Here is a 55,433-nt window from a genome sequence, read left to right as displayed (position 1 = left end):
GGAAGGCGAGAAGACCCTGACCCCGTCGCTGGACCTGGTCGGCAAGATCTAAAGTAGTACCGGCCTGCCGTGGCCCCACGCCACGGCGCGCCCTTCATCCCCGTGCCGGTCCCCCCGCCGGCGTGGGGGTGAACCCAAGACAGCCAACGCTCGCCCGCCTTGGCCAGCCAGCCCCTTCCACGGTCGCTGTCTTGGGTTCACCCCTACCCCCTGCTGGTCCGCTACCTTCTACAGCGGTGCCACGCCCCCTGTTTGCCTGAAGCCAGGAGATGACCCGATGTTGGACGCCAACCTGCAGTCGCAGCTGAAGACCTATCTGGAGCGCGTGACCCGCCCGATCCAGATCACCGCGCACGCCGACGACGGCGCCAAATCGCAGGAAATGCTGGAACTGCTGCAGACCCTGGAAAACCTTTCGGACAAGATCACGCTGCAGGTCCTGCGCGATGGCCAGGGCCGCGTGCCGTCCTTCGACCTGGGCACGCCGGGCCAGGACATCCACCTGACCTTCGCCGGCCTGCCGATGGGTCACGAGTTCACCTCGCTGGTGCTGGCCCTGCTGCAGGTCGGCGGCCACCCGTCCAAGGCCACCGCCGAGCTGATCGAGCAGGTGCAGAACCTGGAAGGTGAATACAAGTTCGAAACCTACTTCTCGCTGTCCTGCCAGAACTGCCCGGACGTGGTGCAGGCGCTGAACCTGGCCGCGGTACTCAACCCACGCATCCAGCACGTGGCCATCGATGGTGCGCTGTTCCAGGACGAAGTCGAGAAGCGCGAGATCATGTCGGTGCCGACCGTGTACCTCAACGGTGAAGTGTTCGACCAGGGCCGCATGACCCTGGAGCAGATCGTGGCCAAGCTGGACACCAATGCCAGCAAGCGCGATGCCGAGAAGATCGCCGCCAAGGATGCTTTCGACGTACTGGTGGTCGGTGGTGGCCCGGCTGGCGCCGCAGCGGCGATCTATGCCGCGCGCAAGGGCATCCGTACCGGCATCGCTGCCGAGCGCTTCGGTGGCCAGGTGCTGGACACCATGGCGATCGAGAACTTCATCTCGGTGAAGGAAACCGAAGGCCCGAAGCTGGCCACGGCGCTGGAGCAGCATGTGCGCGAGTACGACGTGGACATCATGAACCTGCAGCGCGCCAGTGCGCTGGTGCCGGCCGGCGAAGACGGCCTGGTGCAGGTGCAGCTGGAGAACGGCGCGGTGCTGAAGTCGCGTTCGGTGATCCTGTCCACCGGCGCGCGCTGGCGGCAGATGAACGTGCCGGGCGAGGACCAGTACCGCAACAAGGGCGTGGCCTACTGCCCGCACTGCGATGGTCCGCTGTTCAAGGGCAAGCGCGTGGCGGTGATCGGCGGCGGCAACTCCGGTGTGGAAGCGGCCATCGACCTAGCCGGCATCGTGTCGCATGTAACCCTGCTGGAGTTCGATTCCAGCCTGCGTGCCGACGAAGTGCTGCAGAAGAAGCTGCGCAGCCTGGGCAACGTCACCGTGCTGACCAGCGCACAGACCACCGAAGTGCTCGGCGACGGCAGCAAGGTCACCGGCCTGGTCTACAAGGACCGCATCGGCGGCGATGCCCACCGCGTCGAGCTGGAAGGCATCTTCGTGCAGATCGGCCTGCTGCCCAACACCGAGTGGCTGAAGGATGTGGTGGCGCTGTCGCCGCGTGGCGAGATCGTCATCGACGATCGCGGCCAGACCAACCTGCCGGGTGTGTTTGCTGCTGGCGATTGCACGACGGTGCCCTACAAGCAGATCATCATCGCCATGGGCGCCGGTTCCACCGCCGCACTGAGCGCGTTCGACCACCTGATCCGCTCGTCGGTGAGCAACAGCAGCGGTGCCGTTGCTGAAGCGGCCTGATCCACCGTTCCCAGATCACCGGGAACATTGCCTGCCTGTCGGGTAACCACGCCGTCAGCCGGTCCGTTACCCCTGGGGTGTAAGGATGAACCTACGTGATCTGAAGTACCTGGTAGCCCTGGCCGACCACAAGCATTTCGGCCGGGCTGCCGCGTCCTGCTTTGTCAGCCAGCCGACGTTGTCCACGCAGATCCGCAAGCTGGAGGAAGAGCTCGGCCTGCCGCTGGTGGAACGCGCACCGCGCAAGGTGATGCTGACCCCGGCCGGCCAGGAAGCGGCCGCACGGGCGCGGGTGATCGTGTCCGAAGTGGAACAGCTGAAGGAAGCGGCGCGACGCAGCCGCGATCCGGAAGCCGGTACGGTGCGCCTGGGGATCTTCCCGACCCTCGGCCCGTACCTGCTGCCGCATGTGATCCCGCGCATCCGCGAGCGCTTCCCGGAGCTGGAACTGCTGCTGGTCGAGGAAAAGAGCGATGTGCTGCTGGACCGCCTGCGCGAAGGCAAGCTCGACGCTGCATTGCTGGCGCTGCCGGTGATCGACGACCAGCTGCATGCCGAGTTCCTGTTCGAGGAACCGTTCCTGCTGGCCGTCTCCGGTCGCCACCCGCTGGCACGTCGCGAGCACCTGGACGTGCAGGAACTGGCCACGCAGAAGCTGCTGCTGCTGGAGGACGGCCATTGCCTGCGCGACCAGGCGCTGGAAGTCTGCCGCCTGTTCGGCGCCAACGAGAAGTCCGAGTTCCGCGCCACCAGCCTGGAAACGCTGCGGCAGATGGTCGCCGCCGACGTCGGCATCACCCTGCTGCCGAGTCTGTCGGTGCAGCCGCCAGTGCCGCGCTCGAACAACATCCGCCTGCTCGACTTCACCGGCGAAGGCCGTCCCAGCCGCCGCATCGCCATGATCTGGCGCCGCAGCTCGGCCATGAACGACTTCCTGATGGACCTGGCCGACCAGTTCAAGCGCCTGCCGCAGGCGCTGTTCACCCTGGAGGCGCTCGATGCCGGCAGCGATGCACCCGCCCTGCCCGGCCCCGCGCTGAACGGCTGAGCCCCCCGCAGTACCGGCCTGGAATCGGCAGGAGTCGATTCCGGCCGCATTTGTCCCCACAATACAGACAGGCGGCGCCAGCAGGTGCCGCCTTTTGCATGGCTTTCAACCAAGGAGCTTCACCATGAGTACCGCCAGCGGCCTGCCGCCGTCGATCACCGTTTCCACCTTCGACATGGACCGCCTGGACGCCATGCTCGAATCTCCCGCGCTGAGCCAGACGCCTGCCGCGCTCGCGCTTGCTGAAGAACTCAACCGGGCCACCGTGCTGGCACCGGACCAGATTCCCGAAGGCATCGTCATGATGCATTCGCGCGTGGAGTGCGAAGATGAAGTGTCGGGCGAGAAGCACGTCCTGACCCTGGTCTTCCCCCGCGAAGCCAACGTCGATGAAGGCAAGGTTTCCGTGCTGGCCCCGGTCGGCAGTGCCCTGCTCGGCCTTTCGATCGGCCAGAGCATCGACTGGAACGCGCCCGGCGGCCGCAAGCTGCGCCTGCGCGTGACCGCGGTCCACAACGACCGCCCCTGATTACCGCTGCGCACCGCGCGCGATTCGATCCCCCTGCCCCAGGAGCCGTAATGAGTACCCCGTCCAAACTGTCCCAGCTGCGCGAACTGTCCGTGGTCGTTGCCGATACCGGTGACTACGAGGCGATCAAGCGCCTGCAGCCGGTGGACTGCACCACCAATCCGACCCTGGTGAAGAAGGCGCTGGACCTGCCGGTCTACGCCGAGCTGATCGAACGCGAACTGGCCTGGGGCCGCCAGCAGACGGGCGACCGCGAAGCCGTGGTGCACGCCGTGGCCGACCGCCTGACCATCGGCGTCGGCGCGCTGCTGAGCACGCTGGTGCCGGGCCGGGTGTCCACCGAGGTGGATGCCGACCTGGCTCACGACACCGCTGCCACCGTGGCCAAGGCCCGCCAGTTCATCCAGATGTACGCCGATGCCGGCGTGCCGCGCGAGAAGATCCTGATCAAGATCGCCGCGACCTGGGAAGGCGTGGAAGCCGCACGCATCCTGCAGGCCGAGGGCATCGACTGCAACCTGACCCTGATCTTCAACCCGACCCAGGCGCTGGCCTGCAGCGAAGCCGGGGCGTTCCTGATCTCGCCGTTCGTCGGCCGCATCCTGGACTGGTACGTGGCCAACGGACAGGCCCCGGCCACCATCGATGAAGACCCGGGCGTGAAGTTCGTGCGCGGCGTGTATGCCGAATTCAAGCGTCGCGGTTCGCCGACGGTGGTGATGGGCGCCTCGTTCCGTTCGACCGCGCAGATCGAAGCACTGGCCGGCTGCGACCGCCTGACGATTTCGCCGGACCTGCTGGAGAAGCTGGACGCCGACCACGGCGAGCTGCCGCGCAAGCTGGTGGCCGGTGCCGCCGATGGCGCGGCGGTGACCCCGATCGATGCGGCCAAGTTCGCGGCGGATCTGGCGGCCGATCCGATGGCCACCGAGAAGCTGGCGACCGGCATCGATGCGTTTGCCAAGGATCTGGAAGCGCTGCGCGAGCGGATCCGCGCGGCACTGTGAGGATTCCGGCCAACGACTGAGCCCCTCGTGGCAGGTCGGTTGGCCGCAAAGAGCAAAAAGCCGCGCTGGGTCGGGCGGGTTGGGTTCGCGGGAGACGCCGTGAATCCATCCCTGGAGGCTTGGCCGCCGCATCCATGCGGCGGACACTCCCGCGAACCCAACCCGCCCGCCCTCTGACAGTTTCCGGTGGCCACCCGCCACGGAAGAAAGAAAGAAGAGCAACAGCGGGTCGCGCGCTTCGCTTGCTTGGAGCGGAGCATGGCTCCGCTCTACAGAAAGCACTGCAGGATCAAACAAGAAGGACGCGGCGAACGCCGCGTCCTTTTTGTTTTCCTTCAGTTCGTCAGTAATCCACTGCTCCTGCCCACCGTCACCGGGAAATGATCGGAGGCGGGACGGGTACAGATGGCGGGACCGTCCACGGCATGGATGCCGTGGCCGAGCCCCCAGGGACGGGTTTACGGCGTGTCCCGCCATCTGTACCCGTCCCGCCAAACCATCAGCAACCCAGAGCCGCTTTGGCTTTGGCTTTGGCAGTTGCTTTCAGCTTCAGCCCGCCGCAGGCGGACCACCGCGCGTCAGCGCGGCGCCTCCACATCCAACCCGATCGGGCAGCTCACGCCGGTGCCGCCGATGCCGCAGTAGCCGTTCGGATTCTTCGCCAGGTACTGCTGGTGGTATTCCTCGGCGTAGTAGTACGCCGGTGCCGGGTACACGATCTCGGTGGTGATCGGGCCGTAGCCGGCCGCAGCCAGCTGCGTCTGGTAGGCCTCGCGGCTGGCCAGCGCGGCCTTGTACTGGGCCTCGTCGGTGGCATGGATCGCCGAGCGGTACTGGGTGCCGGTGTCGTTGCCCTGACGCATGCCCTGGGTTGGATCGTGGCTTTCCCAGAACAGCTGCAGCAGCCGCTCCAGGCTCACCACCGCCGGGTCGAACACCACCTGCACCACTTCGGTGTGGCCGGTCAGGCCCGAGCAGACCTCTTCATAGGTCGGGTTCGGCGTGATGCCACCTGCATAGCCGACCGAGGTGCTGTACACGCCCGGCTCGGTCCAGAACTTGCGCTCGGCGCCCCAGAAACAGCCCAGCGCAAAGCGGATCTGCTGCAGGCCGGCGAAACGGTCCTTCAGCGGATGGCTGTTCACGAAGTGCTGGTTGCTGTGCAGCGGCAGCGGTTGGTCACGCCCCGGTAGCGCCTCTTCCGGGCGCGGCAGGCGCTGCTTGAAGGCGCCGATGCCGAGGATGCCCTGGCCAATTCCCAACATGATGCGCTCCTACGCCGGAAGGCCGGCAATGTCGTCTGCATCGGAAATGGGGTCGGACGGGGCCTGGCCCAAGTCCAGCGCCGCCACGATGTCCTCGGCCTGCGGCCGCGCCGCATCGGGGATGCCGACCCGCAGCACGCCAAACAGCGGCAGCTCGCCCATCCCGCCCAGCAGCTGCTCTCCGAACACGAACGCGGGGATACCGGCGTCTTCCAGGGCGTGCTTGACCAGATGGGCGTCGAACAGATTGTCGGCCTTGTACACGATGTGCATGCGGCGGCTCCTCGGGACAAGGGTCCAGCATACGCCTGGGGGCTGAATGGTGGAGAGGGCGGGATCCGAGAGTTGCCGGCCGCTGGCCGGCAACCCCGGCAGTTCTGCCCCGTACGCGCTAGACTGTTGGTCTTTCTGCCTTTCTTTTCGCCGACTCATGTCCGAGCACACCCCCGCCAGCCCCGAGACCCCCGCCGACAGCCACGAGAAACGCGATTTCATCCGCCAGATCGTGCGCGAGGACCTGGCCAGCGGAAAGCACCAGGCGATCAAGACCCGCTTCCCGCCGGAGCCGAACGGCTACCTGCACATCGGTCACGCCAAGTCGATCTGCCTGAACTTCGGCATCGCCGGTGAATTCAGCGGCGTCTGCAACCTGCGCTTCGATGACACCAACCCGGCCAAGGAAGATCCGGAATACGTGGCCGCGATCCAGGACGACGTGCGCTGGCTGGGCTTCAGCTGGAACGAGCTGCGCCACGCCTCGGACTACTTCCAGGCCTACTACCTGGCCGCCGAGAAGCTGATCGAACAGGGCAAGGCCTATGTCTGCGACCTGTCGGCCGAGGAAGTGCGCGCCTACCGCGGCACCCTGACCGAGCCGGGCCGTCCGTCGCCATGGCGCGACCGCAGCGTCGAGGAAAACCTCGACCTGTTCCGCCGCATGCGCGCCGGTGAGTTCCCCGATGGCGCGCGCACCCTGCGCGCGAAGATCGACATGGCCAGCGGCAACATCAACCTGCGCGATCCGGCGCTGTACCGCATCAAGCACGTCGAGCACCAGAACACCGGCAACGCGTGGCCGATCTACCCGATGTACGACTTCGCCCATGCGCTGGGTGATTCGATCGAGGGCATCACGCACTCGCTGTGCACGCTGGAATTCGAAGACCACCGCCCGCTGTACGACTGGTGCGTGGACAACGTCGATTTCGCCCATGACGACGCGCTGACCCAGCCCCTGGTCGATGCCGGGCTGCCACGCGAAGCGGCCAAGCCGCGCCAGATCGAGTTCTCGCGCCTGAACATCAACTACACGGTGATGAGCAAGCGCAAGCTGATGGCGCTGGTCACTGAACAGCTGGTGGACGGCTGGGAAGACCCGCGCATGCCGACCCTGCAGGGCCTGCGACGCCGTGGCTACACCCCGGCCGCGATGCGCCTGTTCGCCGAGCGCGTGGGCATCAGCAAGCAGAATTCGCTGATCGACTTCAGCGTGCTCGAAGGCGCACTGCGCGAGGACCTCGACAGCGCCGCGCCGCGCCGCATGGCCGTGGTCGACCCGGTCAAGCTGGTGCTGACCAACCTTCCGGAAGGCCACGAAGAACTGCTGACCTTCAGCAACCACCCGAAGGACGAAAGCTTCGGCAGCCGCGAAGTTCCGTTCGCCCGCGAAGTGTGGATCGATCGCGAGGACTTCGCCGAAGTGCCGCCGAAGGGCTGGAAGCGCCTGGTGCCGGGCGGCGAAGTGCGCCTGCGTGGCGCCGGCATCATCCGCTGCGACGAAGTGATCAAGGATGCCGACGGCACCATCACCGAGCTGCGCGGCTGGCTCGATCCGGAATCGCGCCCGGGCATGGAAGGCGCCAACCGCAAGGTCAAGGGCACCATCCACTGGGTGAGCGCCGTGCACGGCGTGCCGGCCGAGATCCGCCTGTACGACCGCCTGTTCTCGGTGCCGAACCCTGACGACGAATCGGAAGGCAAGACCTACCGCGACTACCTGAACCCGGAATCGCGCCGTACCGTCACCGGCTATGTCGAGCCGGCCGCAGCCAGCGCCGCACCGGAGCAGTCGTTCCAGTTCGAGCGCACCGGCTATTTCGTCGCCGACCGCCGCGATCACACCGAAGCCAAGCCGGTGTTCAACCGCAGCGTGACCCTGCGCGACACCTGGTCGGCCTGAGCACCTGCGCGGGCGCCCACACGGCGCCCGCACGCCCCCGACGATGATCACCGCCCTGTCCGTCCTGCTCTGGTTCATCTCGCAGCATCCGCTGCTGACGTTCTTTGCGGCGATGGTGCTGGCCGGGCTGGTCTCGTGGTGGCGACGCTTTCCAGGCTACGCCATCGTGGTATTCCCGCTGGCGATGCTCAACATGTTCCTCGGCCACTTCCTCAACGCCACCTTCCTCAACCTGGTGGGCGAGCGCGGCGAAGCGGTGATCGTCAAGGCCGAGCGAACCAGCTCGACGCTCAACGAACAGTACATCTGGCGCTACGAAGCGGTGCTGCGCACTGCCGAAGGGCGCGATGTGGAGGCGGTGTTCCACACCAACACCGCCTCGCTGTGGCCGCTGGAAAACGCCATCCGCATCCCGGCGCGCGACCAGCCGTTCGTGGTCAAGTACACGCCGGGTTTCCCGCGCAACTTCGTCATCCTCACCAACGAATCACCCCACGGCATCGCCCAGGCCCGGTCCAGCGCGCGCGAGCGCGTGGAGGTGGCAGCACGCAAGCTGCATTTCAGCCCGGGCAATGCCGATTTCCGCGCGGAGTATCGCCGCGAACTGGAAAGCTGGCTGCGCGACCACGGCAACGACCCGCAGCAGCAGTCCGACGCGCAGCGCTATCGCGCCGAACTTGACGCGCTCGACCGCTAGCACCAGGCCCGGCCTGGATGCTCCACCCGATCCATCCACAGGCCTGACATGACCACGACGTCCACCGCCCTCCTCCCACTGCTGCAGCAGGCCCTGCAGGACGCCAGCGTCGCCAGCCGCATCGACGGCAACGCGCTGCTGCTGGACAGCGGACTGCGCCTGACCCCGCATGCGATGGCCGCACACGCGCGCGACAACGGGGGCTGGCAGACCTCCACCGTCATCGAAAGCCAGCATCCGCTGCTGTTCGCTGATGGCCTGTTCGAGTACCAGCACGCCAACGGTACCGATGAACAGACATCGCTGCTGGCCGGCTTCCAGGCCTGGGCACGGGTGGACCTGGTGACCCTGCAGACCGCGATCGGCGCCGAAGACGCACAGGCCCTGCCAATGATGGGCCTGACCTATCCGGCCGGCGATGAGGGCCGGGAACACGAACGCACCGTGGTGCTGGGTCCGCTGGCGCATTACCGCGAGCACGAGGTGGACGCCAGCACCTGCAGCGAGGACGACCATGGGTCCTGTCCGTGCTGCCTGTTCACCAGGAGCATGGACGCCTTCGACGAGCTGCTGAAGGCGCGCCCGTTCCTGGCCATCCGCCTGTTCGCCTCGCGCGATGCCGATGGCCTGTGCGAGGCCGATTGCCGGGTCAACGGCCACGATTTCGCCGCCGCCCTGCCCCTGCTGCGTGCCTATGCGGCCAGCTGGCCGCAGGCCGGGCTGGAGTTCCGCAAGCAATACGTGGTGATCCGCACCGGCTCGCCCGGCTGACCCACCGCCACACCCGATACAGGCCGGTGCGGCTACACTGCGCGCCGGTTTCCCAAGCAACCGCACTTTCTTCCATCCCTACGAGGCACCCCCGCGATGCTGTACGCGCAAGTCCACCTGACCCTTCCCGCCTGGATCCACGACCAGATCGACCTGGATCGTCGATATCCGGGCGATGAGGCCAAGGTCGCGCTGGCGATCGAGCTGTCGCGGCTGAACGTCGAGCACGCCAGTGGCGGCCCGTTCGGCGCCGTGGTGTTCGGCCCGGACGACAAGGTGATCGCTGCCGGCGTGAACCGGGTGATGCCACACGCGACCTCGCTGGCGCACGCCGAGAACATGGCCTACATGCTGGCCCAGCAACGCCTGCAGACCCCGCGCCTGAACGCGGTGCTGTCGCCGGTCACCCTGGCCACCAGCTCGCAGCCGTGCTGCCAGTGCTACGGCGCCACCGTGTGGGCGGGCATCGACCGCCTGCTGATCGGTGCCAGTGCAGCCGACGTCGAAGAACTGACCCCGTTCGACGAAGGCCCGCTGCCGGCCGACTGGGTCGGCGAGCTCAACAAGCGTGGCATCGAAGTGGTGCAGGGCCTGAACCGCGACGCCGCGCGCAGCGTGCTGCGTGCCTATGGGGAAAGCGATGGCGCCCGTTACTGAAACCGGCATCGGCCTGCTGTGCCTGTGCCGGCAGGGTTTCGAGCCCGAGCTGGCCGGCGAACTGCAGTTCCGTGCCGGCGAAGCCGGTTTCGCCGGTTATGCACGCACCCAGCGCAATGACGGCTACGTGCTTTTCATGTGCGACGAGGCCGCGGCGCTGGCACCGCGCCTGCGCTGGCGCGAACTGATCTTCGCGCGGCAGAAGCTGGTTGTGCTGGCCGAGCTGCCACAGCTGGATCCGGCCGACCGCATTACGCCGATGCTGGAGGTGCTGGCTGATGCGCCGCGCTTCGGCGACCTGTGGGTGGAGCATCCCGATTCCGACGCTGGCAAGCCGTTGTCCGGCCTGGCGCGATCCTTTGGCAATGCACTGCGCCCGGCGCTGCGCAAGGCCGGCAAGCTCAGCGACAAGCCGAACACCCGCCTGCCGCGCCTGCATGTGGTGTTCGTCGACGGTACCCATGCCTTCGTCTGCGTGGCCGACCCGGGCGACAGCGCGCCGTGGGCATTGGGCATTCCGCGCCTGAAGCTGCTGCCCGAAGCGCCTTCGCGTTCGGCGCTGAAGCTGGACGAGGCGCTGTTGACCCTACTGACGCCTGAAGAACGCGAGGCGCTGGCCAAGCCCGGCATGCGCGCGGCCGACCTTGGCGCCGCCCCCGGTGGCTGGACCTGGGTGCTCACCCGGCAGCACATGCACGTGCTGAGCATCGACAATGGCCCGCTGCGCCAGCACGTGCTGGACACCGGCCTGGTCGAGCACCTGCGCGCCGATGGCTTCCACTGGCACCCGGAACAACCGCTGGACTGGATGGTCTGCGACATGGTCGAGCAGCCGCGTCGCGTCGCCGAACGCATGGCCACCTGGTTCCGCGAAGGCTGGTGCAGGCATGCGATCTTCAATCTGAAGCTGCCGATGAAGAAGCGCTGGGACGAGACCCGGCTGTGCCTGGACCTGTTCCAGGACCAGGCCGGGAAGCCGCTGGTGGTGCGCGCCAAGCAGCTCTATCACGATCGTGAAGAGATCACCGTGCTGGCCTCGCCGCTGCGCTGATCCCATTGCATCCGCCGGGCATGGCCCGGCGCTACCGGGGAACGGAACCATGCGCTACCACTCGCTCACCCTGCTGATCACTTTGCTGTCAGTCGCACCGGCCATGGCCCAGCAACTGCCGCACACCCCTGCGCAGAGCCAGCCGCTGGGCCCCACCGGCGGCGCGATCCGCCCGCAGCCACTGGATGCCGGTCGGGTCAGCGGCAGCGTCGAGATTGCACAGCCGGCCGGCGAGGCACAGGTGACGGTGCGTTCGCTGGAGCCCAGCAGCGTGGTTGGCCAGTACCGCATCCACTTCGCCGCGCTGGATGTGAACGGCGACGGTTTCATCAGCCGCGAGGAAGCGCAGGCCAACCCGGCGCTGGCCGACGAATTCAATTCGCTGGACCGCAGGCATCGCGGCAAGCTGGACCGCACCGACCTGGCCGGCTGGCTGGTGGATTGAAAAAGGGGACGGAGGGGATTAAGTCGTATGTGCACATACGGCTTAATCCCCTCCGTCCCCTTTTTGCTTCAGACGCCGGCGGCGCGCTTCCAGAACGCCTGCACCAGCGGCGGCCATCGGCCGACGCAGCCCAGCGCACGGCCCCGGGCCAGGGTCAGGTGCATTTCGTCGTTGGAGAACAGGCGGTTGATCGCATCGAAGCTGTAGGCGGCGATGTGGTTGTCGCTCCGCCGTTCGCGTGCCCAGCGCTGCAGGCGCTGCGGCGACAGCCGCGGTTGGCCGCGGCGCTCTGCCGAGGGTGCCAGCCACTGCTGCAGGGCGGCGACATCACGCAGCCCCAGGTTCACGCCCTGCCCGGCCAGCGGATGCACCACATGCGCCGCGTCACCCAACGCCAGTACACGACCGGCCACGTAGTGACGGGCCAGCTGGCGGCGCAGCGGGAATGCCGCTCGCGGGGAGGCCAACCGCAGCTCACCCAGGCGTGCCGCGAAGGCGCGGGTCAGTTCGCGGTTGAAGCTGTCCTCGTCCAGTGCCAGAACACGCGCCGCCTCGTCCTCGGGCAGGGTCCAGACGATCGAGCTGCGGCGCTCCGCCACCGGCAGCAACGCCAGCGGCCCGCTTGGCAGGAAGCGCTGCCAGGCCGTGGCCTGGTTGGGAAGATCGCTGTCCACGTAGGCCACCACGCCGCGCTGGTGGTAGTCATGCTTTTCAACCTCGATCCCGGCCAGCTGGCGCAGGGTCGATTCGGCACCGTCGGCGGCCACCGCCAACGCCGCTTCCAAGCGGCGCCCGTCATCCAGGCGCAGGCGCACGCCGTCCTCGTCCTGCTCCAGCGCGTCCACGCGTGCCGGGCAGTGCAGCTGCACACCCGCCGCCGGCAGCGCCGACCACAGGTGGTCCTGCAGCAGCGCGTTCTCGACGATGTAGCCCAGTTCGCGACGGCCGAAGCGATCGGCGTCGAACAGCAGATCCTCGCCACCAGCCGCATCCCACACCTGCATGCGCCGGTAGGGCCATGCACGGGCCTGCGCGATCGCCGGCCACACACCAAGACGATTCAGCAGCTGTACGTTGTCGGCAGCGAAGGCGAACACGCGCAGGTCCGGCTGTGCGGCCTGCCACGGCGCCGGTTCGCGACCTTCCACCAGCGCCACCGACAGGCCAGCATCAGCCAGCGCCAGCGCACACGCGGCACCGACCACGCCACCGCCGATGATGGCCACATCAAGACGCGCGCGCCGGCTCATGCCGCTTCTCCACGGCACAGCCGCGGCACCTCGCCGCGGAAGCCCATCGCACCACCGACCAGCATCGATTGCACCGAGGCACGCTGCGCGGCCACCAGGCCGAGGCTGCGCAGCGGCCGCATCAGCGGCGCCGGATTGCTGGTCAGGCGCGCCAGCCCGCCGGAGAACGCCACCGTCTGCCGGCGGTCCTCTTCGCGGCGCGCGACATAGGCCTGCAGCAGTGCATCACTGCCGGCATCCTCATGCGCATCCTCCAGCAGTTCGGCCAGGGTCAGCGCATCGCGCAGGCCCAGGTTGAAGCCCTGCGCCCCCAGCGGATGGATGGTCTGCGCGGCATTGCCGAGCAGCACCCCGCGCTCTCCGGCCAGCGCGCGCGCCAGCACCTGGATGAGCGGATAAGCACTGCGCGGGCCGGATTCGAGCAGCCGGCCTGCGCGCCAGCCGATCGCGTTCTGCAGGCGTTGCAGCCAAGCCGCATCGTCCAGCGCCATCACCGCATCGGCGTGGTCGCGCGCAACACCGTGCACGGTGCCGAAGTGGCGATCACCACGCGGCAGCAGGGCGGTCGGGCCGGTATCGGTGAAGCGCTCCCAGGCGGTGCCGTCTGGCGTGCGCTGGCTGCGCACGCGGGCCACGAACAGGGTCTGCTGGAAATCATGGCGGTCGACCTCGATGCCGAGCGCGCCGCGCACGCCACTGGTCGTGCCATCGGCCCCCACCACCAGCCGGGCCTGCAGCACGCGTTCGCCGGTCTCGTCGGCCACCCGCACCTGGCGGTAGCCATCAACCACCTCGCCCAGGCCCAGGAAGCGCATGGGCCGGTAGCGCCGCAGCCGCGGCAGCTCCTGCAGGCGCGCTTCCAGCGCCTGGCCGAAGTCCCGCGCCACCACCACCTGGCCGAACCACGGCCGGTCGTAGTCGGAAGCCTCCAGCTGCACGCGGCCGAAATCGCCGGCGCGGCTGACGTGGATGCGGCGGATCGGGCCCGGCGCCATCGCCAGCTTCTGCATGACCCCCAGCGCGGTCAGCGCATTGACCGTGGCAGCGGCAAAACTGAGGTTGCGCTGGTCGAACACCGCCGGCAGCTCGCCAGCCGGGCTGGCCTCGAGCAGGCCCACATCGCGGCCCAGGCGGTCCAGGGCGATGGCCAGGCTGGCACCGACCAGGCCACCACCGACGATCAGCACGTCATGTCGTTCACTCATGATGTTCATGATACGCGCTCGCCCTGCCCGAACGCCCAACACCACCCGACCTGCGCCAACCGGCGCGGCGGGCTAGAATGAAACCTGAATCCGCTCCGGGCCCGCTGCCATGTCCGCCACCGCCAACCGCGCCTTCGTCCTGTCCGTCCTTGTGCTGTTGCTGGCGGCGACCCGGGTCAACCACTTCGCGGCGATCCCCGATGCCTCCTGGGCGGTGTTCTTCATCGGTGGCTTCTACCTGGCCACGTGGACACGCTGGGCGTTTCCGCTGTTGATGGTGTTCGCCGTGCTGGTGGACTGGATCGTGATCCGCAGCAGCGGCCTGGATTTCTGGCAGCACTACTGCGTGTCGCCGGGTTACTGGCTGCTACTGCCGGCGTATTTCTCGCTGTGGGCCGGCGGCATGCTGCTGGGCCGCAACTACCAGGGCGCACGCTGGCCGGTGCTGGCCAAGGGTGCACTGCTGCTGGTGGCCTCGGTGGCGGTCTGCCACCTGCTGGCGCAGGGCGGTTTCTACTGGACCACCCGCAACGTGGCCGAGCCGACGCTGGCCGGTTGGGCGCAGAACTACGCACAATGGTTCGGCCCCTACCTGCGCACCACCGCGATCTACGTGGCGCTGGCGGCGGCATTGCAGCTGGCGGTGGAGCAGGTACTGAAGCTTCAGCAGGCCCGCCGCGACATCCGGCACTGAGCCGCGCCATGGGTCATCGCCTCTCGCGCATCTATACCCGCACCGGCGACGACGGCAGTACCGGCCTCGGCGACGGCCAGCGCGTGGCCAAGGACGACGCCCGGGTGGCGTCCTACGGCACCGTCGATGAAGCCAACGCTGCGCTCGGCCTGCTGCTTGCCACCGCGCTGCCCGAGGATGTCCGCGCGCTGGTGGTGCATCTGCAGCACCAGCTGTTCGACCTGGGTGCCGAGCTGTGCATCCCCGGCCACGCCGCCATCCACGCCGCCGATGTCTCGGCACTGGAACAGCAGCTGGACCACTACAACGCCCACCTGCCGATGTTGAAGGAGTTCATCCTGCCGGCTGGTGGCGAGGCCGCCGCACGCTGCCACCTGGCCCGCACCATCGTCCGCCGCGCCGAGCGCGAGACCGTCACCCTGGCCCGCCTTGAGCCCGTGCGCAGCGAGGCGCTGCAGTACCTCAACCGGCTGTCGGACCTGTTGTTCGTGCTGGCCCGCGTACTGGCCCGCGCCGACGGCCATGGCGAAGCGCTGTGGCAGCCACAGCAGCGCCAGCGCTGAGTCGGCACGATGCTGGTCTTCACCCATCCGTCCTGCCTGCTGCATGACCCCGGCCCTGGCCATCCGGAGTGCCCGCAACGCCTGCAGCATGTGCTCGATGCCCTGCACACCGCGTTCCCCGGCCAGCTGGACTGGCGCGAGGCGCCGCCGGCCAAGTTCGGCGAACTGACCCGGGTCCACGACAGCGCCCTGCTCGACTTCGTGCTGCAGCCGCAGACCGCGCCGCTGCGCCAGCTGGACATGGACACCTGGACCTCGCCGGGCTCGGCCAGTGCCGCCGTGCACGCCGCCGGCGCCGGGGTGGCGGCGGTCGATGCGGTGATGCTGGGCGAGGACCCGCTGGCGTTCTGCGCGGTGCGGCCCCCGGGCCACCACGCTACCAGCAGCACGGCGATGGGCTTCTGCCTGCTCAACAACATCGCCATCGCCGCCGCCTATGCCCGTGACCGCCATGGGCTGGAGCGGATCGCGGTGGTCGATTTCGATGTCCACCATGGCAACGGCACCCAGGACATCTTCCAGCACGACGCCCGGGTCTCGTACTACAGCACCCACCAGGCCGGCCTGTTCCCCAATTCCGGCCTGCGCCGCGACCGCGGTGCCGGCAACCTGATGAACATCCTGCTGCCCCCGGGCAGTGGCGGTTTCCGCTTCCGCAACGTGTGGGCCGACGAAATGCTGCCGGCCATCGACGACTTCCGTCCGCAGCTGCTGCTGATCTCGGCCGGCTTCGACGCCCACCTGCGTGACCCGCAGGCCGACCTGATGCTGGAAACCGACGATTTCGCCTGGATCACCCGGGAGCTTCATGCGCTGGCGCGCCGTCATGCGGCCGGCCGGGTGGTCTCGATGCTGGAAGGCGGCTATGACCTGCAGGCCCTTGCCGAGTGCAGCGTGGCCCATGTCCGGGCCCTGCTGCTGCCCCCTCCCGGCAGCGTCTCCGGATGAACCCGAACCGGCAGGCTGCGGCGTCCTTCATTGCCCCTATGCAAGGGATGGGGCAAGCTACCGTCCGTTTTCGCCCGAATCCGAACCGCGTGCGCCGAGCCCTCCGCCTGCTTCCCCTGCCTCTGAGCATCGCCATCTGCCTGCCGGCAATGGCCGATGAAAAGCCGCTCAACTGGGGCCTGTGCCCGGCTACCGACGTGATTCCCGCGTTCACCGATGCCCCCACCCCGGTCCCGGGGCAGGACAAGGCCGCCGCCAGCGCTGCGCGCGAGCAGCAGCCGACCGACATCGAGGGTGACCAGCTGCTGGGCACGACCACCGTGCCGCAGTACGAAGGCAACGTGGCCCTGCGCCGCGGCGACCAGTTCGTCGGCACCGACAAGCTCAGCTTCGATACCGAGAGCGGCAACTACATCGCCGACGGCAATGTCCGCTACCAGGACTCCTCGATCCGCATGGTCGCCAAGCGCGCCGAGGGCAACCAGGAAAGCGACACCCACAAGATCACCGACATCAAGTACCAGCTGGTGTCGCGCCGCGGCAACGGCGATGCCGAGTCGGTCGACCTGCAGGGCGCGGTCGGCCAGATGCACCGCTCCACCTACACCACCTGCGACCCGTCACAGCCGGTGTGGAAGCTGTCGGCGCCGCAGATCGAAGTGGACAACGACGAGGGCTTCGGCACCGCCCGCAACGCCGTGCTGCGGATCGGCAAGGTGCCGGTGCTGTGGGCGCCGTACTTCAAGTTCCCGATCGATGACCGCCGCAAGACCGGCCTGCTGTTCCCGCAGCTGGGCATGTCCGGGCGCAACGGATTCGACTACGCACAGCCGATCTACTTCAACCTGGCGCCGAACTACGACGACACGTTGACCCCGCGCTACATGAGCCGGCGCGGTCTGATGCTCGACAACGAGTTCCGCTATCTCTACAACGGCGGCCGCGGCGAACTGCTGACCGCGTTCATGCCCAACGACAAGCTGCGCGACCGCGACCGCGGCCGGGTGATGTTCAGCGGTTACCACAACGTGGACAGCCACTGGCAGGCCCGCGCGAACCTGGCCTGGGTCAGCGACGAGCGCTATGTCGAGGACTTCGCCAACCGCCTGGTCGGGGTGACTGCCTCGAACCTCCAGAGCACCGTGGGCCTGTACGGCACCGGCAGGAACTGGACGGCCGGCATCATGGCCGACCGCTGGCAGCTGACCGACTACACGCTCAATGAAAGCGCGCTGCCGTACAACCGCCAGCCGCGCCTGTACTTCAACTGGGACAAGCCGGTCCTGCCGTGGCTGGAAACCGGCATCTATGCCGAAGCCGTGCGCTTCACTCACGACGACATCAACTTCAAGTACGGCGCCGATGCGGGACCCGACCTGCAGTACACGCGCAACGGCCAGACCCAACGCATGTACGGCGGCTCGCGCCTGGACGTGAAGCCGTACGTGTCGTTCCCGATCAGTGGCGCGGCCTGGTACGTCACCCCGACCCTGGCCTACCGCTACACCGGCTACGACCTGGACCAGGGCCTGGCTGACAGCGTCCGCCGCAACGTGCTGGCCTCGCAGGGCATCGACCCGAACACCGCCACGCCGGAGCAGCTGCGCGGCAACAAATCGCCCAGCCGCAGCCTGCCGATCGGCAGCATCGACGCCGGCCTGTTCTTCGATCGCGAGACCACGATCGGCGGCAAGTCATTCCTGCACACGCTGGAACCGCGCCTGTTCTACCTGCGCACGCCGTACCGCAACCAGGACGACCTTCCGATCTTCGACACCCGTGACTTCACGTTCAGCTGGGGCCAGCTGTTCCGCGACTCGCGCTACACCGGCGCCGACCGCCAGAACGATGCCAACCAGCTGACCCTGGCACTGGGCACCCGCTTCATCGACCAGACCACCGGCAAGGAACGCTTCTCGGCGGCCATCGGCCAGATCCAGTATTTCGACGAGTCGCGGGTGACCGTCACCCCGGGCGGCGCGCCGGTGGAAAAGGGCAAGTCGGCGTGGATCGCCGACGGCAACTACATGATCAACGACCGCTGGACCCTGGGTGCCACCTACCAGTGGGACCCGAAGTACAAGCGTGAGGATCTGGCCAGCGTCCGTGCCCGCTACCTGATGCCCAACGATGGCGTGATCAACCTGAGCTACCGCTACCGCATCAACTCGGGCGCCCCCGCCACCGCCAACAAGCACGACCGTACCCTGCTGGAACAGGCCGACCTGTCGTTCCTGTACCCGCTGAATGCGCGCTGGAGCCTGGTCGGTCGCTACTACTACTCGTTGCAGGACAAGGAACCGCTGGAAATCATCGCCGGCGTCCAGTGGGACAGCTGCTGCCTGGCCGTGCGTGCGGTCGCCCGCCGCTACGTCCGCAACCGCGAAGGCGAGATGAACAACGCCATCCAGCTGGAGTTCGTGCTCAAGGGCCTGAGCTCCCTGGGGCAGGACACGGACCGTACCCTGCGCCGTGCTATCCTCGGCTACAACCGCGACGACCTCTATCTCGTGCCGCCGAGCAACACCGGGGCGACCCGGGATGACTACGATCCGAACCTGATCCCATGAACAAGCGCTTCCCCGTTCTTCTCGCCTCGCTGCTGGCGGTGTCCAGCGTGTCCGCCCCCCTGCAGGTGCTTGCCCAGGAGGCGCAGCCGCTTGACCGCATCGCTGCCGTCGTCGATGAGGACGTGATCCTGCAGAGCGAGCTCCAGCGTGCGATCGCCAACATCAAGGCGCAGTATGCCGGCCGCGAAAACCAGCTGCCGCCGGAAGACGTGCTCAGCCGCCAGGTGCTCGAACGCCTGGTGCTGGTCAAGCTGCAGGTGGCCCGCGCCCAGGGCAGCGGCATCCGTGTCAGCGACCAGGAGCTGAACCAGGCGATGAACGCCATCGCCCAGCAGAACGGTTCGAACCTGGATGCCCTTCGCCAGCGCCTGGCCCATGACGGTATCGATTTCAACGATTTCCGCGCGTCGGTGCGTGACGAGATCACCGTGCAGCGCCTGCGCCAGAGCTTCGCGCAGAGCCGCATCAGCGTCAGCGAGGGTGAAGTCGACGCCGCGCTGAAGCAGCAGGCCACGGTAGGCAACCAGTATCACCTGGCGCACATCCTGATCGCCCTGCCCGACGGTGCCAACGCCGACCAGATCGCCACCGGCCAGAAGAAGGCCGATGGCGTGAAGGCCCTGCTGGACAAGGGCGAGCTGGACTTCAACGCGGCGGCCGTGCGCTATTCGGACAGCCCGAACGCGCTGGAAGGCGGCGATCTGGGCTGGCGCAGCCTGGATGAAATCCCGCAGGCCTTTGCCCAGTTGATGGAAAAGATGAAGCCGGGCGAGGTGGTCGGCCCGATCCGCGGCCCGAGCGGCTTCCAGCTGCTGAAGCTGGTGGAAGTGCGTGACAGCAGTTCCGCCGCCGGTGAGCAGACGGTCACCGAGTACCACGGCCGCCACATCCTGGTCCGCGTGGACGACAACCAGACCGATGCCGCTGCAAAGGCCAAGATCGATACCCTGCGCGCCCGCATTGCCGGCGGCGCCGACTTCCAGACCGTTGCCAGGGAGTCCTCCGAGGACAACAACAGCAAGGGCCAGGGCGGTGATCTCGGCTGGTTCCCGGCTGACGCGTTCGGTCCGGCCTTCGGCCAGCAGGTGAGTGGCCTGCAGGATGGTGGCGTCAGCCAGCCGTTCCGCACCGACGCCGGTTGGCACATCGTGCAGCGCGTGGCGACCCGCCAGACCGACGTGACCACCGACAACCAGCGTGCCCAGGTCCGCGAGACCATCGGCCGCCGCAAGCTGGAAGACGAGTACAACCGCTTCCTGCAGGAACTGCGTGGCGAAGCCTACGTCAGCTTCCGCAGCGGCGACCGCGCGGAAAACACCGCCACGCCGCCGCAGTCCTGACCGATGCGCCCCGAGCTCGCTCTGGTACCGGGCGAGCCCGCCGGGATCGGCCCGGAGCTGTGTGTCCGCCTCGTCCAGCAGCCGCGTGAAGATTGCCGGCTGCTGGCCTTCGCCGACCCGGACACCCTGCGCGCGGCTGCGGCCGCCCTGAACCTGCCCCTGCAACTCCTGCCCGAGCACGCCGAAGCACGCGTCCCCGGCGATCTGCGCCTGCGCGCCGTCCGCAACGCGGTGCCCAGCCACTTCGGCCAGGCCGATCCGGCCAATGCCAGCGCGGTCATCGGCGCCCTGCTCGGCGCCGGCCAGGCCTGCCTGTCCGGTGAGCTGCACGGTGTGGTGACCGGCCCGGTGCACAAGGCGGTCATCAACGAGGGCGGCATCGCCTACAGCGGCACCACTGAACTGCTGGCCGACCAGGCCGGAGTGAAGGTGGTGATGATGCTGGCCAATCACATTGTCCGCGTGGCCCTGGCCACCACCCACCTGCCGCTGCGCGAGGTGGCCGATGCGATCACCGCGCCCAGCCTGGAACACACCCTGCGCACGGTGCATGCCGCGCTGCGCCGCGAGTTCGGCCTGCCTGCGCCGCGCATCGCGGTGCTCGGGCTGAACCCGCATGCCGGCGAAGACGGTCATCTGGGACGCGAGGAACTGGATCTGGTCATCCCCCTGCTGCAGCGCCTGCGCGCGGAGGGCATGGACCTGGTCGGGCCGCTGCCGGCCGACACCGCCTTCCTGCCGGCCAAGCTGGCCGGTTTCGACACCGTGCTGGCGATGTACCACGACCAGGGCCTGCCGGTGCTGAAGTATTCCGGCTTCGAACAGGCGGTGAACCTGACCCTCGGCCTGCCCTACCCGCGCGTGGCGGTCGACCATGGCACCGCGCTGGACCTGGCCGGCCGCGGCATCGCCGATCCTTCCAGCCTGCAGGCGGCAACGACGCTGTGTGCGCAGCTGGCGCGGCAACGTACACTGAGCGCATGAATTCCCCGCATTCCCCCTCCGGCCCGGTGTTCACCGCACCGGCCAAGAAGCAGCTTGGCCAGCATTTCCTGGCCGATCGCCACTACATCGACAAGATCGTGATGGCGGTCAATCCGAAAGATGGTGACCGCCTGGTTGAAATTGGTCCAGGCCAGGGCGCCATCACCCTGCCGCTGCTGCGCGTGCACCCGAAGCTGACGGTGATCGAGTTCGACCGCGACCTGATCGCGCCGCTGACCGCCGCCGCCGAGCCGCTGGGTGAGCTGACCATCGTCCATCGCGACGTGCTGCGCGTGGACTTCACCGAACTGGCCAATGGCCAGCCGATCCGCCTGGTCGGCAACCTGCCCTACAACATCTCCTCGCCGATCCTGTTCCATGCGCTGGAGCATGCCGCAGTGATCCGCGACATGCACTTCATGCTGCAGAAGGAGGTGGTCGACCGCATGGCCGCCGGCCCCGGCAGCAAGGTGTATGGCCGCCTCAGCGTGATGCTGCAGGCCTACTGCCAGGTGACCTCGCTGTTCGTGGTGCCGCCGGGCGCGTTCCGGCCGCCGCCGAAGGTCGATTCGGCCGTGGTGCGGCTGGTGCCGCGTGACCCGGCCTCGATCAGCATCAACGACCACACGCGCTTCGCCGAGGTGGTCAAGGCCGCCTTCGGGCAGCGCCGCAAGACCCTGCGCAACGCCCTGAACAACGTGGTGTCCGCCGAACAGTTCGTTGCCGCCGGCGTGCGTCCCGATGCCCGCGCCGAACAGCTGGACGTGGCCGAATTCATCGCTTTGGCCAATGCCTCCTGATTACACTGCCGGTATGGAAGACGCTGACGTTTACGCCATCTCCGTCGAAGTCGCACCGCGCTTCCTCGACGATCAATCCGCGCCGGAAGACGGGCGCTATGCGTTCGCCTACACGATCCGCATCCACAACCAGGGGCGGGTCGCCGCACGCCTGGTCGCACGCCACTGGCGCATCACCGATGCCAATGGCCGTGTCGAGCATGTCGATGGCGACGGGGTGATCGGCGAGCAGCCGCGGCTGCGCCCAGGTGAAGACTTCCGTTACACGTCCGGTGTCATGCTGGGGACCGATCACGGGACCATGCAGGGGCACTACGACATGGTCGCCGACGATGGCACCGAATTTGCCGCGCCGGTCGCACCGTTCGTGCTGGCCGTCCCGCGTACCCTGCACTGACACGGAGGCCGAACGATGAGTGTGTGGGCGATCGGCGACCTGCAGGGCTGCTACGACGTTACCCAGCGGTTGCTGGAGAAGATCCGCTTCGACCCGGCCCAGGACACCCTGTGGTTCTGCGGCGACCTGGTCAACCGTGGCGGTCAGTCGCTGGAAACGCTGCGGCTGGTGCATTCGCTGCGCGAGCACAGCGTGGTGGTGCTGGGCAACCATGATCTTTCGCTGCTGGCCGTCGGTGCACGCACCGAAGAGGAGCAGCGCAAGGTCAACCCGGACCTGCTGCGCATCGTGCAGGCCGAGGACCGCGACGAACTGCTGGACTGGCTGCGCCTGCAGAAGCTGGTGCATGTGGATCGCGAGCTGGGCTGGATGATGGTGCACGCCGGCCTGGCGCCGAAGTGGACCACGCAGATGGCAGAGAAGCACGCCGCCGAAGTCGAGGTGCAGCTGCACGGCGCCGGCTACCGCAAGCTGTTCCGCAACATGTACGGCGACAAGCCAAGCTGGGCGCCGAACCTGTCCGGCTACGACCGTTCGCGTGCGATCATCAACGTGCTCACCCGCATGCGCTACTGCACCCCGCGCGGGCGCATCGGCATCGAGGACAAGGGCACCCCTGGCACGCAGGAACAGGGACTCTACCCCTGGTTCGAAGTACCTGGACGGGTCGAGCGCGACCTCAAGATCGTCTGCGGCCACTGGTCGGCGCTGGGCCTGACCATCACCCAGGGCGTGCACGCCATCGACACCGGCGCAGTCTGGGGCGGCAAGCTGACCGCGATCCAGCTCGATACCGACGAGCTGCGCGTGGTGCAGGTACCGGGCCGTGATGTACCGGCACCCGTACCCCACGCCCGCCCGCCGGCGCGACCGGCGCACGAGCGCCCCGCCGCTGCGGTGCAGGGCAAGGAACAGGGCGGCGGCAACGCCGCTGCTGCCAACCCGGGCAACCGTGGTCCGCGCCGTCGTCGCCGTCGAGGTGGTGGCGGTGGAGGCTCCGGTGGACCCCACAACAACGGCGCCGCGCCGCAGGCATGACGCGACGCGGCTGGGCACCATGGAGGGTGCTGCTGCTGACGCTGGCCCTGGCCAGCGGCTGCCAGCCTGCTTCGCCCCCGGCTCCCACCGGCGGCGGAAATGCCGCCCCCACGCCATCGCAGCCGCAGGCCCCTTCACCGCCACTGGTGGCCGCAGCGCGCGCACAGATCGGCGTCACCACCCGTTACGATCCCGCCTACCAGGTCCTGTCCTATCCCGGCGGCGACGTCCCGCTTGATCGCGGCGTGTGCACCGACGTGGTGGTGCGCGCCCTGCGCAGCCAGGGCCTGGACCTGCAGGCGCGCGTGCATGAAGACATGCGCGGCAACTTCAGCGCGTATCCCGCGATCTGGGGCCTGTCACGGCCGGACCGCAACATTGATCATCGACGTGTGCCGAACCTGATGCGCTGGTTCGAACGGCAGGGCTGGCAGCAACCGATCACCGCCCTCGCCACCGACTATGCGGCCGGTGACATCGTGGCCTGGAAGCTCAACGGCAACGGTCTGCTGCATGTCGGCATCGTCTCCGACCGGAGGCTGGCCAATGGCACACCGCTGGTGCTGCACAACATCGCGCGCGGCACGCGTGAAGAGAACCTGCTGTTCCAGCACGCGATCATCGGGCATTACCGGATGCCGTAGGCACCTGCAGAGCCGGGCCATGCTCAGCTACGGGAGGTATCAGGCAACAGCAGCCGAGCATGGCTCGGCTCTACAGAAAACCATCCTCAGCGGCGCACGTAATGCACGAAGCGGAACGCATAGGCGTGGCGGTCATCGGCCGGATGCGGCTCGCTGCTCACTTCCCGCCAGTCCTGCACGGCCACCTCGGGGAAATGGGTGTCGGCGGGGACTTCGGCATCGACCCAGGTCAGGTACAGGTCGCTGGCCTGGTCCAGCAGCTGGTGGAAGATCTCGCCGCCGCCGATGATGCACAGCTCGCTGGCGCCCTCACCTTCGGCAATCGCCTTCGCCTCGTCCAGCGACGCCACCGCGCGCATGCCCGCGAACGGCACCTGGCCGCTGCGGGTCAGCACCAGGTTGGTGCGCCCCGGCAGTACGCGGCCGATCGACTCGGCCGTCTTGCGCCCCATCAGGATCGGCTTGCCCAGGGTGAGCGCCTTGAAGTGCTTGAAATCATCCGGCAGGTGCCAGGGCATGGCATTGCCCTGGCCGATGCCACGGTTGCGGTCCAGCGCCACGATCATCGAGAGCTTCATTTGTCCGGATACAACTCGTTGAAGATTTTCATCGCCGCGCTACGTCCACCGAGTACTGTCGCAACCGCTGAGCAATAGAGCAGGAACAGTATTGCCGCAGTAGTCGGTTTGAGGTCAGTAATCATGACCCAAAGGTCCACATCCTTTCCCGCGACCGCCGCATTGGCGACTGCCAGGAGAGGAGTAATTAACACACCAACAGTCAATGCAACGGCCAGGGAGCCGGACATCGACATCAAGCCTTCCGCCAGCTTTTCCCGTGCCTTTCGTGAATGTTTGCTCATTGCTTCTCCACTTGGTGAATCCGAGAAACAATCTGCATCAGTCAGGTCTCACCAGCTGATACGCAGCATGCCAAACATCACTCACACCGCCACCGGCGCCTTGATCGCCGGGTGCGGGTCATAGCCGTCGATGCGGATGTCGTCGAACCGGAAGCCGAACAGGTCGCTCACCTCCGGGTTCAACCACAGCTTCGGCAGCGCGCGCGGTTCACGCGAAAGCTGCTCGCGCGCCTGCTCGAAATGGTTCGAATACAGGTGCGCGTCGCCCAGCGTATGCACGAAGTCGCCCACGCCCAGGCCCGTGGCCTGCGCCACCATGTGGGTCAGCAGCGCATAGCTGGCGATGTTGAACGGCACGCCGAGGAAGATGTCGCCGCTGCGCTGGTACAGCTGGCAGCTGAGCTTGCCGTCCACCACGTAGAACTGGAACAGATTGTGGCACGGCATCAGCGCCATCTGCGAAAGCTCGCCCACGTTCCAGGCGCTGACCACCAGCCGGCGCGAATCGGGGTTGCGCTTGATCTCGTCCACCAGCCACTGCATCTGGTCGATCTCGCGGCCATCGGCGGTGGCCCAGCTGCGCCACTGCTTGCCGTAGACCGGGCCGAGGTCGCCGTTCTCGTCGGCCCACTCGTCCCAGATGCGTACCTGGTTGTCTTTCAGGTAGCCGATGTTGGTATCGCCCTTCAGGAACCACAGCAGCTCGTGGATGATCGAGCGCAGGTGCAGTTTCTTGGTGGTGACCAGTGGGAAGCCGTCGGCCAGATTGAAACGCATCTGCCAGCCGAACACGCTGCGGGTACCGGTGCCGGTACGGTCGCTCTTCTCGGCACCGTGCTCGAGCACGTGCGAGAGCAGGTCCAGGTAAGCCTTCATGCCTTGCCCTCGGCAACCACCGGCAGCTGCGGCTGCAGTACCGGCGCGCGGCGCGACATTACCAGTAGCACCAGGCCGAAAGCGATCAGCGGTAGGCTGAGGATCTGGCCACGGGTCAGCCAGTCGAAGGCCACATAGACGCCGTTGTCGGGCATGCGTACGAATTCGACGGCGAAGCGGAACAGGCCGTACATCAGCGCGAACAGGCCGCCGACCAGGTAACGGTGGCGCGGCTTGGCCGACACCGTCCACAGCACCACGAACATCACCAGGCCTTCCAGGATCGCTTCATACAGCTGCGAGGGATGGCGGGCGAACTGGTTCAGCGCGCCGGTGGCGAACTGCGCCTGCAGGGTCGCGTGGTCCAACTGGTTCAGCGGCGCCGGCAGGCCCGACGGGAACACCACGCCCCACGTGCCGTCGGTGTACTTGCCCCACAGCTCGGCGCCGATGAAGTTGCCGATGCGACCAAAACCCAGGCCCAGCGGTACCAGCGGCGCCATGAAATCCATGGTGTCGAAGAAGTGCAGCGCGTGCTTGCGCGACCACCACCAGCAGGCACCCAGCACGCCCAGCAGGCCGCCATGGAAGCTCATGCCGCCGTCCCACACCTTGAACAGCAGCAGCGGGTTGTGCAGGAAATCCCCCAGCGCGTAGAACAGCATGTAGCCGATGCGGCCGCCCAGCACCACGCCGAGCATGGCGTAGAACAACAGGTCGGAGAAGCCGTTGGCATCGACGCCCGGCAGGCGCCCGGCGGCGATGCGCGTGCGGCCCAGCAGCCAGGCCGCAGTGAAGCCGAGCAGGTACATGATGCCGTACCAGTGCACCTTGATCGGCCCCAGCGAGAGGGCGATGGGGTCGATGTCGTGGAAATAGATCATGGAAGGTGCCTTGCGGTTGAACGCCTATTCTCGGGCCAGTGCCGCCCCGGCTCAACCAAGGATCTGCGGCGAGTTCGGCAACGCGTCATCGTTCGACCGGGTCGAGGCCGGAAAGTGCCCTTCGATCAGGCTGGAGACCTCGTCGATGGCATCCTGCAGCGCTTCCACCGGATTGGAACCACGCAGGCCCTCGCGCAGATGGGTGCAGACCCGCTGCCACTGCGCCGGGCTGACCCGGCCATGCAGGCCGCGGTCGGCGACGATCTCGATGGCATGGTCGGCCAGCAGCAGGTAGATCAGCACGCCGTTGTTGTGGGCGGTGTCCCAGGTGCGCAGGCGTGCGAAGGCATGCTCGGCGGCCTGCCTCGGGGTGACCTTGTGCCACAACGCGGCCAGCGGCAGATCAGCCTCCACCGCAAACATCACCTGACCGCCGTGGCGCTGCTCACCGGCCGCGATGGCCTCGGTGATCGCCTGCAGCGTGGCTGGCGGGAACGCGCGACGTACCGACGGCGAACATACATGACGGAACAGACGTTGGATCATCACCAGCCTCCCGAAGCGCCACCGCCACCGGAACGGCCACCGCCGCCGCCCCAGCCGCCACCACCGCCGAATCCACCACCACCGCCGAAGCCGCCGCCCCCGCCCCAGCTGCCGCCGCCCCAGCCACCACCGCCGGCAAAGCGCCCCGGGTGGCCGGACAGCATCGCCACGATCAGGCCAACCACGCCGGCCAGGCCACTGGCCAGCAGGGTGGAGGTGAACAGGAACGCCGCCACGGCTGCGCCAGCGCCGCCGAGCAGGCCACGCAGCGGGCGCGGCACGCGCGCGAACACGCCGCGCAGGATGCTGCCGGCGAACACACCGATGAACAGCGCCAGGAACCAGGTATCGCCGCCGCCACCCGGCTCGCGCCCACGATGACCACTGACCGGTGCCGGCAGCGTTTCGCCATCGATCAGCTTGACCAGCACGGCGGTGGCATCGGTGATGCCCCCGGCGTAGTCGCCGGCGCGGAAACGCGGCACCAGGTATTCCTGGATGACCCGGTTGGCGATGGCATCGGGAATCGCGCCTTCAAGACCGTAACCCGGCTCGATCCGCACGCGCCGGTCGTCCTTGGCCACCACCAGCAGCACGCCGTCATCGACGCCCTTGCGGCCGATCTGCCACTGGTCGAAGACCCGCGTGGTGTACTGCGCGATGTCCTCCGGCTGGGTGGTGGGTACCACCAGCACCTGCAGCTGGCTGCCCTTGCGCTGTTGCAGGTCCAGCGCCTGCTGCACCAGTGCCTGCTTCTGCGCAGCCTCCAGCGTGCCGGTGGTGTCGACCACCGGCGAATCCAGCGCCGGAATCGGCGCCAGCTGCTGAGCCTGTGCCGCCAGCGGCAGCCACAGCAGCAGGGCCAGCAGCGCAGTGGCCAGGCGCATCGGTCAGTGGCCCGGCTGCGGTGCCGGCTGCTGCTGCGGCGCGTTGCCGAAATCGACCGCCGGCGCGTTGGAGATCTGCGCTTCGTTGTCCACCGTGAAGTTCGGCTTGGTCTTGTAGCCGAAGATCTTGGCGGTGATCACCTGCGGGAACGAGCGGATGTAGGTATTGTAGTCCTGCACCTGCTGGATGTAGCGGCCGCGGGCAACGGTGATGCGGTTCTCGGTGCCTTCCAGCTGGGCCTGCAGGTCGCGGAAGTTCTGGTCGGACTTCAGCACGGGATAGTTCTCGGTCACCACCAGCAGCCGCGACAGCGCGCTGCCGAGTTCACCCTGGGCCTGCTGGAACTGCTTGAGCGAGGCTTCGTCATCGGCGTTGACGTTGATCTGGCCGACACGCGAGCGGGCGTTGGTGACTTCGGTCAGCACGCGCTCTTCCTGGCTGGCGAAACCTTTGACGGTCTGCACCAGGTTGGGCACCAGGTCGGCGCGGCGCTTGTACTGGTTGAGCACTTCGGACCAGCTGGCCTTGACCGCCTCGTCCTTCTGCTGGATGGCGTTGTAGCCGCAGCCGGACAACAGGGAGGCCAGCAGCATCAGGGGCAGGACACGGGTGAACAGGCGCATGGCGGGGGTTCCGGGTGGGCTTGGCGCCGAGCATGCCATGGTTCGGGTGAAAGACCGGCCATCGGGCGCCGCCCCCTCCGCGGTGTGGTCCAGCCAGCTCGGGGATGGGCCGGGAGGGTGGGTCGGCTGGGGGCCGCTGCAAGTACGTCCATGTAAGCTCGGTCGCCGCATCCATGCGGCTCACGCCCCCAGCCGACCCACCCTCCCGGCCATGGACAGTTTTCTGCGCACCGCGGGAAGATCAAAAGAAAAATCAAAGGCAAAAGCCGACCCTTCAGACATTCCTGGTGTCTGCCATCCACGCATGGCGTGGATCTACCGTGTCGACCAAGATCGACACCTACCAACAGCAGCGCAGAACGCGTTCCGACAGATCGCGGAAGACTGTCGAAGGCGGGGTGGGTCCGGGGGCGGGGGTGTCCGCGGCATGGATGCCGCGGCCAAGCCCCCAGGGAAGGGTTTACGGCGTCCCCCGCCACCGGACCCGCCCCGCCATCCCTCAGTAGCCCAGCTTTTGACGTTGCCTCTGCGGGTGCAGGGCGCAGCCCTGCCGGAACCCCTCACCCTCAGCAGGCCTCAGCCACCGCAGTGCGCGGACGCCCCAGCCATGCCAGCAGCAGGCCCGACGCGGCCAGCAGGCCACCGGCCACAGGAATGGCGGCGTAGCCCAGGCCCGAGCTGATCACCGCACCACCCAGCGCCGCACCTACCGCATTGCCCAGGTTGAATGCACCCACGTTGATCGACGACGCCAGGCCCGGCGCCTCGCTGGCCACCTGCATCACCCGGATCTGCAGCGGCGGCACGAGGGCGAAGGTCGCCACACCGAACAGCAGTACACCCAGCGCCGCGGTGGCGTGGCTCATGAAGGCCAGCGGCAGCACGAACATCAGCACCGCCAGGGCAGCCAGCAGGATACGGGTGGCGCCATCGAGCGACCAGTCAGCCATGCGCCCACCGATGCCGTTGCCGAGGGTGAAGCCGATGCCGATCAGGGCCAGCGACACCGCGATGAAGGCATTGGAAGCGCCGGTCAACTCGGTCAGCACCGGTGCGACGTAGGTGTACAGCGTGAACATCGCACCCGCACCAAGCACGGTGGTGGCCATGGCCAGCAGCACCTGCGGCTGCAGGATCGCCTTCAGTTCGCGGCGCACGTCCGGGCGCGGTCCCGGCGCGGACGCCGGCAGCGCAAAACCCAACGCAGTGATCGCGATCAGGCCCAACGCCGCAGTACCGGCGAAGGACAGGCGCCAGCCCAGCTGCTGGCCGACCCAGGTCGCCAGCGGCACGCCACCGATGTTGGCAATGGTCAGGCCCATGAACATGGTGGCCACGGCAGCAGCCTGCTTTTCCTTTGGCACCAGGCTGGCGGCGACCACCGCACCGATGCCGAAGAAGGCACCGTGGTTAAGGCTGGTGACCAGGCGCGACAGCAGCAGCAGCCCGTAGTTCGGCGCCAGCGCGGACAGCAGGTTGCCGACCACGAAGATCGACATCAGCAGCATCAGCGCGGTGCGCTTGCCGAAACGCCCCATCAGCAGGGTCATCACCGGCGCGCCCAGCGTCACGCCCACGGCATAGGCGGTGATCAGCATGCCCGCAGTGGGGATGCCAACGCCGACGCCGTCGGCGATGACCGGCAACAGGCCCATCGGGGCAAACTCGGTGGTTCCGATGGCGAAGGCGCCAACGGCAAGCGCCAGCAAGGCGGCTCTGGAATTCATGGGAGAGTCCTGGGGGGCGGGAATCGGGAGTGCGTAGCCTGCGCGCTTTGCTGCGCCGGATTAAGCCTCGCCCCGGGAAAACACTGTTGATCCTCGTTCACAAGTGGAGGCCGGAACGCAGCCACAAGTGCAAAAACCACAATGCCGTTGCAGAACCGACCTCGCCCCCACAACGCAGAACCCCCGGAATGCCGGGGGTTCTGAGGGACTCACACGCCAGTGGCGCGCTTACCAGTTGCCGGCGCCCGGCACGTTGTGCTCGCGGGCGCGGCGGCGCATCAGCAGGTTCAGCCACTCCACCAGCACCGAGAAGCCCATCGCGGCGTAGATGTAGGGCTTGGGCACGTGCACGTCCAGGCCGTCCAGGATCAGCACCGCGCCGATCATCAGGATGAAGGCGAGCGCCAGCATCTTCACGGTCGGGTTGGCATCGATGAAGCGGCCCAGCGGGTTGGCGGCCAGCAGCATCACCATCACCGACAGCAGGATCGCGGCGACCATCACCGGAATGTGGTCGGCGATGCCGACGGCGGTGATCACCGAGTCCAGCGAGAACACGATGTCGATCACCGCGATCTGCGCGATCACGTAGCCGAACACGGCCGAGGCCTTGGTGGTGCTGGGATCTTCATCCTCGCCACCGCTGATCAGTTCCTTGATCTCCATGCAGCCCTTGATGATCAGGAACAGGCCGCCAACGATCAGCACCAGGTCGCGGATGGAGATGCCCATGCCGGCCACGGTGAACAGGTTTGCCGCCATGTGCGCCAGGTAGGCCAGCGATACCAGCAGGCCGATGCGGGTAATGCAGGCCACCGCGATGCCGAGCTTGCGGGCGAACGGGCGGCGCTCTTCCGGCAGCTTGCTGACAGCAATGGAAATGAACACCAGGTTGTCGATGCCGAGCACGATTTCCAGCGCGCTGAGCGTGAACAGGGTCACCCAGGCATTGGGGTCGGCGAGGAACTCAAAGGACATGGAAACTCTTCAAGGCAGTGGGGGGAATGGGGTTTCAGCCGTAGTTGCCGGCCAGCGCGTGCGGAACCACGACCAGCGCCCAGCACAGCAACACGTTCATCATCAGCACGAACACCGCCGCCGAGCCCATGTCCTTGGCGCGGCCGGCCAGCTCGTGAATCTCACTGCCGTAGCGTTCGATCACCGCTTCGATGGCCGAGTTGGCCAGCTCCATCGCCAGCACCAGCAGCATCGAGCCGATCAGCAGCGCGCGTTCGACCGGCGTCTGGCCCAGCCAGATCGCAATCGGCGTCAGCAGGATCAGCAGGTAGACCTCAAGCCGGAACGAGGACTCGTGCAGCCAGGCAGCGCGCAGGCCCTGCCAGGACCAGCGGGCGGCCTGGAAGATGCGGCGCGGGCCGCGCGGCAGGTGGCCGAACTGATCAGCCACGGGTGGAACATCCAGCAACGGGGGCGCGGCGCAGCGACCGCTCAGACGCACGGCAGGGAATCATGGGTGCACAGGAATAGGCAGATGGCGGCCATTTTGCCACAAGGCCGCCAACCGCAGCCCGCGCCGGCCCGCTGAACGGCCTGCCAGGGGCAAGCAACGGCCCGGGCATGCTCCTATGATGGATGCCCCTTGCCTGCTGGAGCGCCTGATGTCCCGTCGCCGTACCTGCCTGTTGATGCTGGGCCTGCTGACTGCCGCACCGCTGGCCCAGGCGCTGAGCCCGGCCGAGTCGCCCCGTGTGCCAGAACAGGTCTCCAACGTAGCCTGGGCCGGCGACATGGCCCGCTTCGCCAGCGCCGACCAGTCCACCCCGCCGCCGCGCGGTGGCATCGAGTTCATTGGCAGCTCCTCGATCCGCTTCTGGGAGAGCCTGGCCACCGACTTCCCTGGCCAGCCAGTGTTCAACCGCGGCTTCGGCGGCTCGGAAGTGCGCGACAGCACCTGGTACGCCGACCGCATCGTGGTGCCGTATGCGCCATGCAAAGTGTTCTTCTACGCGGGCGACAACGACCTCAACAGTGGCCGCAGCGCCGTGCAGGTGCGCGACGACGTGGTTGCCTTCGTGCAGCGCGTGCACCGCGACCTGCCTAAGACCAAGGTGGAGTACCTGTCGATCAAGCCGAGCCCGTCGCGCGCGCACCTGCTGCCGGCGATCAACGAGGCCAACACGCTGATCAAGGCCGCGCTGGCCAAGCTGCCCAACACCGGTTTCACCGACATCTACACGCCGATGCTCGGCGCCGACGGCCAGCCGGATGCGACGCTGTTCCGCGAGGACATGCTGCACATGACCCCGGCCGGCTATGCGATCTGGACCAGGGCGCTGGCGCCGAAGGTCAACTGCAACTGAGCAACCCCATCCACGCATGGCGTGGATCTACTGCGGATCGCGGGAAACTGTCGAAGGCGGGGCGGTGTGGGTTTGCAGGACCGTTGGCGCCATGGATGGCGCCATCGAGCCCCCATGGACGGGTTTACGGCGTGTCCTGCAAACCCACACCGCCCCGCCATTCCACGGAATGCCCGCTTCTGATGTTGATGTTGCCTCGGCGGGTGCCGGGCGCAGCCCGGCAAAATCCCTCTACCGGAAGATCACCGTAGCCTCGGTGCCCTTGCCCGGCTCGCTGGCCAGGCTGACCTTCCAGCCGAAGCGGTCGCACAGCCGGCGCACGATCGACAGGCCCAGGCCGGTGCCCTGCGGACGGCTCGGCTCGGCGCGGTAGAACGGTTCAAACGCGCGCGACAGCGCCTCGGCGGACATGCCGATGCCGGTATCGCGCACCACCACCCGGTCATTGAGCACGTGCACGTCGATACGCCCTTCGTCGGTGTAGCTGCAGGCATTGCGCACCAGGTTGCTGACCACCACCTGCAGCACCCGCGGCGGTGCGTGCAGCTGTACCGGGCCGTCGCCGTGCAGGTGCACCGATACGGGCCGGTTGCCCAGCAGCTCGTTGGCGTTGTCCACCTCGTAGCGGACGATGTCGTTGACGTCGAACAGCTCGATCTGCGGTTCGACATCGGCCTCGCGGGCCAGGATCAGGAACGCATCGATCACCGCCTCCATGTCACGGCCTGCACGCTGGATGCGCTGCAGGCTGCGGCGCAGGCGCGGCTGCAGGGTTTCATCGCCAAGGGCCATGTCGCTGGCCACGCGGATGACGGTCAACGGCGTGCGCAGCTCATGGCTGGCATCACGGGTGAAGTTGCGCTCGCGCGCCACGTGCGCGCTGACCCGGTTGGCCAGCGAATGCAGTGCGGCCGCCAGCTGGCGGGTCTCGCCCTGCATGTCCGCCGGCAGCTTGTTCGGCTCCAGATCGGCCGCTTCGGGGTGGCCCGGGTCCCAGCGCGAGACGCGCCGCGCCAGCCAGTTCACCGGCGACACCAGTCGCTTGGAGGCACGGTAGGTGACCCAGCTGGCGCCATACACCGCCAACAGGGTCAGCAGCACCGGCACGATGCCGAACCAGAACGCCAGCATCTCCGCGCGCGAGCGCAGGAACACCAGGTACAGGCGACCGGCAGGGCGCACGTCGACCAGCACCAGCTGGTCGTCCTGGGGCAGCTCGTGGAAGCCAGGCTCCAGGGTGCGCAGGTTGGCCGGCAATGACAGTGCCGACTGCCCGCTTTCCAGCAGGTAGCCGCGGATGTTGTGGGTGTTGGGCGGCGGCTGCACCGGCGACGCCTCGTGCAGCGTCCAGTAATAGGCCGCTTCCTCGCGCAGGGCGGCGCCGACCAGGCTGTGCTTGATCACCAGCGAGACCAGCCAGGCACCGAGCAGGATGCCCAGGCTGGCCAGGACTGCCTGCAGGATGAAGGCGATACGGATCTTGCGCGGCAGGCCGTGCGGCATTGCGGGGTCCCGGTCAGAGCGCTGCGATTATAGGCAGCGCGCTGCGCCGTAGTCGTGCACGGACGCTGACCGGCGGCAGCGCCGGCCGGTCATCCGTGCCCGGTGCGGGGTCGTTGCCCGGCCGGACCTGATGCTGCACAGGCCGGGCCCCGATCAGGCCATCGGCTGGGCAATATCGGCAATGCGATAGCCGGCGCTCTGCACGGTGTGCAGCAGCGGACGGTCGAACGGCTTGTCGATGATCTTGCGCAGGTTGTACAGATGGCTGCGCAGGGTGTCCGAATCCGGCAGGCCATTGCCCCAGATCTCGCGTTCGATCTCCTGGCGGGTGACCACGCGCGGCGATTCGCGCATCAGGATGGTCAGCAGGCGCAGGCCGATCGGCGACAGCTGCAGCTCGGTACCGGCACGGGTAGCCCGCATGCTGACCGGATCGAGCACCAGGTCGGCGACCTTCAGCACCTCCGAACCGACCTGGCGACGTTCGCGACGGATCAGCGCGCGCAGGCGGGCTTCCAGCTCCTGGATCGCGAACGGCTTGGTCAGGTAGTCATCGGCACCAAACCCGAGGCCGGTGAGCTTGTCGTCCAGCGTGTCGCGTGCCGTGAGCATCAGCACCGGCGTGGACTTGCGCGCATCGTTGCGCAGGCGACGGCACACTTCGATGCCATCCAGGCGCGGCAACATGAGATCGAGCACCACGACGTCATAGCTGTTCTCCGCCGCGAGGCGGTAGCCATCCAGGCCGTCCTGTGCATAGTCGACTTCGAAGCCGCGACCTTCCAGGTATTCCCCGATCATCTCGGAGATGTTGCGGTTGTCTTCGACCACCAGCACCAAGCCGGAGGTCTCCTTCGTCTGACGCATGTGATTCCCTCTAACTTCAGCTTTGTGAAACATGCCGGATCGACGGTGGACGCGATGTGAAGTTCCGTCAAGAGGTACACAAACGGTTCAGAGCAGCGGCCTGAGCAGCGGCCAGACGTTGTCCAGCACCTTCGGCTGCGCCTGCGCCGTGGGGTGCAGGCCGTCGCCCTGCATCATGCCCGGCTGCAGGGCCACGCCCTCCAGCAGGAACGGCAGCAGCGGCACCTTGTACTGCGTGGCCAGCGCCTTGTAGGCCGCGGCCAGGCGCTGGCGGTAGGCCGGTCCGTAGTTGGGCGGCACGTCGATGCCCAGCAGCAGCACCTTGGCACCGGCCTTCTGGCTGGCCTGCACCATTTTTTCCAGGTTGCCCTGCACCTGCGCCGGGGTCAGCCCGCGCAGCGCGTCATTGCCGCCCAGCGCGATCACCACCACGGTCGGCTTCTCCCTGGCCAGCAGGCCCGGCAGGCGGGTCAGCGCGCCGGCGGTGGTTTCCCCGCTCATGCTGGCGTTGACGATGCGCGCCGGGGTTTTCGACTGCTGCCTGACCCGCTGTTGCAGCAAGCTGACCCAGCCGGCGTCGGCAGGGATATTGTGGGCGGCACTGAGGCTGTCGCCGAGCACCAGCACGGTGCCAGCCGTACCTTTGGCACAGGCCAGCCCCGGCAACAGCAGGAACCCTAGCAGCAGCACCATCATCGCGCCGGCTCGCCGGCTCCATCCCGTCTTGCGCATTGGAGTCTCCTCATCGACAGCCTGTCCCCCCGCAGCGCGCCCGTCGCCATCGCCGTCGACCAGGTCGGCAAATCCGTGCAGGGCCCGGAGGGTGAAGTCCACATACTGGACAACATCACCCTGACCGTCCATGAAGGCACCAGCGCGGCCATCGTCGGCGCCTCCGGTTCGGGCAAGACCACCCTGCTCGGCCTGCTGGCCGGGCTGGACCTGCCCAGTCGGGGCCGCATTGCGCTGTCGGGCCAGGACCTGGGCGACCTCGATGAAGAGGCGCGGGCCCAGCTGCGCGCGCGCGAGGTTGGCTTCGTGTTCCAGAGCTTCCACCTGCTGCCGGCGCTGACCGCCGCCGAGAACGTCGCGTTGCCACTGGAACTCGCCGGGCGCGAGGATCGCACGCGGGTCGATGAAGTGCTGGCCCAGGTCGGCCTCTCCCATCGCGCCCGCCACTACCCGCGCCAGCTGTCCGGTGGCGAGCAGCAGCGCGTGGCACTGGCGCGTGCCTTCGTCACCCGGCCGCGCATCCTGTTCGCCGACGAACCGACGGGATCGCTGGACCATGCCACCGGCCAGCACGTCAGCGACCTGCTGTTCGAACTCAACGCCGGCAGCGGCACTACCCTGGTACTGGTCACCCACGACATGCGCCTGGCGCAGCGTTGCCAGTACATCCATCGTATCGACGACGGCCGCCTGCTGCCGGTTGAGCGCGGAGCCCAGGCATGAACCTGCTGCGGCACGCGTGGCGCGCGCTGCGTCGCGAGGCGCTGGCCGGCGACCTGCTCACCGTGTTCGCCGCACTGGTGCTGGGCGTGGCGGTGATGACCGCGGTGGGCACGCTGGTGAACCGGGTCAACCTGGCGCTGACCGGCAGCGCGGCGGAAATGCTCGGTGGCGATCTCGGCATCGCCGGGCGTGATGACCCGCCGCAGGCATTCGCCGACGAGGCACAACGGCGTGGACTGGCCTACACCCGCATCGCCAGCTTCGGCAGCGTGCTGTTCCATGGCGAGGCCAGCCAGATGGCGAGCATCAAGGCGGTGCAGGCGGGCTATCCACTGCGCGGCACGCTGCGGGTACGGGCCACGCCCGGCGGTACGTTGATCACCGATGCCGGCATGCCGCCCAAGGGCCAGGCCTATGCCGACCCACGCCTGCTGCAGGGGCTCGGGCTGAAGGCCGGCGATGATCTCGAGTTCGGCGCCGGCACGCTGCGCATCGCCGGCATCATCGAGGCCGAGCCGGACACCGGTGGCGACCTGCTGACGCTGTCCCCCACCCTGCTGGTCAACCGCGCCGATGTGGAAGGCACGGGACTGCTTGGCCCCGGCAGCCGCATCAACTACCGGCTGATGTTTGCAGGACCGCCCGGGCAGGTCGCGTCCCTGCGTGAGTGGCTGCTGCCACAGGTGAAGGGCCTGCGCCTGCTGAGCGTGGATGACACCCAGCGCGGCGTGCGCCAGGCCTTCGATCTGGCCGGGCGCTTCCTCGGCCTGAGCGCGCTGCTGGCGGTGCTGCTGGCGGGCGTGGCCACCGCATTGGCGGCCAACCGCTTCGCGCTGCGCCGCATCGACCAGGTGGCGATCCTGCGCTGCCTGGGTGCGCGCCAGCGCGACATCCTGCTTGGCCTGGCACTGCAGCTGCTGATGCTGGCGGTGCCGGCCTGTGCGCTCGGCATCGGCCTGGGCATGGCCGCGCAGGAAGGCCTGGTGCAGGTACTGGGCAGCCTGGTGCCGCAGCGCCTGCCGCTGCCGGAAGCGATGCCGGCACTGACCGGCGCGGGCATTGGCCTGTTGCTGCTGTTCGGCTTCGGCCTGCCGCCGCTGCTGCGCCTGCGCGGGGTACCGCCGATGCGCGTGCTCAACCGTTCCTTCGCCGCCCTGCCGCCGGCGTCGTTGCTGGCCTATGTGGCGGCGCTGGCGGCCAGCCTGCTGCTGGCGGTGCAGGTCACCGGCGATGTGAAACTGGCGCTGTGGGTGCTCGGCGGCCTGGCCGCGCTGGCGCTGGCGGCCGGTGCGGTCGGCTTCGTGCTGCTGCAGCTGCTGCGCGGCCTGCAGCACCGCCTGCATGGCCACTGGCGGCTGGGCCTGGCCGCGCTGACCCGGCGCCGGATGCTGGCGGTAATGCAGCTGGTCGGGCTGTCGCTGTCGCTGTGCGCGCTGCTGTTGCTGGCCGTGACCGGCCCCGGCCTGCTGCAGCAATGGCGCGAGCGCCTGCCGGCGGACACGCCCAACTACTTCCTGATCAACATCCAGCCCGAACAGCGCGACAGCGTGCTGACCACGCTGCGTGGACTGGGCGCCGGTGACGCCAGCATCGAACCGATGGCCACCGGCCGCCTGATCGCGATCAATGGCAAGCCACCGCTGCGCGTGGACCGCGAGCCCGGTCAGGACGGACAAGCGGCACAAGGCGAAGGTCAGCGCGATGACGACGACGAGAACCGGCCGTTGAACTTCAGCTGGCGCAGCACCTTCCCCCCCGCCAACACGCTGGTCAACGGCACCTTCTGGAAGAACGACAGCACGGCGCCGGAGGCATCAGTGGAGATCGGCTGGGCCAAGCGTTACGGCCTGTACCCCGGCGACCGCATCACCATTGCGGTGGGCGAGCAGGAGCGCGAGTTCACCGTCACCAGCGTGCGCAAGGCGGACTGGAACACCTTCCGGCCGAACTTCTTCGTGTTGCTGAACCCGAATGCGGTGGGCGAAACCCCGCACAACCTGCTGTCGGCCTTCCATCTGCCGGCCGGCAAGGCGGCGGGCCTGGGCGAACTGGTGCGCGCGCAGCCGAACCTGTCGCTGCTGGACGTGGATGCGGTGATTTCGCAGGTGCGCGATGTGATGGAGCGCGTGGCGCAGGCGGTGCAGCTGGTGATGGTGTTCAGCCTGCTGGCCGGCGTGCTGGTGCTGCTGGCCGCGCTGCAGGCCACCGCCGGCGAGCGCCGCTACGACAGCGCGGTACTACGCACCCTGGGTGCGACCCGGCGCCAGTTGCGTGGCGCGGTACTGGTGGAGTTCGGCGCGCTGGGCACGCTGGCGGCGATGCTGGCGGTGGGCGCGGCCGCTGCGATCGGCGTGGCGGTCTCGCAGAAAGTGTTCGAGCTGCCATTGCTGCCGCCGTGGCCGGGGCTGCTGATTGGCGGCGTAGTCGGCATCGGCTTGAGCCTGCTGGCGGGCTGGTGGGGCACGCGGGCGATCCTGCATACGCCGCCGGCATTGGCGTTGCGCGAGGCCTGAGGCGACGCCGGACCGGGGCGCGTGCCGAGCAGGCTCGGCACTTGCCGGTAGATCCACGCCATGCGTGGATGCGGGAAAGCGTGTGCCGAGCAAGCTCGGCACCTGCCAAAAGCACATGACGGCGTTGCCAGTATTCAAGGAACAAGCACATCCACGCATGGCGTGGATCTACTGGGCTTTTTCCACGTACTTGGCGAAGACCTCGTCGATCTGCGCGTCCTTCACCTGTTTGCCGGACTGGATCTCTTCGGCCTGGGTGAACAGCGGGATGATCATCGCCATGCCATCGAGCTTGGTCTTCAGGTGCACGCCCGGGGCCTGGCCGAGGAAGCCGTCCCAGCGCTGGCGCACTTTGGCCCAGTAGCCGGCGGTGGCCTTCCAGTAGGCGCGGGCCGGGGTGAAGTCGACCTCGGTTGTCTTGACGTAGTCGTTGAAGCCGAACTCGCGGGCGATCTCCACCTGGCTGCCGTCGGCGTTGCGCTGCACCTTGGTATTGAACTGCTCGTGGGTCCAGCCATTGGGCGTGAGCGTGTGGCGGTTGACCACGGCCAGCGCGTTGTAGTCGCTGCGCTTTGTGTATTCACGACGCGGCAGCGGGCGCCAGCTCAGGTCGCTGGTCCAGCTCGGCACGTTGTTGGTGTACGTCCATTTGCCGGTGCCACAGTAGCGCGGTGCATCGCTCACTTCATACACGCACTGGGTCCAGGCGCCCTGGTTCACCGCTGCGGGAATGCGGCGTACCTGCCAGGTCTGGTCGGCGCTGAACTCGAAACGGCTGGGCGCTTCGTAGACCCAGTCCTGGCGCCAGTGCTTGGTGATGTGGCCGCTCTTCTCATCGAGCAACAGGTGCTGCAGCACGATGCGCTGCGGGGTGTCCTCGACCACGATGACCACTTCGCTGCCGCCGCTGCGCATCGCCGGCGCACGCTCGTAGCCGGGCTTGAGCAGCACGGTCTCGTCGAACGCGAAGTCGACGGTGTACTCGCCCTGCATGGCGAGGATGCTGTCGTGGTCGCGGGCGATGTCGGAGGGCTGCGCGCTGGCCACGCCGCTGGCAGCGAGCAACAGCATGACGCTGGCTGTCTGGAACTTCATCGGGTCTTCCTTCGGGGTTGCAGGTTCGTTGAGAGGCCTTCCAGGGCCGGCGGGCGTTCCATCAGGAAAGGATCACAGGCGGATCAGCGGCAGGTCGCCGGGAATACGGGGTGTCGGCCGGCGCGCGGCGTCGGCGCAGCAGCAATCGTCGATCGCCAGCTCGCCTTCGGCACCTTCCAACCGAGCGATGCGACGCGCGGTGGCCGCGCCCAGCGAGGACAGGGTCGACAGGCTGGCTGCCAGCGTGCGGCCCTCGTCCGCGGCATGCAGGCGCAGCGTGCACAGGCGCCAGCGCTGGCCACCAAGATGGCCGGCCAGGCGCCGCCACAGGCGTTCGCCGACACTGCCCTCGCTGTCATGCTCCGGGCCCGGCGGCAGCGCCGCGACCAGCCGGTCCCAGGCCAGGAAATCGCTGTCGGGCAACAGGTACAGCCGCCACACGCAGCGGCCGCGGGCATCGAGGAAACACAGGCTTTCGCGTATGCCCTCGCTGTCCACGCCCTGGCAGGCGTGCACGCGCACCGCCTGGCGCCAGCCCCCCAGCTCGTTGCCGTCGGCGTGGTACAGGCACAACACGGTGCCGAGCGTGGCCAGCTGTGCCGGGGTCGGCCAGGCCGCGCTGCCCTGCACGGCGATGGCGTCATTCCTGCGTGCGGACAAGGCGCGGCTCATGAGGTCACCAGGAAACGGCAAGGCTGGCGGAAAGGGTGCGGCCCGGGCTGGTGTAGCGATCCAGCACGCGGCTGGTCGCCGACAGCGTCGAACCCACGTTGGACCAATCGATGTAGCGCTTGTCGCCCAGGTTGAACACGCCGACGTTGAAGGTCGCGCCCGGGGCGAAGTTCCAGTGCGCCATCAGGTCGGCCACGCCGTAGCCGGCCGGGCGGTACACCGTCGCTGCAGTGACGCGGTCCTTGCGCTTGACGAAGGTACCGGCCAGTTCGACGCCCCAGGCGTCGGTGTCGTACATCAGGCCGACGGTGCCGCGCAGCGGGTCGACCGAATCCAGCGGAGTGTCCTCGGTCTTGTTGTCGCCGCGCGACCAGGCCACCGAGCTGCGCAGCGCCCAGCCCTGCAGCGCCGGGTTGATCTGGCCGAAGTCAACGCCAGCCTTCAGTTCGGCACCGTAGATGCGCGCATCGGCGATGTTGCGCGACTGGAACACCATCAGGCCCTGGGCGTTGGTGCCGACCAGCGACTGCGACTCGATGAAATCCTTGTACTCGTTGTAGTAGCCGCTGACGCTGACGTAGGCGGCCGGTGACAGGAAGCGCAGGCCCAGCTCCATGCCATCACTGGTTTCCGGCTTCAGGTCCGGATTGGGGATGGCGGTGTAACCGAAGGCGAAGTTGGTGAAGCCCAGGTTGACGTCGTTGTACGGCGGCGAGCGGAAACCATGCGAGTAGCCGGCGAACAACGACCATTCGTCGGTGAAGCGATAGACCACGCCCAGCTTCGGCGAGACGCTGGTCTTGGTCAGCCTGGCCACCGCAACGCCGGGATTGTCGTCGGCGAAGATGCTGTCCACTTCCGGCTTCAGCTCGTAGCGATCCACGCGCACGCCCGGCACCAGCGACAGCTTGCCGCCGGCCATGCGCATTTCATCCTGCGCGTACAGGCCCAGCTCGGTGGTCTTGCTGATCGGGAAATCGCGTACCGGGAAGGCGTCGGGCAGGATGGTGGTGCTGGTCTGGCCATTGGCCAGAACCTGATAGCCGTCGCGCTTCTGGCGGATCTCGGTACGCGCACCTTCGAAGCCGTAGGTCAGCGCGTGTTCGACACTGCCGGTGCTGAACGCCTTGTTGAATTGTGCCTGCAGGCCGTACACGCGCTGGTCGAAGTTGAACTCGCGGTGGCGGCGGCTGCGGTTGGCGCGGTCTTCGTCGGTGATCTGGTTGGTCTCGCTGTGCTGGGTATACAGCTGCCAATGCAGGTTGTCGGCGAAGCCCTTGTCCAGCGCATCCATTTCATGGGCGAACGACACGCGGGTGCGGTTCTGCGTGTCGCGCGCCTTCATGCCGGTGGTGGTGGTGCGGTCGATCGAGGACAGCACGCTGGTATCGGTGTTGTCTTCGTTGCCTTCCACGGTCAGGCGGAAGCGCTGGTCCTCGCTCGGTGCATAGACCAGCTTGGCCAGGCCACTGCGACCGTCGCGGTCCTGCGGGTTGGGCGCGGTACGAGTGTTGTCGAGGCTGCGAACATCGCCCTTGTTACCGGTTTCCTGGCCCTGGCGATGGTTGATGTTGACCATGCCGCTCCAGTGTTCGCCGCCGAACGCGCTGGTCACGCCGCCGAGCAGGCCCTTCCACTCACCGTCGTAGCCGAACTTCAGGCCGACGTAGCTGTCCTTGCCATCCTTCAGGTAATCGGCCGGATCCTTGGTGACGAAGGCCACCACGCCCCCGAGCGCGTCGGAACCGTACAGCGAGCTGGCCGGGCCACGCACGATCTCCACGCGCTTGAGCGTGTCCAGATCGGTGAAGTTGCGGTTGGCGTTGGAGAACGAGCCGATGTTGAAGCTGGTGGGCATGGCGATGCCATCGGTCTGCACGCGCACGCGGTTGCCGTCCAGGCCACGGATGCGGATGCTGCCAAGGCCGAAGCGCGCGGCGCTGCGGCTGACCGACAGGCCCGGCTCGTAGCGCAGCAGATCCTTGATGTCCTGCACCAGGTGCCGGTCCATCTGCTCGCGGTCGATGACATCCACGGTGGCCGCCACGTCACTCACTGCCCGCTCGGTGCGGGTGGCGGTGACCTGCACGCGGTCGAAGTCGCGCGCATCAGGCGCGGCGGTGGCCGCGGCAGCAGCATGGGCGGACAGCGGCAGGGCCATCCAGACGGCGAGGCAAAGGGCGGTAGGGCGGGTCATCGGGTTCGTTCGGTCAGGCAGGGGAACCCCCGGTTACCGGCACACCCGGGAGGTGCACGCGGTAGACCGAGGGGGAGAGAGCGGGCGCGGACGGGTCGCCCACCCTGCCGGCGCTGCCGGCAGGAGGGAGGGAGGCGGGCGACCAGGCCGCGATTACTTGGTCAGGATCAGCTTGTCGTTGCTGGTGTGCCGCAGGCGGTAGAAGCGGTCGCCGTGCTGGATCAGGATTTCACGACGGCCCTTGAGCAGGGCTTCGCTGTCGATGACCTCTTCCGGCGGAACGACACGGACCGGACGATCGCGGAGGGTCAGCGTTTCGGGGCGCAGCAGTACAGGTTGAGCATTCATGAGCATCTGGACTCGTGCGAGGGACGATTCAAATGATAATGATTCTCAGTTGACAATCAACAACCATTCTCAATTTGATCGATGGGATTAATGATCGAATTCTGCAATTCGATAGATCCTGTCAATCAAATGGCGGCGCAGCCGTGTAGCGTCGACTGTTGGTCGACTGCTGTTGCTCGAAGCAGTCAATCAACAGTCGACTCTACCGTTCCCGTTCCCTCGGCCGGGCCGGCCCGACCGAGGCCCAGGCCCGGTCGGCCCCGGGTTTCAGGCGAAGGCGGCTTCGACCTGCGCCCAGCCAGCCGCATCGACCTGCTCCAGCACCTCCAGCGCCTGCAGGTTCTGCAGCAGCTGGCTGACCCGGCTGGCGCCGAGAATCACGCTGGAGACGTTCGGGTTGCGCAGGCACCAGGCAATCGCCAGCGTGGCGGGGGCGTGGCCCAGCTCACGCGCTGCTTCGCTGAAGCGGCGCACCTGGGCCAGGCGGGCCTCGGCGTCGTCACCCAGCACCAGCGCCTGCAGCCATTCCATGCCCTCGCGGCCCAGCCGCGCATCGGCCGGAATGCCCTGGTCATACTTGCCGGTCAGCAGGCCCGAGGCCAGCGGTGAGAAGATGGTGGTGCCCAGGCCGGCACCGGCATACAGCGGCGCATACTCGACCTCGACGCGTTCGCGGTGCAGCAGGTTGTACTGCGGCTGCTCCATCGACGGGCCCTGCAGGTTGCGTGCTTCGGCGATGTCCAGCGCCTGCTGGATCTGCACCGCCGACCACTCCGAGGTCCCCCAGTAGAGGATCTTGCCCTGCCGCACCAGGGTATCCATGGCATGCACGGTCTCGGCGATCGGCGCGTCCGGATCCGGGCGATGGCAGTAATAAAGGTCCAGGTAGTCCACCCGCAGGCGCTTGAGCGCGGCATGGCAGGCGTCGGTCACATGCTTGCGCGACAGGCCGCGCTGGGTCGGCCGTGGGTCCTTGGCGCTGCCGAAGAACACCTTGCTGGAGACGCAGATGCCATCGCGCGGCAGGCGCAGGTCGGCGATCACATCGCCCATCACCTGTTCGGCGCGGCCGTTGGCATAGCCCTCGGCGTTGTCGAAGAAGTTGACGCCGTGGTCCCAGGCGGCAGCCACCAGGTTGCGGGCCTCGTCGCGCGGGATCTGGTCACCGAAGGTCACCCAGGCGCCGAAGGACAGGGCGGAAATCGGCAGGCCGGTGGAGCCCAGGCGACGGTATTGCATGCGAATCTCCTGCTGCGGGCCCGCATCCGGGCCGGGATCGAGCCCCATTCTACCTGCCGCCGCCGGCCGCAAGCCCTTGCCGTTGCTGGCCTGATCGGTACCGATGGGCGCGCGCACGCTGCTTTTTCTTGCCCCGGCCCCTGCCCTGCACTAGGCTTCCCGTTTTTCGCGACGCCCCAGGGGAGTCACTCACATGGTCGAAGGTTTGGGCAGGATCGGCTTCGGCCTGTTCGGGTTGGCGGTGCTGATCGGCATCACCTGGCTGTTTTCCAACAACAAGCGTGCGGTTGACTGGAAGCTGGTTGCCACCGGTATCACCCTGCAGATCGCCTTCGCGGCGCTGGTGATCCTGGTGCCGGGCGGGCGCGACGTGTTCGATGCGCTGGGCAAGGGCTTCGTCAAGGTCCTGAGCTTCGTCAACGAGGGCTCGGGCTTCATCTTCGGCTCGTTGATGGACACCAAGAACTACGGCTTCATCTTCGCCTTCCAGGTGCTGCCGACCATCATCTTCTTCTCGGCGCTGATGGGGGTCATGTACCACCTCAACGTCATGCAGGCGATCGTGCGCGTGATGGCCTGGTCGATCACCAAGGTGATGCGCGTGTCCGGCGCGGAAACCACCAGCGTCTGCGCCAGCGTCTTCATCGGCCAGACCGAGGCGCCGCTGACCGTGCGCCCGTACATCGCCAGGATGACCCAGTCCGAGCTGCTGACCATGATGATCGGCGGCATGGCGCACATCGCCGGCGGCGTGCTGGCGGCCTACGTGGGCATGCTCGGCGGTGGCGACCCGGCGCAGCAGGCCTTCTACGCCAAGCACCTGCTGGCGGCGAGCATCATGGCCGCACCTGCCACCCTGGTCGTGGCCAAGCTGCTGATTCCGGAAACCGGCACCCCGCTGACCCGCGGCACGGTGAAGATGGAAGTGGAGAAGACCTCCAGCAACATCATCGACGCGGCCGCTGCCGGTGCCGGTGACGGCCTGAAGCTGGCGCTGAACATCGGCGCGATGCTGCTGGCCTTCATCGCCCTGATCGCGCTGCTGAATGCACCGCTCACCTGGTTCGGCGAAGTGACCGGCCTGGCCGCTGCCATCGGCAAGCCGACCAACCTGTCGACCATCTTCGGTTACGTGCTGGCCCCGATCGCCTGGGTGATCGGTACCCCGTGGGCTGATGCCACCACCGTCGGTTCGCTGATCGGCCAGAAGGTCGTGATCAACGAGTTCGTGGCCTACACCGAGCTGTCGCAGATCGTGAACGGCCAGGTGGCGGGCGTGAGCCTGTCCGACGAAGGCCGCCTGATCGCCACCTACGCGCTGTGCGGCTTTGCCAACTTCAGCTCGATCGCGATCCAGATCGGCGGCATCGGCGGCCTGGCGCCGGAACGTCGCCACGATCTGGCCAAGTTCGGCCTGCGCGCGGTGTTGGGCGGTACCATTGCCACCTTCATGACGGCGACCATCGCCGGCGTGCTGACGCACTTCAGTTGAACCCCTGGTTGAGAAAAGATTTCCTATGAGCAGCAGTGTCGTTGTCGTCGGTTCCTTCAATGTCGATCACGTGTGGCGGTGCGAGTCGCTGCCGGCACCGGGTGCGACCATTGCCGGCCGCTACAGCACCGGCCCGGGAGGCAAGGGCTTCAACCAGGCCGTGGCCGCCTGCCGCGCCGGCGCCGAGACGCACTTCGTGTGCGCGCTGGGCGATGACGCCGGCGGCGCCACCGCACGTGAACTGGCCGCGCAGGATGGCTTCGGCCTGATTGCCGAAGCCAGCAGCGAGCCGACCGGCACTGCGGGCATCTACGTGGACGCGCGTGGCCGCAACACCATCGTGATCGGCCCGGGCGCCAACGCCGCGCTCAGCACCGACTTCCTGCAACAGCAGCAGGCATTGCTCACCAGCGCCAAGGTGGTGCTGGTGCAGCTGGAATCGCCGGTGCAGACCATCGAAGCGGCGCTGGCCACGGCCCGCGAGGCCGGTGTCACCACCGTGCTCAACACCGCACCGGCCGACGCGCCCTCGACCATCGGCCTGCTCAAGCTGGCCGATGTGATCACCCCGAACGAGACCGAGTTCGCCGCGCTGCTCGGCCGCCATGTCGGTGAGCGCGTGGATGCCAACGATGTCGCCGCGCTGGATGGCGCCAGCCTGCATGCGCTCTGCCGCAAGCTGGTCGGCAACGGTACCGTGGTGGTGACCCTGGGTTCGGTGGGCGTGTTCGTCTCGCATGCCGACGAGAACCTGCGCGGCGATACCCAGCCGTACTACCGCGTCGGCGCCGAGCAGGTGCAGGCCATCGACACCACCGGTGCCGGTGATGCCTTCAACGGTGCGCTGGCCGCGTCGCTGGCGCAGGTGGCCGACGCTCCGTTCGCCCGCCACGTGCGCTTTGCCAACCAGTTCGCCGGTCGCTCGACCGAGAAGGAAGGCGCTGCAGCGGCGATGCCGCGCTTCACCCCGGCCGACGCCGAAGCCAAGTAATTCCACGCCAGGCGTGGATGACAAGGCCCGGGTGCACAGGCACCTGGGCCTTTCTTTTGCCCATTGCCCAGCCCCTGCGACCGCCTGTCGCATTGCCCACATCCTGCCCCTCGCTCACGATCCGAGCAGCTTCCTTGCACGGGCAGGACATGGACGGATTCCGCTGGTTGCTGGTCGCGGCCGCAGGCAGTGCCGCTGCGGCGCTGCTGCATATCGGCTGCATCGCCTTCGGCGCCGCGTGGTACAGATACTTCGGTGCCGGCCAGCGCGTGGTCCGGCTCGCGCATGCGGGGCACTGGTGGCCACCGTTGATGACCGCCGGCATCACGGCCGTGCTGGTGGCCTGGACCCTGTACGCACTGGCCGCCGCGGGCTGGCATTCGCCGCTGCCGGCCAGCCGCCTGGTCCTGCCCGCCATCGCTGCCTTGCTGCTGCTGCGCGCGGCGATGGGCTTCGGCCTGGCGCTGCTCCGGCCCGGCTACAACGGCCGGCGCTTCTGGGTAGCCAGTTCACTGGTCTGCCTGGGCCTGGGGCTGGCCTTCGCACTGGGGACCCGGCAGGCCTGGCAGAGCCTGGGTTAGCCGCCTACCATGGCCCGCCCCTGGGGGCGGCGGAAGCAACCGTCAAGCATCTGCTGATGCCGGTACGGCATGAGGTCGGTGCCGATCGGCCTGAACCCGGGGCCGGCCGACACCGCCCAGGCCGCGCCCGCGCTCTACAATGGGCGCATGCAGATCGGCCCGTACACCATTGCCCCCAACGTCGTGCTGGCGCCCATGGCCGGCGTCACCGACAAGCCCTTCCGCCTGCTGTGCAAACGGCTGGGCGCGGGCCTGGCCGCCTCGGAAATGACCATCAGCGACCCGCGCTTCTGGAACACGCGCAAGTCGATCCACCGCATGGACCATGAGGGCGAGCCGGCGCCGATCAGCGTGCAGATCGCCGGTACCGAGCCGCAGCAGCTGGCCGAGGCGGCGCGCTACAACGTCGACCACGGCGCGCAGATCATCGACATCAACATGGGCTGCCCGGCCAAGAAGGTGTGCAACGCCTGGGCCGGCTCAGCGCTGATGCGCGACGAGCAGTTGGTGGCGCGCATCCTCGAAGCCGTGGTCAACGCGGTGGACGTGCCGGTCACGCTGAAGATCCGCACCGGTTGGGACTGTGACCACCGCAATGGCCCGCTGATCGCGCGCATCGCCGAGGACAGCGGTATCGCTGCACTGGCCGTGCACGGCCGCACCCGCGACCAGCATTACACCGGCCAGGCCGAGTACGCCACCATCGGTGAGATCAAGGCCGCCCTGCGCATTCCGGTCATCGCCAATGGCGATATCGATTCGCCGCAGAAGGCTGCCCACGTTTTGAAGGAAACTGGCGTGGACGCGGTGATGATCGGCCGTTCCGCACAGGGCCGGCCGTGGATCTTCCGCGAAGTGGCGCATTACCTGGCCACCGGGCAGGAACTGCCGCCACCGTCGCTGGCCGAAGTGCGCGACATCCTGCTGGGCCACCTGCACGCACTGCATGCCTTCTATGGCGAACCGCAGGGCGTGCGCATCGCGCGCAAGCACCTGGGCTGGTATGCCAAGGACCGGCCGGAGAACGCCGCCTTCCGCGCGGTGGTCAACCGCGCGGAGGATCCGCAGAGCCAGATCGCGCTGACCACCGAGTACTTCGACCGCTTGATTGACGGGGAACCGGCGCTGTCTTCGGCGGCCTGACCGCCCTGCCGCGTCGCAACGTCGAGCCTGCTCGACCGAATTGAACTCCGAGAGCCCGCCCCATGACCCCGCCGATTTCCTCCCCGACTTACCTGCACGGGTTCTCCGGCACCGAGCAGCAGCGCCTGATGACCCAGGCGCGCCTGCTGGAGTCGAGCATCTTCGGCCAGATCGACTACAGCGGCGCACGGCGCCTGCTGGAAGTCGGCAGCGGCGTGGGTGCGCAGACCGAGATCCTGCTGCGCCGCTTCCCCGAGCTGCACGTGACCGGCGTGGACCTGAGCGAGACCCAGCTGGCCACCGCGCGCGAGAACCTGGCGCGCACCCCGTGGTGCAGCGACCGTTACACCCTGCAGCAGGCCGATGCCGGCGAACTGCCGTTCGAGGCGCGCAGCTTCGATTCGGCCTTCCTGTGCTGGGTGCTGGAACATGTTCCGTCACCGGCACGCGTGTTGAGTGAAGTGCGCCGCGTGCTGGCGCCGGGTTCACCGGTCTACATCACCGAGGTGATGAATGCCTCGTTCCTGCTTGATCCGTACTCGCCGCACATCTGGCGCTACTGGATGGCCTTCAACGACTTCCAGTACGACCATGGCGGTGACCCGTTCGTCGGTGCAAAGCTGGGCAACCTGCTGCTGGCCGGCGGCTTCCGCGACGTGCATACCGAGATCAAGACCATCCACCTGGACAACCGCGAGCCTGCCCGTCGCAAGACCATGATCGCGTTCTGGGAGCAGCTGCTGCTGTCGGCGGCCGACCAGCTGCTGCAGGCCGGCTCGGTGGACGAGGAAACCGTGGAAGGCATGCGCCGCGAGTTCCGCCTGGTGCAGAACGACCCGAATGCGGTGTTCTTCTACTCGTTCGTGCAGGGCCGCGCGACGGTGTATTGAGCCGACGCGGCGCCAATGCTCCCGTATCCACGCATGGCGTGGATCTACTCAACGACGCCGGCTGCGGGCGCTGATCGACGCAGTAGAGCCACGCCACGCGTGGCTGCCAGCGCCGATGTCCCTTCATCCACGCATGGCGTGGATCTACTCAACGGCACTGGCTGCGGGCGCTGATCGACGCAGTAGAGCCACGCCATGCGTGGCTGCCAGCGCCGATGTCCCTTCATCCACGCATGGCGTGGGTCTACTCAACGGCACCGGCTGCGGGCGCTGATCGACGCAGTAGAGCCACGCCATGCGTGGCTGCCACCGCCGATGTCCCTTCATCCACGCATGACGTGGATCTACTCAACGGCACCGGCTGCGGGCGCTGATCGACGCAGTTGAGCCACGCCACGCGTGGCTGCCACCGCCGATGTCCCTTCATCCACGCAGGGCGTGGATCTACTCGGGCGCATGCCAGATCCGCTGCCACATCGCCGCCAGCCGGCGCCCGGCATCAGCGCGCGCGGCCGGGCTGCTGTAGTCCGCCCGCACCTGCTCGGGCACGATCGCCCGCCATTGCCCGTCCGCCTGCTCGGCGACGACGAAGTTGAAGGTGTAGTCCGGTTCCAGCCCCATGCGCAGATCGCTCAGCACAAGCCTTCCGTCCACGACCTGCGCACGCATGAAGCCACGGTTGAACCATTGCAGCTGCTGCACCGCCGGGATGGCCCGCGCTTCGCGCAAGGCCTGCACGTTGGACGCATGACCTTCGAACCGCATCGGCCCATGGTCGGCCACCAGTGAGCGATCACCCACCACGTAGCCATTGGGCGTCATCGCCACCACCCGCCACAGCAGCGTATTGAACGGCATCGGCACCGAGAAGCGCGGCGCGTCACCCAGGCCCATCGCCGCCAGGCTCTGCTGGGCGGCCCGATCGACCTGCGCCTTGGCGATCAGCCCCCAGCCCAGGTAGCCACTGCTGAACAGCAACGCCGCGCCCAGCACCTTGCCCGCCCAGGGCCGCGCACGACCGAACCAGGCCAGCACGCAGCCCAGCAGCAGCCACACCGTGTAGCCAGGGTCGATGATGAAGACGCTGGAGCCCATGGTTGGGTGTGGCCGCAGCGGCCACCACAACTGGGTACCGTAGACGGTGAACGCATCCAGCACGGGATGGGTAACCAGCGCCAGCTGGATCGCCCAGAACCAGCGCAGCGGTGACTGCGCGACGCGACCATTGCCGAAGCGCTTGAACAACCACCAGATCAGTGCGGCCACCCAGGGCAGCACCAGCAGCGAATGGCTGAAGCTGCGGTGTTCGGTCATGTTCGCCACCGGGTCGGCCGCAGTGAAGCCAAGCCACAGGGCGTCGAGGTCCGGCAGGGTGCCGAGCGCGGCACCGGCCAGCAGGGCCGCGCGGCGATGGCCGGGCGGAGCGATGGCAGCAGCGACGGCGCCACCGAGCACGATCTGGGTCAATGAATCCATGGGCCGATGCTAGCGGCTTGCGCGCGGTGTATGTAGAGCCGAGCCCATGCTCGGCTGCTCTTCGTTGCGCATAACGACAGCCGAGCATGGACTCGGCTCTACAGCGGGACACACGCGGGCTATGCCGCCTGCGACAACCGCGCGCCCGGCAGCTCCACCAGCGTCTGGCCGTTGTGGTCCAGCAGGCGCAGCGCGCCGTCGTGGTCTTCGACCAGCGCGGTCAGGCTTTCCACCCAATCCCCATCGTTGGCATAGACCAGGCCATCGCGTTCGACCAGCGCGGCGCGATGGATATGCCCGCAGACGATGCCGTCCAGGCCGCGCCGGCGCACGTCGTCCAGGCCGGCCTGCACGAAGCGCTCGATGTAGCGTTCAGCCGCACCACTGCGCTTCTTCAGGAACTCCGATAGCGACCAGTAGCGCATGCCAAGCTGGCGGCGCACCGCGTTCAATGCCTGGTTGCCGGTGAGGATGCGGTAATACAGCCAGTCACCGAACTTTTCCTGCAGGCCGCCGAAGTGGGTCACGCCGTCGTAGTCGTCGCCGTGCGCGACCAGCAGCCGGCGGCCATCGGCGGTCACGTGGATGGCGCGGCGGCGCACCTGCATCGCCGGCAGCATCAGCCCGCACACCTGGCGCAGCGATGCATCGTGGTTGCCGGGGATGTAGATGATCTCGGTGCCAGCGCGACGCAATGCGTGCAGCGCCTGGATGACCTCGCTGTGCGACTGCCGCCAGTTGGCACGGCGGTGCGCCATCCACCACAGGTCGATGATGTCGCCGACCAGGTACAGCCGTTCACAGCGCAGTTGCGAGAGAAAGCGCGCCAGCTCGGTGGCATGGCAGTGACGTGATCCCAGGTGCACGTCGGAGACGAACACTGCGCGCCGGTGCGGCGACAGGTTCGCCAGCGTGCTCATGCCGGCGTCCCCGCGTCGCGCAGGTAACGTTTGCGCTTGTTCGGCCGGATCGCACACAGGTCCACCTCGATCAGGCCGTCGATCGAATCGCTGAAGTCCGGATCCACCCCGAAGGCGAGGAAGCGCGCGCCGCCCGGTTCGCACAGATCGGTGTACTGGCGATACAGCGTGGGTACGCCGGTACCGAGTGCAGCCAGGTTGGCCTTGAGCACGTCGAACGCGGCGCCTGCATCCAGCTCACCGAAACTGGGCGGTGCGGCAAAGTACTGGAACGGCCGGTTCGATTCGGCCATGCCGGCGGTGCCGCTGTAATAGCGCTGGTAGTACGCCACCAGCTGCTCGCGCGCATCGCGCGGCAGCGCCGCACTGATCGACACCGCGCCGAACAGGTAGCGGATCCCCGGCCGGCACTGCAGGTAGGCACCGATGCCCTGCCACAGGTAATCCAGGCTGCGGCTGCCCCAGTAGTCGGGCACCACGAAGCTGCGGCCCAGTTCCAGGCCTTCGGCGATGTGGCTGATGGCGTCGTCGGAATAGCGGAACAACGACGCACTGTAGAGGCCGGACAGGCCGTGCCGGGCCAACGCGTGGGCACCACGCATGATCCGGTACGCGCCAGCGATGCGCTGCGCGGCGGCGTCCCAGATCACGATGTGCTCGTACTGCGGGTCGTAGTTGTCGAGGTCACGGCTGCGGCCGGTGCCCTCACCCACCTGGCGGAAGGTCAGTTCGCGCAGGCGGCCCAGTTCCAGCAGCAGTGGCGAATCGGCAGTGCAGGTGGCCAGCAGGATCTGCTTGCCGTCGGCGGTCTGGCCCAGCTGGGTGGCGGCTGCGATGCCAGCGGCGACCTGCGAAGGTGGCACCGGAGCGGCCAGCGGCTCAGGGCCTGCGCAGGCAGCGGCATTGCCGGCCGCGCCATTGCGGCCCAGCGCATAGAGTGCGCGGCGTACCGCCAGCAGTTGGGCACCCGGATCGCCGCCGTCGCCCAGCCGCATCGGCTCGCCGATGCTCAGCCGCAGTGGGCGGCCACGACGGGTGAACATCTCGCGCGCCAGCAGCGCGGTACCGGCCGGCTTGAACAGGGTCGAGGCGCCATAGAACAGTGCCGAGTTGCGCGCTTCCACCCGCACCGGCAGCACCGGCGCACCGGCGGCGCGGGCAAAGCGGACAAATCCCCGCTGCCAGCGGCCATCGCGGATGCCGCGCAGCGACAGGCGCGAGACCTCGCCAGCCGGGAACACGATCACGCACTGCTCGGCGGCCAATGCCTGCTCCACCGCATGCAGGCTGCCGCGCTGCGCCTTGCCGCCCAGGATGCGCACCGGCAACAGCAGATCCTGCAGCGGCGCGATCGCCCCCAGCAGGTCGTTGGCCACGATCCGCACATCGCGGCGGATACGGCCGACCGCGTCCAGCAGGGCCAGTGCGTCCAGAGCCCCGGAAGGGTGGTTGGCGACGATCAGCAGGCGGCCGGTGGCCGGAATCTTCGCCAGCGCGGCCGGATCCACCTGGTACTGGCCGCCGATGAACTCCAGGCCGGCGGCGACGAAACCGAAGCCGCGCAGGCCTGAGCTGCGCTGCAGGAAGGCTTCGATCTGGTCCAGGCGCGACCAGCGGCCGACGCTGCGCAGCAACGGCCGCGCCAATTGGCCGCGACGGCCATGGAACCAATCGGGGAAACGTTGCTGGAGACGCTGTTCGAGTTCCTGCATGGCGGATCCACTGATGCCCGGCGGCCGGATTGGCCGACAGCCTGCGCCCGGCAGGCGGCAGCCAGATGGCGGTTTCGGGGCAGAACGATGACGGCCGGCCTCCTTGACGGCCGGGTCGCGGCCTGCGCGGTCGGGGGTTGGGCAGCCCCGTCTGTTGTTGTCGCGCGGGTGGAACACTGGGCCTCGAGGCTGGCCCCCAATCCCGTCATGACGGCCCCTGCCGGGCCTACGCGGGCTTAACCACCGGCAACCGGTACCGGTTCACAATGCACAGGCGGCGCACCCCGTGTATCATGCGCGCCCATCTTTCCATCCGAATCAAGGGATATTACGCCTGATGTCCAGCTATCTCTTCACCTCCGAGTCGGTCTCCGAAGGCCATCCGGACAAGGTTGCCGACCAGATCTCCGATGCGGTGCTGGACGCGATCCTGACCCAGGACCAACGCGCCCGCGTGGCCTGCGAGACCATGGTCAAGACCGGCGTTGCCATCGTGGCCGGTGAAATCACCACCAGCGCCTGGATCGACCTGGAAGCGCTGACCCGCAAGGTCATCACGGACATCGGTTACGACAGCTCCGACGTCGGCTTCGACGGCGCCACCTGCGGCGTGCTGAACCTGATCGGCAAGCAGTCGCCGCACATCGCCCAGGGCGTGGACCGCAAGAAGCCGGAAGAAATGGGCGCTGGCGACCAGGGCCTGATGTTCGGCTATGCCACCAACGAGACCGACAGCTACATGCCGGCCGCGATCCACCTGTCGCACCGCCTGGTCGAGCAGCAGGCCAAGATCCGCAAGAAGAAGAACTCGCCGCTGTCGTGGCTGCGCCCGGACGCCAAGAGCCAGGTCACCCTGCGCTATGAAAACGGCGTGGTCTCGGCCATCGACGCCGTGGTCCTGTCGACCCAGCACGCCCCGGGCATCAAGCAGAAGGACCTCATCGAGGCCGTCCGCGAAGAGATCATCAAGCCGGTGCTGCCGGCCAAGTGGCTGCACAAGGGCACCAAGTTCCACATCAACCCGACCGGCAAGTTCGAGATCGGCGGCCCGGTGGGCGACTGCGGCCTGACCGGCCGCAAGATCATCGTCGACACCTACGGCGGCTGGGCCCGTCACGGTGGTGGCGCGTTCTCCGGCAAGGACCCGTCCAAGGTCGACCGCTCGGCCGCCTACGCGGCCCGCTACGTCGCCAAGAACGTGGTTGCCGCCGGCCTGGCCGACCGTTGCGAAGTGCAGGTCTCCTACGCCATCGGCGTGGCTGAGCCGACCTCGATCTCGGTCACCACCTTCGGCACCGGCAAGATCAGCGACGACAAGATCGAGAAGCTGATCCGCAAGCACTTCGACCTGCGCCCGTACGGCATCATCAAGATGCTGGACCTGATCCACCCGATGTACCAGCAGACCGCGGCCTATGGCCACTTCGGCCGCAAGCCGAAGGAGTTCAGCTACCTCAACGGCGAAGGCGAGACCGTCAACGCCACGGCCTTCTCCTGGGAGAAGACCGACCGCGCCGCCGCCCTGCGCGCCGACGCGAAGCTGAAGTAAGCAACACGAAGGGCCGCGCAAGCGGCCCTTCTGCTTCTGGTAGAGCCGGCCGCTGGCCGGCTTTTTCATGGCCTCCGGAAACAACCGCGTGGTTGCCGGCCAGCGGCCGGC

Annotated in this window: 55 protein-coding genes (1 of these 55 only partly in view); 30 read left to right on the top strand and 25 right to left on the bottom strand. The window is 67.6% G+C overall.

Annotated features, from left to right (window positions below; translation table 11 throughout):
• From ahpC to ACM0O9_RS00275, 5 genes are all read left to right on the top strand, one after another.
• A protein-coding gene (gene ahpC, locus ACM0O9_RS00295) for an alkyl hydroperoxide reductase subunit C (protein WP_005415368.1) crosses the window boundary here: on the top strand, positions 1-52 show its final stretch. The gene continues 512 nt to the left of window position 1, outside the view; the window shows 52 of its 564 coding nt (coding positions 513-564); its start codon lies beyond the left edge, outside the window; the stop codon is at positions 50-52.
• A 225-nt stretch (positions 53-277) separates the two neighbouring features.
• A complete protein-coding gene (gene ahpF, locus ACM0O9_RS00290; protein WP_005415367.1) occupies positions 278-1,870 on the top strand; it encodes an alkyl hydroperoxide reductase subunit F in 1,593 nt (530 codons plus the stop codon).
• 85 nt (positions 1,871-1,955) lie between these two features.
• Positions 1,956-2,918: a LysR substrate-binding domain-containing protein gene (locus ACM0O9_RS00285; protein ID WP_049414506.1), complete on the top strand. Its 963-nt coding sequence runs from the start codon at positions 1,956-1,958 to the stop codon at positions 2,916-2,918.
• A gap of 124 nt (positions 2,919-3,042) precedes the next feature.
• Positions 3,043-3,447, top strand: coding sequence for a nucleoside diphosphate kinase regulator (gene rnk, locus ACM0O9_RS00280; RefSeq protein WP_005408156.1), 405 nt, complete (start codon positions 3,043-3,045; stop codon positions 3,445-3,447).
• A 50-nt stretch (positions 3,448-3,497) separates the two neighbouring features.
• Entirely contained in the window at positions 3,498-4,454 is a 957-nt protein-coding gene (locus tag ACM0O9_RS00275; protein ID WP_072167897.1) for a transaldolase, read from the top strand.
• A gap of 578 nt (positions 4,455-5,032) precedes the next feature.
• On the opposite strand, the gene msrA is transcribed toward ACM0O9_RS00275, so the two are convergent.
• The gene (gene msrA / locus ACM0O9_RS00270) at positions 5,033-5,698 is read right to left on the bottom strand and encodes a peptide-methionine (S)-S-oxide reductase MsrA (RefSeq protein WP_235649871.1); all 666 of its coding nucleotides are present in this window, start codon (positions 5,696-5,698) and stop codon (positions 5,033-5,035) included.
• Positions 5,699-5,728: 30 nt separating this feature from the next.
• Entirely contained in the window at positions 5,729-5,992 is a 264-nt protein-coding gene (locus ACM0O9_RS00265) for a putative signal transducing protein (protein ID WP_005415362.1), read from the bottom strand.
• 157 nt (positions 5,993-6,149) lie between these two features.
• Here ACM0O9_RS00265 and ACM0O9_RS00260 point away from each other — a divergent pair, with 157 nt between their 5' ends.
• The 6 genes from ACM0O9_RS00260 (at position 6,150) to ACM0O9_RS00235 (ending at position 11,519) form a co-directional block, all read left to right on the top strand.
• Positions 6,150-7,898, top strand: coding sequence for a glutamine--tRNA ligase/YqeY domain fusion protein (locus ACM0O9_RS00260; protein WP_005415361.1), 1,749 nt, complete (start codon positions 6,150-6,152; stop codon positions 7,896-7,898).
• A 43-nt stretch (positions 7,899-7,941) separates the two neighbouring features.
• Entirely contained in the window at positions 7,942-8,595 is a 654-nt protein-coding gene (locus ACM0O9_RS00255; RefSeq protein ID WP_414604099.1) for a hypothetical protein, read from the top strand.
• Between the two features lie 48 nt (positions 8,596-8,643).
• Complete coding sequence (locus ACM0O9_RS00250; protein ID WP_005415359.1) at positions 8,644-9,366, top strand: DUF6348 family protein; 723 nt, start codon at positions 8,644-8,646, stop codon at positions 9,364-9,366.
• Between the two features lie 96 nt (positions 9,367-9,462).
• On the top strand, positions 9,463-10,023 hold the full coding sequence (locus tag ACM0O9_RS00245) for a nucleoside deaminase (protein WP_005415358.1): 561 nt from the start codon (positions 9,463-9,465) through the stop codon (positions 10,021-10,023).
• Positions 10,007-11,074 (top strand): 23S rRNA (cytidine(2498)-2'-O)-methyltransferase RlmM, encoded by a 1,068-nt coding sequence (rlmM, locus tag ACM0O9_RS00240; RefSeq protein WP_053501233.1) that lies wholly within the window; start codon positions 10,007-10,009, stop codon positions 11,072-11,074. Before ACM0O9_RS00245 ends, rlmM begins: the two co-directional genes overlap by 17 nt.
• A gap of 49 nt (positions 11,075-11,123) precedes the next feature.
• Positions 11,124-11,519: an EF-hand domain-containing protein gene (locus ACM0O9_RS00235; protein ID WP_197598385.1), complete on the top strand. Its 396-nt coding sequence runs from the start codon at positions 11,124-11,126 to the stop codon at positions 11,517-11,519.
• A gap of 68 nt (positions 11,520-11,587) precedes the next feature.
• On the opposite strand, the gene ACM0O9_RS00230 is transcribed toward ACM0O9_RS00235, so the two are convergent.
• Positions 11,588-12,769, bottom strand: a complete 1,182-nt coding sequence (locus ACM0O9_RS00230; RefSeq protein ID WP_414604098.1) for a UbiH/UbiF family hydroxylase — start codon at positions 12,767-12,769, stop codon at positions 11,588-11,590.
• On the bottom strand, positions 12,766-13,974 hold the full coding sequence (ubiH, locus tag ACM0O9_RS00225) for a 2-octaprenyl-6-methoxyphenyl hydroxylase (protein ID WP_197598384.1): 1,209 nt from the start codon (positions 13,972-13,974) through the stop codon (positions 12,766-12,768). Before ubiH ends, ACM0O9_RS00230 begins: the two co-directional genes overlap by 4 nt.
• Positions 13,975-14,083: 109 nt before the next feature.
• Between ubiH and ACM0O9_RS00220 the strand changes: the two genes are divergently transcribed.
• The 10 genes from ACM0O9_RS00220 to ACM0O9_RS00175 all read left to right on the top strand — a co-directional run bounded on the left by ACM0O9_RS00220 (position 14,084) and on the right by ACM0O9_RS00175 (position 23,952).
• A complete protein-coding gene (locus tag ACM0O9_RS00220; RefSeq protein ID WP_005415353.1) occupies positions 14,084-14,668 on the top strand; it encodes a hypothetical protein in 585 nt (194 codons plus the stop codon).
• A gap of 8 nt (positions 14,669-14,676) precedes the next feature.
• Entirely contained in the window at positions 14,677-15,231 is a 555-nt protein-coding gene (locus ACM0O9_RS00215; protein ID WP_197598383.1) for a cob(I)yrinic acid a,c-diamide adenosyltransferase, read from the top strand.
• A gap of 9 nt (positions 15,232-15,240) precedes the next feature.
• Positions 15,241-16,179, top strand: coding sequence for a histone deacetylase family protein (locus ACM0O9_RS00210; protein ID WP_005415351.1), 939 nt, complete (start codon positions 15,241-15,243; stop codon positions 16,177-16,179).
• A gap of 89 nt (positions 16,180-16,268) precedes the next feature.
• Positions 16,269-18,749, top strand: coding sequence for an LPS-assembly protein LptD (gene lptD / locus ACM0O9_RS00205; protein WP_414604097.1), 2,481 nt, complete (start codon positions 16,269-16,271; stop codon positions 18,747-18,749).
• Positions 18,746-20,089 carry a peptidylprolyl isomerase gene (locus ACM0O9_RS00200; protein WP_414604096.1) on the top strand — a complete coding sequence of 448 codons (1,344 nt, stop codon included), beginning with the start codon at positions 18,746-18,748 and terminating at the stop codon, positions 20,087-20,089. The genes lptD and ACM0O9_RS00200 overlap by 4 nt, the downstream gene beginning before the upstream one ends.
• Positions 20,090-20,092: 3 nt before the next feature.
• The gene (gene pdxA, locus ACM0O9_RS00195; RefSeq protein ID WP_005415348.1) at positions 20,093-21,073 is read left to right on the top strand and encodes a 4-hydroxythreonine-4-phosphate dehydrogenase PdxA; all 981 of its coding nucleotides are present in this window, start codon (positions 20,093-20,095) and stop codon (positions 21,071-21,073) included.
• On the top strand, positions 21,070-21,873 hold the full coding sequence (rsmA, locus tag ACM0O9_RS00190; protein ID WP_005415347.1) for a 16S rRNA (adenine(1518)-N(6)/adenine(1519)-N(6))-dimethyltransferase RsmA: 804 nt from the start codon (positions 21,070-21,072) through the stop codon (positions 21,871-21,873). Before pdxA ends, rsmA begins: the two co-directional genes overlap by 4 nt.
• A 13-nt stretch (positions 21,874-21,886) precedes the next feature.
• Complete coding sequence (gene apaG / locus ACM0O9_RS00185) at positions 21,887-22,270, top strand: Co2+/Mg2+ efflux facilitator ApaG/CorD (RefSeq protein WP_005415346.1); 384 nt, start codon at positions 21,887-21,889, stop codon at positions 22,268-22,270.
• Positions 22,271-22,285: 15 nt separating this feature from the next.
• Positions 22,286-23,308 carry a symmetrical bis(5'-nucleosyl)-tetraphosphatase gene (locus ACM0O9_RS00180; RefSeq protein ID WP_005415345.1) on the top strand — a complete coding sequence of 341 codons (1,023 nt, stop codon included), beginning with the start codon at positions 22,286-22,288 and terminating at the stop codon, positions 23,306-23,308.
• A complete protein-coding gene (locus ACM0O9_RS00175; RefSeq protein ID WP_032953945.1) occupies positions 23,305-23,952 on the top strand; it encodes a DUF1287 domain-containing protein in 648 nt (215 codons plus the stop codon). The genes ACM0O9_RS00180 and ACM0O9_RS00175 overlap by 4 nt, the downstream gene beginning before the upstream one ends.
• Before the next feature lie 86 nt (positions 23,953-24,038).
• Here ACM0O9_RS00175 and ACM0O9_RS00170 read toward each other — a convergent pair whose 3' ends face one another.
• The 10 genes from ACM0O9_RS00170 to ACM0O9_RS00125 all read right to left on the bottom strand — a co-directional run bounded on the left by ACM0O9_RS00170 (position 24,039) and on the right by ACM0O9_RS00125 (position 31,766).
• Positions 24,039-24,530 (bottom strand): dihydrofolate reductase, encoded by a 492-nt coding sequence (locus ACM0O9_RS00170; RefSeq protein WP_053500480.1) that lies wholly within the window; start codon positions 24,528-24,530, stop codon positions 24,039-24,041.
• Positions 24,527-24,814, bottom strand: coding sequence for a hypothetical protein (locus ACM0O9_RS00165; protein WP_065179687.1), 288 nt, complete (start codon positions 24,812-24,814; stop codon positions 24,527-24,529). The genes ACM0O9_RS00170 and ACM0O9_RS00165 overlap by 4 nt, the downstream gene beginning before the upstream one ends.
• An 81-nt stretch (positions 24,815-24,895) precedes the next feature.
• On the bottom strand, positions 24,896-25,690 hold the full coding sequence (locus ACM0O9_RS00160) for a thymidylate synthase (RefSeq protein ID WP_235649821.1): 795 nt from the start codon (positions 25,688-25,690) through the stop codon (positions 24,896-24,898).
• Positions 25,687-26,574 (bottom strand): prolipoprotein diacylglyceryl transferase, encoded by an 888-nt coding sequence (gene lgt, locus ACM0O9_RS00155; protein ID WP_111201132.1) that lies wholly within the window; start codon positions 26,572-26,574, stop codon positions 25,687-25,689. Before lgt ends, ACM0O9_RS00160 begins: the two co-directional genes overlap by 4 nt.
• A 51-nt stretch (positions 26,575-26,625) precedes the next feature.
• Positions 26,626-27,120: a TPM domain-containing protein gene (locus tag ACM0O9_RS00150; RefSeq protein WP_065186338.1), complete on the bottom strand. Its 495-nt coding sequence runs from the start codon at positions 27,118-27,120 to the stop codon at positions 26,626-26,628.
• Complete coding sequence (locus ACM0O9_RS00145) at positions 27,120-28,007, bottom strand: TPM domain-containing protein (protein WP_414604095.1); 888 nt, start codon at positions 28,005-28,007, stop codon at positions 27,120-27,122. The genes ACM0O9_RS00150 and ACM0O9_RS00145 overlap by 1 nt, the downstream gene beginning before the upstream one ends.
• Positions 28,008-28,010: 3 nt before the next feature.
• Complete coding sequence (locus ACM0O9_RS00140; RefSeq protein WP_005415338.1) at positions 28,011-28,631, bottom strand: LemA family protein; 621 nt, start codon at positions 28,629-28,631, stop codon at positions 28,011-28,013.
• Positions 28,632-29,197: 566 nt separating this feature from the next.
• Entirely contained in the window at positions 29,198-30,358 is a 1,161-nt protein-coding gene (locus ACM0O9_RS00135; protein WP_414604094.1) for an MFS transporter, read from the bottom strand.
• A 228-nt stretch (positions 30,359-30,586) separates the two neighbouring features.
• Positions 30,587-31,336 carry a TerC family protein gene (locus tag ACM0O9_RS00130; RefSeq protein ID WP_005415336.1) on the bottom strand — a complete coding sequence of 250 codons (750 nt, stop codon included), beginning with the start codon at positions 31,334-31,336 and terminating at the stop codon, positions 30,587-30,589.
• Between the two features lie 34 nt (positions 31,337-31,370).
• The gene (locus tag ACM0O9_RS00125; RefSeq protein ID WP_005415335.1) at positions 31,371-31,766 is read right to left on the bottom strand and encodes a diacylglycerol kinase; all 396 of its coding nucleotides are present in this window, start codon (positions 31,764-31,766) and stop codon (positions 31,371-31,373) included.
• 211 nt (positions 31,767-31,977) lie between these two features.
• On the opposite strand from ACM0O9_RS00125, the gene ACM0O9_RS00120 reads away from it, so the two are divergent.
• A complete protein-coding gene (locus ACM0O9_RS00120) occupies positions 31,978-32,679 on the top strand; it encodes an SGNH/GDSL hydrolase family protein (protein WP_053500094.1) in 702 nt (233 codons plus the stop codon).
• A gap of 231 nt (positions 32,680-32,910) precedes the next feature.
• On the opposite strand, the gene ACM0O9_RS00115 is transcribed toward ACM0O9_RS00120, so the two are convergent.
• The 3 genes from ACM0O9_RS00115 to ACM0O9_RS00105 all read right to left on the bottom strand — a co-directional run bounded on the left by ACM0O9_RS00115 (position 32,911) and on the right by ACM0O9_RS00105 (position 35,781).
• A complete protein-coding gene (locus tag ACM0O9_RS00115) occupies positions 32,911-34,182 on the bottom strand; it encodes a sensor histidine kinase (protein WP_065178739.1) in 1,272 nt (423 codons plus the stop codon).
• Positions 34,183-34,335: 153 nt separating this feature from the next.
• A complete protein-coding gene (locus tag ACM0O9_RS00110; RefSeq protein WP_002811889.1) occupies positions 34,336-35,049 on the bottom strand; it encodes a response regulator transcription factor in 714 nt (237 codons plus the stop codon).
• A gap of 87 nt (positions 35,050-35,136) precedes the next feature.
• Positions 35,137-35,781 (bottom strand): arylesterase, encoded by a 645-nt coding sequence (locus ACM0O9_RS00105; protein WP_032953941.1) that lies wholly within the window; start codon positions 35,779-35,781, stop codon positions 35,137-35,139.
• A 75-nt stretch (positions 35,782-35,856) separates the two neighbouring features.
• Between ACM0O9_RS00105 and ACM0O9_RS00100 the strand changes: the two genes are divergently transcribed.
• Entirely contained in the window at positions 35,857-36,504 is a 648-nt protein-coding gene (locus ACM0O9_RS00100) for an ABC transporter ATP-binding protein (RefSeq protein ID WP_005415330.1), read from the top strand.
• On the top strand, positions 36,501-39,017 hold the full coding sequence (locus tag ACM0O9_RS00095) for an ABC transporter permease (protein ID WP_414604093.1): 2,517 nt from the start codon (positions 36,501-36,503) through the stop codon (positions 39,015-39,017). Before ACM0O9_RS00100 ends, ACM0O9_RS00095 begins: the two co-directional genes overlap by 4 nt.
• A 168-nt stretch (positions 39,018-39,185) precedes the next feature.
• Here ACM0O9_RS00095 and ACM0O9_RS00090 read toward each other — a convergent pair whose 3' ends face one another.
• From ACM0O9_RS00090 to ACM0O9_RS00070, 5 genes are all read right to left on the bottom strand, one after another.
• Positions 39,186-40,112, bottom strand: coding sequence for a DUF6607 family protein (locus tag ACM0O9_RS00090; RefSeq protein ID WP_065186809.1), 927 nt, complete (start codon positions 40,110-40,112; stop codon positions 39,186-39,188).
• Between the two features lie 72 nt (positions 40,113-40,184).
• The gene (locus ACM0O9_RS00085; protein WP_414604092.1) at positions 40,185-40,784 is read right to left on the bottom strand and encodes a Hemin transport protein; all 600 of its coding nucleotides are present in this window, start codon (positions 40,782-40,784) and stop codon (positions 40,185-40,187) included.
• Between the two features lie 4 nt (positions 40,785-40,788).
• Complete coding sequence (locus ACM0O9_RS00080; protein WP_279945823.1) at positions 40,789-42,981, bottom strand: TonB-dependent hemoglobin/transferrin/lactoferrin family receptor; 2,193 nt, start codon at positions 42,979-42,981, stop codon at positions 40,789-40,791.
• A gap of 153 nt (positions 42,982-43,134) precedes the next feature.
• Positions 43,135-43,329, bottom strand: a complete 195-nt coding sequence (gene hemP, locus ACM0O9_RS00075; protein WP_005412278.1) for a hemin uptake protein HemP — start codon at positions 43,327-43,329, stop codon at positions 43,135-43,137.
• A gap of 267 nt (positions 43,330-43,596) precedes the next feature.
• Positions 43,597-44,568 (bottom strand): aldo/keto reductase, encoded by a 972-nt coding sequence (locus tag ACM0O9_RS00070; protein WP_005415323.1) that lies wholly within the window; start codon positions 44,566-44,568, stop codon positions 43,597-43,599.
• Between the two features lie 193 nt (positions 44,569-44,761).
• On the opposite strand from ACM0O9_RS00070, the gene ACM0O9_RS00065 reads away from it, so the two are divergent.
• The 5 genes from ACM0O9_RS00065 (at position 44,762) to ACM0O9_RS00045 (ending at position 49,665) form a co-directional block, all read left to right on the top strand.
• Positions 44,762-46,060: a NupC/NupG family nucleoside CNT transporter gene (locus tag ACM0O9_RS00065; RefSeq protein ID WP_005415322.1), complete on the top strand. Its 1,299-nt coding sequence runs from the start codon at positions 44,762-44,764 to the stop codon at positions 46,058-46,060.
• 25 nt (positions 46,061-46,085) lie between these two features.
• A complete protein-coding gene (locus ACM0O9_RS00060) occupies positions 46,086-47,051 on the top strand; it encodes a ribokinase (protein ID WP_005415321.1) in 966 nt (321 codons plus the stop codon).
• Positions 47,052-47,200: 149 nt separating this feature from the next.
• Positions 47,201-47,632 carry a hypothetical protein gene (locus tag ACM0O9_RS00055; RefSeq protein WP_111127653.1) on the top strand — a complete coding sequence of 144 codons (432 nt, stop codon included), beginning with the start codon at positions 47,201-47,203 and terminating at the stop codon, positions 47,630-47,632.
• Between the two features lie 147 nt (positions 47,633-47,779).
• Entirely contained in the window at positions 47,780-48,775 is a 996-nt protein-coding gene (dusB, locus tag ACM0O9_RS00050; RefSeq protein WP_053500098.1) for a tRNA dihydrouridine synthase DusB, read from the top strand.
• Between the two features lie 62 nt (positions 48,776-48,837).
• Positions 48,838-49,665: a class I SAM-dependent methyltransferase gene (locus ACM0O9_RS00045; RefSeq protein ID WP_005415318.1), complete on the top strand. Its 828-nt coding sequence runs from the start codon at positions 48,838-48,840 to the stop codon at positions 49,663-49,665.
• 444 nt (positions 49,666-50,109) lie between these two features.
• Here the strand turns inward: ACM0O9_RS00045 and ACM0O9_RS00040 are convergent, their stop codons facing one another.
• From ACM0O9_RS00040 to olsF, 3 genes are all read right to left on the bottom strand, one after another.
• Positions 50,110-51,141 (bottom strand): metal-dependent hydrolase, encoded by a 1,032-nt coding sequence (locus tag ACM0O9_RS00040; protein ID WP_005415317.1) that lies wholly within the window; start codon positions 51,139-51,141, stop codon positions 50,110-50,112.
• Between the two features lie 119 nt (positions 51,142-51,260).
• Complete coding sequence (locus tag ACM0O9_RS00035) at positions 51,261-52,061, bottom strand: UDP-2,3-diacylglucosamine diphosphatase (RefSeq protein WP_005415316.1); 801 nt, start codon at positions 52,059-52,061, stop codon at positions 51,261-51,263.
• The gene (gene olsF, locus ACM0O9_RS00030) at positions 52,058-53,773 is read right to left on the bottom strand and encodes a bifunctional ornithine lipid synthase OlsF (RefSeq protein WP_065178748.1); all 1,716 of its coding nucleotides are present in this window, start codon (positions 53,771-53,773) and stop codon (positions 52,058-52,060) included. The genes ACM0O9_RS00035 and olsF overlap by 4 nt, the downstream gene beginning before the upstream one ends.
• Positions 53,774-54,110: 337 nt before the next feature.
• Between olsF and metK the strand changes: the two genes are divergently transcribed.
• On the top strand, positions 54,111-55,322 hold the full coding sequence (gene metK, locus ACM0O9_RS00025; protein WP_005408103.1) for a methionine adenosyltransferase: 1,212 nt from the start codon (positions 54,111-54,113) through the stop codon (positions 55,320-55,322).
• Positions 55,323-55,433 lie beyond the last annotated feature (111 nt).

Source organism: Stenotrophomonas sp. FR012 (assembly GCF_047520565.2).
GTDB classification, from domain to species: domain Bacteria; phylum Pseudomonadota; class Gammaproteobacteria; order Xanthomonadales; family Xanthomonadaceae; genus Stenotrophomonas; species Stenotrophomonas sepilia.
This window is presented reverse-complemented; position numbering and strand designations above follow the sequence as displayed.

What these genes read in the sequence shown, in the direction of transcription:
- ahpF (WP_005415367.1), top strand. Translation starts at nt 278, where the DNA reads ATGTTGGACGCCAACCTGCAGTCGCAGCTGAAGACCTATCTGGAGCGC.
- ACM0O9_RS00285 (WP_049414506.1), top strand. Translation starts at nt 1,956, where the DNA reads ATGAACCTACGTGATCTGAAGTACCTGGTAGCCCTGGCCGACCACAAG.
- rnk (WP_005408156.1), top strand. Translation starts at nt 3,043, where the DNA reads ATGAGTACCGCCAGCGGCCTGCCGCCGTCGATCACCGTTTCCACCTTC.
- ACM0O9_RS00275 (WP_072167897.1), top strand. Translation starts at nt 3,498, where the DNA reads ATGAGTACCCCGTCCAAACTGTCCCAGCTGCGCGAACTGTCCGTGGTC.
- ACM0O9_RS00265 (WP_005415362.1), bottom strand. Translation starts at nt 5,992, where the DNA reads ATGCACATCGTGTACAAGGCCGACAATCTGTTCGACGCCCATCTGGTC.
- ACM0O9_RS00260 (WP_005415361.1), top strand. Translation starts at nt 6,150, where the DNA reads ATGTCCGAGCACACCCCCGCCAGCCCCGAGACCCCCGCCGACAGCCAC.
- ACM0O9_RS00255 (WP_414604099.1), top strand. Translation starts at nt 7,942, where the DNA reads ATGATCACCGCCCTGTCCGTCCTGCTCTGGTTCATCTCGCAGCATCCG.
- ACM0O9_RS00250 (WP_005415359.1), top strand. Translation starts at nt 8,644, where the DNA reads ATGACCACGACGTCCACCGCCCTCCTCCCACTGCTGCAGCAGGCCCTG.
- ACM0O9_RS00245 (WP_005415358.1), top strand. Translation starts at nt 9,463, where the DNA reads ATGCTGTACGCGCAAGTCCACCTGACCCTTCCCGCCTGGATCCACGAC.
- rlmM (WP_053501233.1), top strand. Translation starts at nt 10,007, where the DNA reads ATGGCGCCCGTTACTGAAACCGGCATCGGCCTGCTGTGCCTGTGCCGG.
- ACM0O9_RS00235 (WP_197598385.1), top strand. Translation starts at nt 11,124, where the DNA reads ATGCGCTACCACTCGCTCACCCTGCTGATCACTTTGCTGTCAGTCGCA.
- ACM0O9_RS00230 (WP_414604098.1), bottom strand. Translation starts at nt 12,769, where the DNA reads ATGAGCCGGCGCGCGCGTCTTGATGTGGCCATCATCGGCGGTGGCGTG.
- ubiH (WP_197598384.1), bottom strand. Translation starts at nt 13,974, where the DNA reads ATGAGTGAACGACATGACGTGCTGATCGTCGGTGGTGGCCTGGTCGGT.
- ACM0O9_RS00220 (WP_005415353.1), top strand. Translation starts at nt 14,084, where the DNA reads ATGTCCGCCACCGCCAACCGCGCCTTCGTCCTGTCCGTCCTTGTGCTG.
- ACM0O9_RS00215 (WP_197598383.1), top strand. Translation starts at nt 14,677, where the DNA reads ATGGGTCATCGCCTCTCGCGCATCTATACCCGCACCGGCGACGACGGC.
- ACM0O9_RS00210 (WP_005415351.1), top strand. Translation starts at nt 15,241, where the DNA reads ATGCTGGTCTTCACCCATCCGTCCTGCCTGCTGCATGACCCCGGCCCT.
- ACM0O9_RS00200 (WP_414604096.1), top strand. Translation starts at nt 18,746, where the DNA reads ATGAACAAGCGCTTCCCCGTTCTTCTCGCCTCGCTGCTGGCGGTGTCC.
- pdxA (WP_005415348.1), top strand. Translation starts at nt 20,093, where the DNA reads ATGCGCCCCGAGCTCGCTCTGGTACCGGGCGAGCCCGCCGGGATCGGC.
- rsmA (WP_005415347.1), top strand. Translation starts at nt 21,070, where the DNA reads ATGAATTCCCCGCATTCCCCCTCCGGCCCGGTGTTCACCGCACCGGCC.
- apaG (WP_005415346.1), top strand. Translation starts at nt 21,887, where the DNA reads ATGGAAGACGCTGACGTTTACGCCATCTCCGTCGAAGTCGCACCGCGC.
- ACM0O9_RS00180 (WP_005415345.1), top strand. Translation starts at nt 22,286, where the DNA reads ATGAGTGTGTGGGCGATCGGCGACCTGCAGGGCTGCTACGACGTTACC.
- ACM0O9_RS00175 (WP_032953945.1), top strand. Translation starts at nt 23,305, where the DNA reads ATGACGCGACGCGGCTGGGCACCATGGAGGGTGCTGCTGCTGACGCTG.
- ACM0O9_RS00170 (WP_053500480.1), bottom strand. Translation starts at nt 24,530, where the DNA reads ATGAAGCTCTCGATGATCGTGGCGCTGGACCGCAACCGTGGCATCGGC.
- ACM0O9_RS00165 (WP_065179687.1), bottom strand. Translation starts at nt 24,814, where the DNA reads ATGAGCAAACATTCACGAAAGGCACGGGAAAAGCTGGCGGAAGGCTTG.
- ACM0O9_RS00160 (WP_235649821.1), bottom strand. Translation starts at nt 25,690, where the DNA reads ATGAAGGCTTACCTGGACCTGCTCTCGCACGTGCTCGAGCACGGTGCC.
- lgt (WP_111201132.1), bottom strand. Translation starts at nt 26,574, where the DNA reads ATGATCTATTTCCACGACATCGACCCCATCGCCCTCTCGCTGGGGCCG.
- ACM0O9_RS00150 (WP_065186338.1), bottom strand. Translation starts at nt 27,120, where the DNA reads ATGATCCAACGTCTGTTCCGTCATGTATGTTCGCCGTCGGTACGTCGC.
- ACM0O9_RS00145 (WP_414604095.1), bottom strand. Translation starts at nt 28,007, where the DNA reads ATGCGCCTGGCCACTGCGCTGCTGGCCCTGCTGCTGTGGCTGCCGCTG.
- ACM0O9_RS00140 (WP_005415338.1), bottom strand. Translation starts at nt 28,631, where the DNA reads ATGCGCCTGTTCACCCGTGTCCTGCCCCTGATGCTGCTGGCCTCCCTG.
- ACM0O9_RS00135 (WP_414604094.1), bottom strand. Translation starts at nt 30,358, where the DNA reads ATGAATTCCAGAGCCGCCTTGCTGGCGCTTGCCGTTGGCGCCTTCGCC.
- ACM0O9_RS00130 (WP_005415336.1), bottom strand. Translation starts at nt 31,336, where the DNA reads ATGTCCTTTGAGTTCCTCGCCGACCCCAATGCCTGGGTGACCCTGTTC.
- ACM0O9_RS00120 (WP_053500094.1), top strand. Translation starts at nt 31,978, where the DNA reads ATGTCCCGTCGCCGTACCTGCCTGTTGATGCTGGGCCTGCTGACTGCC.
- ACM0O9_RS00115 (WP_065178739.1), bottom strand. Translation starts at nt 34,182, where the DNA reads ATGCCGCACGGCCTGCCGCGCAAGATCCGTATCGCCTTCATCCTGCAG.
- ACM0O9_RS00110 (WP_002811889.1), bottom strand. Translation starts at nt 35,049, where the DNA reads ATGCGTCAGACGAAGGAGACCTCCGGCTTGGTGCTGGTGGTCGAAGAC.
- ACM0O9_RS00105 (WP_032953941.1), bottom strand. Translation starts at nt 35,781, where the DNA reads ATGCGCAAGACGGGATGGAGCCGGCGAGCCGGCGCGATGATGGTGCTG.
- ACM0O9_RS00095 (WP_414604093.1), top strand. Translation starts at nt 36,501, where the DNA reads ATGAACCTGCTGCGGCACGCGTGGCGCGCGCTGCGTCGCGAGGCGCTG.
- ACM0O9_RS00090 (WP_065186809.1), bottom strand. Translation starts at nt 40,112, where the DNA reads ATGAAGTTCCAGACAGCCAGCGTCATGCTGTTGCTCGCTGCCAGCGGC.
- ACM0O9_RS00085 (WP_414604092.1), bottom strand. Translation starts at nt 40,784, where the DNA reads ATGAGCCGCGCCTTGTCCGCACGCAGGAATGACGCCATCGCCGTGCAG.
- ACM0O9_RS00080 (WP_279945823.1), bottom strand. Translation starts at nt 42,981, where the DNA reads ATGACCCGCCCTACCGCCCTTTGCCTCGCCGTCTGGATGGCCCTGCCG.
- hemP (WP_005412278.1), bottom strand. Translation starts at nt 43,329, where the DNA reads ATGAATGCTCAACCTGTACTGCTGCGCCCCGAAACGCTGACCCTCCGC.
- ACM0O9_RS00070 (WP_005415323.1), bottom strand. Translation starts at nt 44,568, where the DNA reads ATGCAATACCGTCGCCTGGGCTCCACCGGCCTGCCGATTTCCGCCCTG.
- ACM0O9_RS00065 (WP_005415322.1), top strand. Translation starts at nt 44,762, where the DNA reads ATGGTCGAAGGTTTGGGCAGGATCGGCTTCGGCCTGTTCGGGTTGGCG.
- ACM0O9_RS00060 (WP_005415321.1), top strand. Translation starts at nt 46,086, where the DNA reads ATGAGCAGCAGTGTCGTTGTCGTCGGTTCCTTCAATGTCGATCACGTG.
- ACM0O9_RS00055 (WP_111127653.1), top strand. Translation starts at nt 47,201, where the DNA reads ATGGACGGATTCCGCTGGTTGCTGGTCGCGGCCGCAGGCAGTGCCGCT.
- dusB (WP_053500098.1), top strand. Translation starts at nt 47,780, where the DNA reads ATGCAGATCGGCCCGTACACCATTGCCCCCAACGTCGTGCTGGCGCCC.
- ACM0O9_RS00045 (WP_005415318.1), top strand. Translation starts at nt 48,838, where the DNA reads ATGACCCCGCCGATTTCCTCCCCGACTTACCTGCACGGGTTCTCCGGC.
- ACM0O9_RS00040 (WP_005415317.1), bottom strand. Translation starts at nt 51,141, where the DNA reads ATGGATTCATTGACCCAGATCGTGCTCGGTGGCGCCGTCGCTGCTGCC.
- ACM0O9_RS00035 (WP_005415316.1), bottom strand. Translation starts at nt 52,061, where the DNA reads ATGAGCACGCTGGCGAACCTGTCGCCGCACCGGCGCGCAGTGTTCGTC.
- olsF (WP_065178748.1), bottom strand. Translation starts at nt 53,773, where the DNA reads ATGCAGGAACTCGAACAGCGTCTCCAGCAACGTTTCCCCGATTGGTTC.
- metK (WP_005408103.1), top strand. Translation starts at nt 54,111, where the DNA reads ATGTCCAGCTATCTCTTCACCTCCGAGTCGGTCTCCGAAGGCCATCCG.